Genomic DNA, 49,871 nt, shown 5'->3' with positions numbered 1-49,871 from the left:
TGGCCTTGTGCCCGGGTTCGTCATATCAGCCCGAGGGCGGTGAGGGGCCGCAGGTGGTTTCGGGCGGTGTGGCGGAGGGCGGCGGCGATGTTGGTGTGGCCGTCCTGGCGGTGGACGCCGATGGCGAGGTTGCGCAGGCCGGCCATGACGCGGGGCGGGTGGCGGGTGCGGATGTGCGAGGCGTCCTCGTGGAAGGTGCGGTCGCGGACGTGGTGCGGTTGGTTCTCGATGCGCCAGTGGCCGCGGATCCAGGCCGCGGGCTGGCTGCCGGTGACCGCGCCGGGCGGCAGGCTCGTGACCAGGTAGATCCGCTCGATTGTCAGGTTGCCCGTGCTCAGGTTCCGTCTTCAGCGCACGACTTGGAGGGCCTGGCGGGCGTGGGGACAGTCGATGTGGGCGAAGGCGGCGGTCTTCAATCGGCGGATCTCGTCGCGGTGGTGGGCCCGGGTGCGCTCGATGTGGTCCAGGCGGATATCGCGCCAGGGAAGGCGGCGGACCCGTTCATGGAGTCCGGGATGGTTCCTCTTGACGACGGCCAGGTAGTGAGCTCTGCGTTCGTGCAGGTGGATGGCGTGATCGTGCTGGGTGTGCAGGGCGTCCGCGGTGATGACGGCGTCGGTCAGGTCGAAGCCGTCTAGGGCTAGAACAACTTCGGAGCGCTCGACCGCCCCAGCCCCTGGACAACCACCGGCCTTGGCCCCAACTCCAGCAAATTTCAGGACCCTACCCGCAGTCAACCCGTACAACCAACCGCCCATCAGCAAAGTCAGCAGAAGGTCAGCACCCGTCCGCAAGGGCTGTTCCAGATTGTCGAAGTCTGATGAAGCCTCGCAACCCAGGATTCTTTCTGACCTGCGTCGATGCAGTGCTGAGGGTTCCTGCTAGACGTCGTTCGCCTGTCATGCGATCAGGCTGTGACCGCTCGTTCGACCAACGTCAGCGCCCGGTGCGGGAGCTCCCCCCGGTCACGGTGGCCGCCGCCGAGCCACACGACACGCGCGTCACGGCGGAACCAGGAGTCCTGACGGCGGGCGAAGCGCTTGGTGGCGCGTACGGTCTCGGCCCGCGCGTCGTCCTCGGTGCACTCCCCCGCGAGCAGCGCGAGGATCTGCTGGTAGCCGAGGGCCCGCGATGCCGTGAGGCCCTCGCGCAGCCCGGCCGCCTCCAGGGCGCGCACCTCGTCCACGAGCCCCGCCTCCCACATCCGGTCGACGCGCAGGGCGATGCGCTCGTCCAGTTCGGGGCGGTCCACGTCGACGCCGATCTGCACGGCGTCGTAGACCGGCTCCTCGCCGGGGAGGTTGGCGGTGAACGGCTTGCCGGTGATCTCGATGACTTCGAGGGCGCGGACGATGCGGCGGCCGTTCGTCGCCAGGATGGACCGGGCGGCCTCCGGGTCGGCGGCGGCGAGGCGTTCGTGCAGGACGCCCGAGCCGCGCTCGGCCAGTTCCGCTTCGAGGCGGGCGCGCACCCCGGGGTCCGTACCGGGGAACTCCAGGGCGTCGATGGCTCCCTTCACGTACAGCCCGGAGCCGCCGACGAGGATCGGCGTGCGTCCCTCGGCGAGCAGCCGGTCGATCTCCAGGCGGGCCAGTCGCTGGTACTCGGCGACGCTGGCGGTCTCGGTGACGTCCCAGATGTCCAGCAGCCGGTGCGGTACGCCGTCGCGCTCGGACAGCGTCAGCTTCGCGGTGCCGATGTCCATGCCCCGGTAGAGCTGCATGGAATCGGCGTTGATCACCTCGCCGCCGAGCCGCTGGGCGAGAAAGACCCCCAGATCCGACTTTCCGGCTGCGGTGGGGCCTACGACGGTGATGACGCGGGGGGTGGAAGCGGGAAGGGTCACCCGGACAGTCTCCCAAAAATCCGGGCGCTCCCGACCACACCGGGTGCCCGTGGGGGCGCGGCCGTGCGCGGAGAGCGACGTCAGGGAAGCTCCGGGGAAGCGCAACGAGGCGTGTAAAAACGGCAAGACCGGACAAGTGACGGACAATGGGGGCGGGAGAACGCTCCCGCGAACGGTTCTCAACAGTCCTCACTGCACGGAAGGTGACCCAATGGGGTTCCTGGACAACCTGAAGGCCAAGCTGGGACCGGCCAAGGACAAGGTCGGCGACCTCGCGCAGCAGCACGGGGGCAAGATCGAGCAGGGCCTCGACAAGGCCGCGCGCACGGTCGACCAGAAGACCAAGGGCAAATACAGCGACAAGATCGATTCGGGGACGCGCAAGGCCAAGGAGGCCGTGGACAAGCTGGGCAACAAGGACGGGGGCACCCCTGGTACGCCTGGCACCCCAGGTGCTCCCGGTACGCCCGGTACCCCTGGTACGCCCGGTGGCACCCCTGGCAACACCCCTCCTCCGCCGCCGCCCGCCCCCTGACACGGTGACCGCGGGCCGGCGGCGGGTACGGAGCCGAGTGCCCCGTACCCGCCGCCGGCCCGTTCAGGACCAGGCGGCGACGGTGTACCCCACGCCGTACGGAGCGTCCTCGTACAGCAGCCGGCCCGCGAGCCCGGCGGACCGAGCGGCGCCGCCGAGCAGCTGCCAGGGGGCACGCCCGGCCGCCTTGAGTTCACGGGCGAGCCTCGCGTCGAGCGCGGCGAGGGCGTCGAGGTCCGCGGAGCCGAGCGCTTCGGTGGCGCGGGCGTCGAAGGCGGCTGCCCGCTCGTCGAGGTAGCCGGGGGCCTTCAGGGTGCGGCAGGCGCTGCCGTCGCCCATCACCAGGAGCGCGACCCGCTCGGCACGCCGGGCGAGGGAGTGCCCGGCCGCCGCGCACTCCGGGGCGGCCTCGCTCTCCGCCACGGCGAACCCTTCGACGGGGGCGCCCGTCCATCGGGCCCGGCCCAGCAGCCAGGCGCCCACGGTGAGGGATCCCGGCAGCGGCCGGTCCGGGGCGGCGGCGTCCCGCGGGGCATCGCCGAGCGTCACGTTGAGGTCCACGCCGACGCCCCGGAAGGACCCGCGCGCCCCTGGCGGGTGGAGCCCGGCGGACCGGTCGTCGCCCGGCCCCACGACGACGAGCAGGTCCGGGCGCGAGGCGGCGAGCACCCCCACGGCGTCGAGGCACGCGTCACGCGCGGCGTCGAGTTCGGGGGCGGCGCCTGCGGCGACCTCGGGCACCAGGAGCGGCGGACAGGGGCACACGGCGGCGGCGACAAGCATGCCGGTCAGCGTACTTGCCGTCAGCCGGAGGCCGGGGGCCGCTCGGCCGCGCGGGACCCGGCCGGGACAGCTGAGCGGCCCGATCCGTCAGCCGATGCCGCAGGCCGGGGCCGCGGTGGCCGGGAGCGGGTCCGGGGCGCCGATGCCGGGGAGGCCGAGCATCACCCCGGCGGGTTTGGCGGCCGCCTCGGTGGTGCGCTTCTCCCAGGCGTCGCCCGAGCGGGTGGACCGCACGGCGAGCGGTGTGCCCTCGGCGAGCAGGTGGTGCGGGGCGGCGTAGGTGATCTCGACGGTCACGACGTCGCCGGGGCGCACCGCCTTCTCGGGCTGGGTGAAGTGGACCAGGCGGTTGTCGGGGGCGCGGCCGGAGAGGCGCCGGGTGGCTCCGTCCTTGCGGCCCTCACCCTCCGCGACCATGACGTCCAGGGTGCGGCCGACCTGCTTCTTGTTCTCGTCCCAGGAGATCTGCTCCTGGAGGGCGGACAGGCGCATGTACCGCTCCTGGACGACCTCCTTGGGGATCTGGCCGTCCATGTCCGCGGCGGGGGTTCCGGGGCGCTTGGAGTACTGGAAGGTGAACGCGTTGGCGAACCGCGCCTCGCGGACGGCGTGCATCGTCTGCTCGAAGTCCTCCTCCGTCTCGCCGGGGAAGCCCACGATGATGTCGGTGGAGATGGCGGCGTCCGGCATCGCGGCGCGCACCTTCTCGATGATCCCCAGGAAGCGCTCCTGGCGGTAGGAGCGGCGCATCGCCTTCAGGATGCTGTCCGATCCGGACTGCATCGGCATGTGCAGCTGCGGCATCACGTTGGGCGTCTCGGCCATGGCGGCGATGACGTCGTCGGTGAAGTCGCGGGGGTGCGGCGAGGTGAAGCGGACGCGCTCCAGGCCCTCGATGGCGCCGCAGGCGCGCAGCAGCTTGGAGAAGGCCTCGCGGTCGCCGATGTCGGAGCCGTACGCGTTCACGTTCTGGCCGAGCAGGGTGATCTCGGAGACGCCCTCGGCGACCAGGGCCTCGATCTCGGCCAGGATGTCGCCGGTACGGCGGTCCTTCTCCTTGCCGCGCAGCGCCGGGACGATGCAGAAGGTGCAGGTGTTGTTGCAGCCGACCGAGATGGAGACCCACGCGGCGTAGGCGGACTCGCGGCGGGTGGGGAGCGTGGAGGGGAAGGCCTCCAGGGACTCGGCGATCTCGATCTGCGCCTCCTCCTGGACGCGGGCGCGCTCCAGGAGGACCGGCAGTTTGCCGATGTTGTGGGTGCCGAAGACGACGTCGACCCAGGGGGCCCGCTTGACGATGGTGTCGCGGTCCTTCTGCGCGAGACAGCCGCCGACGGCGATCTGCATCCCGGGGCGCTTGGTCTTCATGGGCGCGAGGCGGCCGAGGTTTCCGTACAGCTTGTTGTCGGCGTTCTCCCGCACCGCGCAGGTGTTGAAGACGACGACGTCGGCGTCGCCGTCGGAGCCTTCGGGGGCCCGGACGTAACCGGCGCCCTCCAGGAGACCCGACAGCCGTTCGGAGTCGTGGACGTTCATCTGGCACCCGTAGGTGCGCACCTCGTAGCTCTTCTGGACGTCCACTGCTTCGCTCCGGTTGCCGCTGCTCATGGGACAAGGGTAGGCGGTTGCCGGGCGGCCCCCTCCCGTCCCCTTCCCCCGGCCCCTCCCGTCCGCCGCCCGTCCGCCGCCCGTCCGCCGGCCACCCAGCCCGCTGTGGGCCGGGCCTCACGGGGAAGCCTGGTCAGGGGGCGGTCGAGCTGGCAGGATCGCGCGCATGTTCCACGCTCTGTCCCGATTCGGCCGCCGGCGCACCCTGCGGACGGGCGCCGTCCTCGCGGTCGTGCTCGGGCTGCTCGCGTGGTGGTTGCAGCCCGAGGGGGACGAGGGGGACCCGAGCGGGTCGCTCACCTTCTCCACCGGTGTGCCCAGCGGTGTGTACCAGCGGTACGGGGAGCGGCTGGAGATCGCGCTCGCCAAGGACATGCCGCAGGTGTCCACACAGCTGCGGACCAGCGAGGGGTCGCAGCAGAACCTCTCCCGGGTGGCGACGGGCGAGGCGGACTTCACCATCGCCACCGCCGACGCGGTGGCCACCTATCTCCGCGACGGCAGGCCGGGGGCCCAGCGACTGCGCGGCTGTGTCCGGCTGTACGACGACTACGTCCAGCTGGTCGTCCCCCGCGACTCCGACGTGCGGAGGGTCTCCGATCTGCGGGGCAAGCGGGTGGGCGTCGGCCAGGAGGGTTCCGGGGTGCGGCTGGTCGCGGACCGGCTGCTGGCGGCGGCAGGGCTCGATCCGGCCGCCGACGTCACACCGGTGCCGGTGGGCATCGACACCATGCCCGTACGGCTGACCCAGGGCCGGCTCGACGCGTTCTTCTGGTCGGGCGGGCTGCCGACCGCGGCCGTGCAGGAGCTGTCGCGGCGCTTCGACATCCGGCTGGTGCCGCTGGCGGCCGAGCTGGTCGCGAAGCTCCAGTCGGCGACCGGTCCCACCCGCTTCTACCGGTCCGCCATGATGCCCGGCGACGTGTATCCGCAGGCCCAGCAGGGTCAGGCGGTGCCCACGGTCGCCGTCGCCAACCTGCTCGTCACGACCGACCGTACGGACGCGGCCATGACCGAGGCCTTCACCCGGACGGTGATCAACAGCCGGGACCGGATCGGCCGCGAGGTCCACGCGGCGCAGTTGGTGGATCTGCGGACGGCGATCTACACGGATCCGCTGGACGTGCACGACGGGGCCAAGGCGTACTACCGCTCGGTGAAGCCGTGAAGCCCCGCCGCTCCTGAAGGACCTACGGCACCTCCCGCCCGGCTCCCCGTCAGCTCCCCGTCAGCTCCCCGTCGGGTCGCGGGGGACCGAGACGGTCACCCGCAGGCCGTGCGGTTCGTGGTGCTCGTACGCGATCGAGCCGCCGCCCGCCGCGAGCAGCACCCGGGAGATGGAGAGGCCCAGGCCCGATCCACTGACGTTCTGGTGGCGGGTGCTGCGCCAGAAGCGGTCCCCGACACGCTCCAGCTCCGCTTCGGTGAGGCCGGGGCCCCGGTCGGCGACCACGACGGTCGCCGCGCGGGCTCCGGCGGCGACGGTGACGGTGACGTCCTCTCCGGCGGGGGTGAACTTCAGGGCGTTGTCGACCACCGCGTCCAGGGCGCTGGAGAGCGCCACGGGGTCGGCCCAGGCGGTGGCCGCCGGGGCCCCGTCCAGAGTGAGGTTCACGCCCTCCCGCTCCGCCATCGGGCGCCAGGAGGCGACCCGTTCGGCGGCGAGCGGGACGATGTCGATCAGCTGGAGGTCCGCCTCGGCGTGCTCGGCCAGCGCGAGGTCCAGGAGGTCGTCGAGAACCCGGGCCAGCCGCTTGCCCTCGGTGCGCACGGCCGCGATCTCCTCGCTGTCCTCGGGCAGCTCCAGGGCGAGCAGCTCGATGCGCAGCAGCAGGGCGGCGAGCGGGTTGCGCAGTTGGTGCGAGGCGTCGGCGACGAAGGCGCGCTGCTGCTCCAGCACGTCCTCGACGTTGTCGGCCATCTCGTTGAAGGAACGAGCCAGGCGTCTGAGCTCCGGCGGCCCGGCGGAGGCGGCGACCCGGGAGCGCATACGGCCGCCGGCGATGTCGTGGGTGGCCGCGTCCAGGGTCCGTACGGGCAGCAGGACCCAGCCGGTGAGCCGGACGGCCGCGCCGACCGCCACCAGCAGCGCCAGCGCCTCTCCGAGGCCGATGAACAGCCAGGTCCGCAGGATCCGGGACCGCATCTCGCCGGTGGGCGAGTCGAGGACGACCACGGCGACCACATCGCCGTCGCGCACGACGGGTGAGGCGACGACGACGCGGCCGTCGCGCCAGGGCCAGATCTGCGGGGGGTCGTGCGAGCGGCGGCCCAGCAGCGCCTCGTTGAAGGCCGTGCGCCCCTCGCCCTTGGCGGGCAGGGTCCAGTAGCCGGGGGCCTTGGCCAGGGCCCGGTAGTCCCGGAAGACGCCGGCGCGGATGTCGTACACGGAGGCGTAGAGCTCCAGGTCGGTCTGGAGGGTGCGGCGCCGCTCCTCGCCGTCCGGGGAGGTGTCGGTGATGGACTGCGCCAGGGCGGCGAACCGTGCGGTGTCGTCGATCCGGTCGATCACCAGCCGCTGCTGCTCGGCGGCGGCCACGCTGATCGCGAGCGGGAAGCCGAGGGTGAGCAGGACGGCGGCCATCAGGACGATGAGCAGCGGGAGCAGACGGGAGCGCACCGGGAGACGTACCCGCCGGTTACGCGGACGGCGCGACGAGCCGGTAGCCGACGCCCCGCACGGTCTCGATCAGGGCGGGCAGCCGCAGCTTGGAGCGCAGGGAGGCGACGTGGACCTCCAGGGTGCGTCCGGTCCCCTCCCAGCTGGTGCGCCAGACCTCGCTGATGATCTGCTCGCGGCGGAAGACGACGCCGGGGCGCTGGGCGAGGAGGGCCAGCAGGTCGAACTCCTTGCGGGTGAGCTGGACTTCCGCGCCGTCGACGCTGACCCGGCGGGTCGGCAGCTCGATGGCGACCTGACCGAGGCGCAGGGCGGCGGCGGGGGTCGGCGCGGTGTCCTCGCCGCTGGTGGTGCGCCGGGCGACCGCGTGGATACGGGCGAGCAGTTCGCCGGTGTCGTACGGCTTGGTGACGTAGTCGTCGGCGCCGAGGTTGAGGCCGTGGATGCGTGAGCGCACATCGGCGCGGGCGGTGACCATGATCACGGGGGTCGCGGTGCGTTTGCGGATCTTCCCGCACACCTCGTAGCCGTCCTGGTCGGGCAGGCCGAGATCGAGGAGGATCACCCCGAAGGGCTCCTTGTCGGCGGGCAGCAGGGCGCGCAGGGCCTCCTCGCCGTTGCGGGCGTGCACGACCTGGAATCCGTGCCGGGCGAGCACGGCGGACAGGGCCGCCGCGACATGGTCGTCGTCCTCGACGAGCAGCAGTCTCATGGCCCTCCTCTCCGTTTCTCCCGGGGCCGTGCGGCTCCTCGGGTCTCCGTACTCCCCCGGGGCCGTGCGGCTCCTGGGGGACGTTCGCTTCGTCGTCCCGTCGGCAGCACCGTCGCACGGCGTCACCGCGTAGGGCCCGACATTAACCCGCGCTTCATCCACGAGATCCCCGTGAGCCCCGATGAGACTTCCCGTTCTGCGGTGTTTCACGTCTTTCTCGCTCCAGGGCATCCACGCCGATGAACGGCACACCAGTCAAGAGCCTCCCGGTTACAGCAAGGTTCCGTTACGCACCCGGTACGCCTCCGGGGCGGCGTGTGACGTCCTGTTCACGCGGAGTGTCCGGTTGCCGCCGGATCGTTATGCTCAATTTCCGCTCAGATGTAATGACGTTGGTAGCACTGCGTCATTACTGTCCTTGTTCAACCGAGGAGGACGGAGCGAGAAGCCGATGAGCGGAGTTTCAGTGACCAAGGACGCCGAGGATGCCGCGCCCGCGGCGAACGACCTGGTCGTACTGAGCAACGTCAACAAGCACTTCGGCGCGCTGCATGTGCTCCAGGACATCGACCTGACCATCGCCCGTGGCGAGGTCGTGGTCGTCATCGGGCCTTCCGGGTCCGGCAAGTCCACGCTGTGCCGCACGATCAACCGCTTGGAGACGGTCGATTCGGGAGCGATCTCGATCGACGGCAAGCCCCTGCCCCAGGAGGGCAAGGAGCTGGCCAGGCTGCGTGCCGACGTGGGCATGGTCTTCCAGTCGTTCAATCTCTTCGCACACAAGACGGTGCTGGAGAACGTCATGCTGGGCCAGGTCAAGGTCCGCAAGGCTGACAAGAAGGCGGCGGAGGAGAAGGCCCGGACCCTGCTCGACCGGGTGGGCGTCGGCGTACAGGCCGACAAGTACCCGGCGCAGCTCTCCGGCGGCCAGCAGCAACGCGTCGCGATCGCACGGGCGTTGGCGATGGACCCGAAGGTCATGCTCTTCGACGAGCCCACGTCGGCGCTCGACCCGGAGATGATCAACGAGGTCCTGGAGGTCATGCAGCAGCTGGCCCGGGACGGGATGACGATGATCGTCGTCACCCACGAGATGGGCTTCGCCCGTTCCGCCGCCAACCGCGTCGTGTTCATGGCCGACGGGAAGATCGTCGAAGAGGCGACCCCCGACCAGTTCTTCAGCAACCCGCGCAGCGACCGGGCCAAGGACTTCCTGTCGAAGATCCTTCACCACTGACGACAACGACCCACGACCTAAGGATTGCTCACATGAAGCTCCGTCAGTCCGCCGCCGTCGCGGCCATCGCCGTCCTCGCCCTGACCGCGACCGCCTGCGGCGGCAAGGAGGGCTCCGCCGGTGACAAGCCGGGCGGCACGAAGCCCGGTTCCTCCGAGGCCCCCGCACTGCCCACGTACACCGCGGCCAAGGACGTCGCCCTGGACTCCCCGGTCTTCAAGAAGGCCAAGGAGCGCGGCAAGCTGATCATCGGCGCCAAGGCCGACCAGCCGTACCTCGGCTTCGAGGACCAGTCGACCAAGGAGCGCTCGGGCTTCGACATCGAGATCGCCAAGATGGTCGCGGCCGACCTCGGCTTCTCCGACAAGCAGATCGAGTGGAAGACCGTCGACTCCGGCGTCCGTGAGACGGCCATCTCCAAGGGCCAGGTCGACTACTACGTCGGCACGTACACGATCAACGACGAGCGCAAGAAGCAGGTCGGCTTCGCCGGGCCCTACTACAAGGCCGGCGCGGACCTCCTCGTGCGCAAGGACGACAAGTCGATCACCGGCAAGGACTCGGTGAAGGGCAAGAAGGTCTGCTCGATCGTCGGCTCCACGCCGCTCCAGGAGATCAAGAAGCCGGAGTACGGCGCGAGCGTCGTCGAGCTGGCCAAGTACTCCGACTGCGTGCAGCAGCTGCTGACCAAGCAGGTCGACGCCGTCACCACGGACGACTCGATCCTCAAGGGCTACGCCGCCGCCAACTCCGGCAAGCTCCACGTCGTCGGCGACCCGTTCACCGACGAGCCCTACGGCGTCGGCCTGAACAAGGACGACAAGGTGCTCCGCGAGGCCATCAGCAAGTCGCTGGAGGAGCGCGTCAAGGACGGCACGTACAAGAAGATCTACGAGGCCACGCTGGGTCTGTCCGGTTCGGACTACGTCGAGCCGCCGGCCATCGAGCGCTACTGACGCCGTCGGCCCCGGACCGCGGGCTCCAGCCCGTGGTCCGTCGGCCGACATCCGTCATCCGTCACGACGCCCCGCGAGTGACCCAGGCGTCCCGTACGCCACCGCCGTCCCGGTTCTTCCGGGGACCGCGGGCGTACGGGGCGCCCCTTCCCCTGCCCTGATGCCGCTGACCGCCGACGCGGAGACCTCATGAACGTACTGCTCGACAATTTCCCAGAGTTCCGCGACGGCTTCATAGGAACCGTGTCGATCACCGCCGTCAGCTCGGTTATCGCCCTGGTCCTCGGTGTGCTCATCGCCGGATTCCGGGTCTCGCCGGTGCCGCCGCTGCGGTACTTCGGCACCGCCTGGGTGACGCTGATGCGCAACACGCCGCTGACGCTGCTCTTCCTGATCTTCTTCTTCGTCGTGCCCGAGATCCTCTTCCCGGGGATGAGCCCGTTCGTGCTCGGCTCGCTGGCGCTCGGCTTCTACACCTCCTCGTTCGTGTGCGAGGCGGTCCGCTCGGGCATCAACACCGTGCCCCTGGGACAGGCCGAGGCCGCGCGTTCCATCGGCATGACGTTCGCCCAGACCCTGCAGATCGTGGTGCTCCCGCAGGCGACCCGGACCGTGATCCCGCCGCTGAGCAGCATCTTCATCGCGCTGACGAAGAACTCCGCGATCGCCGGCGCCTTCAGCGTCGCCGAGCTGTTCGGCTGGCAGAAGCTGATGAGCGACAAGGGCTACGACATCGTCCCCGTCTTCATCTGGGTGGCCATCGGCTACCTGATCGTCACGTTTACCATCAGCGGCCTCTTCCGGCTGCTGGAGCGTCGCATGGAGGTCGCCCGATGAGCGCCAGCGTTCTCTACGACGCCCCGGGTCCCAAGGCCGTCGTCCGCAACCGGATCTACGCGGTCGTCGGCAGCCTCGCCATCGCGGCGCTGATCGCGATCAGCGTCATGCGGCTCGCCGACAAGGGGCACCTCGCCCCCGCGATGTGGGACATCTTCAACTACACGGGCATCCGGCAGAACATCGCCGACGCCCTGATCGCCACGCTCAAGGCGTTCGGTCTCGCCGCGGTCGGCTCGCTGGTCCTCGGTGTGGTGCTGGTGGTGGGCCGGCTCTCCGACCACAAGCCGGTCCGCTGGGCGGCGACCATCTTCATCGAGCTGTTCCGCTCGCTCCCGCTGCTGATCACCATCTACGCCATCTGGGTCGGCTTCCTCACCGACTACTCGATGTGGGCGCTGGCCGCGGGGCTGTCCGTCTACAACGGCTGCGTCCAGGCCGAGGTGCTGCGGGCCGGCATCAACTCGGTGCCCAAGGGGCAGAGCGAGGCCGCGTACGCGCTCGGCATGAGCAAGACGCAGGTCATGGTCAGCGTCCTGATGCCGCAGGCCGTCCGGTCGATGCTGCCGACGATCATCGGTCAGCTCGTGGTGACCCTCAAGGACACCTCGCTCGGCTTCATCATCCTGTACCCGGAGCTGCTCCAGACCGCGCGGCTGATCGCCTCCAACACGCAGGTGAACGGCCAGTACCCGTACGTCTCGACGATCGTCGTCATCGGCACGCTCTACATCGCGATGTGCCTGCTGCTCTCGGCGCTGGCGACATGGATCGAGAAGCGGGGCCGTCGCGCCAAGACCGGCATCAAGGTGGCGCCCGGCGCCCCGGCCGCCGGCATCCCGGCGATGGAGGCCGTTCCCGGCCCGGACGCGGGGGGCGCAGGGGGCGCAGGCCCGACGGCCGACGGTGCCGGTGGGACCGGTGTGAGGAAGGACTGACCGTCCCCGGGCCCTTCCCGGCCCCGACGAGCAGGAGCATTCGAGGCAGCGGCGCACGCGTCGCTGCCTCGGTCACTTGACGCAAGCACCACCAGTGGGTTGCATACGTTCTGTGATCACGCACCCGGCTTCCTATGCCACGTTCCGCATGACCGTACGGGCCGGAGGGTACGAGCCGTGGACCCGGTGATCGTCGTCGGCGGCGGGCCCGTCGGGCTGACGCTGTCGCTGGCCCTCGCCGCCCAGGGCGTCCCCTCGGTCGTTCTCGACGAGGGCCCCGGCACGGAGGAGCCCCGTCCCGCCCGCACGGTCGTCCTGCGCGAGGACACCGCCGATCTGGTGGGCCGCCTCGGCTGCCGGGAGCTGGACCGGGTCGGGCTGCGCTGGTCCGGGTGGCGTTCGATGCGCCGGAAGCAGCTGGTCCGGAACGTGCCGCTGAGCGGGGGCGGCGGCGGCACGGACGAGGCCCCGCTCACCGGGCTCCTTCCCGCGCCGCTCCATGTTCCGCAGCATGCGCTGAGCGCCGCGCTGCGCGCGGCGGCGGACAAGGCACCGCTGGTCCAGCGGGTGCCGCTGAGCCGGATCGACACACTGGAGCAGGACCCCGAGGGCATCACGGTGCACACGAGGGAGCCGGGCTCGACCTGGTGGCGCGGGAGTTATCTGGTCGGCTGCGACGGCGCCCGGTCGACCGTGCGCAAGCTGCTGGACATCCGGTTCCCCGGCCGTACGGCGGTGGAGCGGCATGCCGTCGCCGCGCTCCGGGCCGAGCTGCCCTGGCCCGACGAGGCCGTCCTGCACCGGCAGCCTCCCTGGCGGACCGGGGGCGCCGAGGTCTCCGCCCGGCCGCTTCGGGACGGCGTCTGGCGGCTGGACTGGCTGCTGCCGCCGCGTGGCGAACTGGTCACTCCCGAAGCTCTGATCACCCGTATCCGGGACACGCTGGCCGGCTGGTGCGGCGAGACCCCGGCGTACGAACTGCTGGACACCGGCGTCCACACGCTCCACCACCGGCTCGCCCGGCGCTGGCGCAAGCAGCGTGCCTTCCTGGCGGGGGACGCGGCGCACCTGCTGGGCGCCGTGGGCACGCAGGGACTGGACGAGGGGATCCGGGACGCCGAGAACCTGGCCTGGAAACTGGCCCACGCCTGGCACCACGGCACGTCCGAGCACCTCCTCGACAGCTATCAGGCGGAGCGCCGGGCGGCGGTGGCCTCGCGGCTGCGCGCCGCCGACCAGTCGCTGCCGATACTGCGCGGCGGAGGCGGTCTGCGGACCCTGGTCCCGGGCGCCGCACGTGGTCACGACACCCTGCTCTCCGACGGCCATCTGGGCTGCGGAGCGCTGGGTGCGCCCCCTTCGTACTCGCACTCCCCCCTTGCACCACCGCACACGGAGGCGCACGCCGTCGTCGGTACGCCCCCCGGTGCGCCGGTCGCCGATGTGACGGTGACCGCGCCGGACGGGACGACGGTGCGGCTGCGGGAGCGGCTGGGGCAGGGGCATCCGCTGGTGGTCCTGGTCGCGCCGGGGACCGGAGTCTGGGACCGGCGGCACTGGCAGACCGCGGGTGTCATGCCTCGCCTCACGGACGCCGTGGCGGCACTCCCCGGGTCGACGGAGCTGCTGGTCACCGAGAGGTATCCCGGAGCATCGGCACACACCGTCCTGCTGGTGAGGCCGGACGGGCACCTGGTGGCCGCCTTCGGCGGCGTACGGCCGGCGGAGCTGCTCACCGCGGCACGGGCCGCTCTGGGCGGTGCGCCCCGCGAAGAGCGGGAGCCCGTGGAACCTGGCGGCGGGGACGAACAAGACGCGGGGCGCGAACCGGAGCCCCGGGCACGGGTCCACGCCGACGGGACCGCCGGTCTCCGTTGATCGATTGACCGTCACGGGCGCGCGTGGTGTACTCCAGATCATGACCGACACCGATGTGCGCCTGTGGCGGAGGGTCCATATGGACCTCGTCCGTTACGCGGGCTGCGTGTGTCGCCCGTCCTGCTGACTCGCCTCCCTCCGCCGGTGCGTGCTGTTTTCCGCACGGCCGGAACCCGCGTGCGAACTCCCAGGACGGTCCTCGTGTCTTCCCCCAGCTCCGCCGTGCCCACGGCTGCCGCTGCTCTTTCCCCTTCCGCCCCTGTGGCCGGGGGCTCCGCACCTTCCACCCCCATGACCGGGGGCTCCGCAACCACTTCCGCCGCACCGACCGTCGCGGAGCTGATGGACTTCGTCCGCAGCGCCGCTCGGGACGAGGCGCTCATCGCCTCGCTGCCCCTCGATCCGGAGGGCCGCACCTGGATCCGGCTCGACGGACCGGGCGGCAGCGAAGCATGGCTCATCGGCTGGCCGCCGGGCACCGGCACGGGCTGGCACGACCACGCCGACTCGTTCGGCGCGTTCACCACCGCTGCCGGCGCCCTCAAGGAGCACTCGCTGGCTGTGCGGCTGCCCACCGACGGCTGGAAGACGCTGGAGCTGACGGACGGGGTGGACCGGTCGAGGAAGCTGGCGACCGGTCAGGGCAGGGCCTTCGGACAGAACCACGTCCATGAGGTCCTCAACGAGTCCGAGGTCGCCCACGCGGTCTCCGTCCACGCCTACTACCCGCCCCTGCCGCGGATCCGCCGGTTCAGCCGAACCGGTGCGGTGCTCCGCCTGGAGCAGACCGAGAGCCCGGAGGACTGGCAGTGAGCGAGGACCGGAACACGGACCGGGGCGAGGCCGTACCGGCCGCCCCGACGCCCCTGGGCATCGACGAACTGCTGGAGCGGGTCAGGGCCGGCTACGACCGGATCGGCCCGCCCGAGGCTGCCGCGGCGGCGGAGGCCGGGGCCCTCCTGGTGGACATCCGGTACGCGGCGCTCCGCGCCCGGGACGGACTGATCCCGGGCGCACTGGTCGTCGAACGCAACGAACTGGAGTGGCGGCTCGACCCCCGAGGCAGCCACCGCGCCGACGAAGCGGTCGGCCACGGCCTCCGGATCGTCGTCATCTGCAACGAGGGATACGCCTCCAGCCTCGCGGTCGCCTCGCTGCGGCAGCTGGGCCTGCACGGCGCCACCGACCTGATCGGCGGCTTCCAGGCGTGGCGCGGCGCGGGCCTTCCCGTCGTCTCCGCCGCCACCTCCACCTCCACCTGACCTGGGAGCTGATGCCCGGGAGCTGGTGGCCGGGGGCTGGTGGCCGGGGGCTGGTGGCCGGGGGCTGGTGGCCGGGCATCAGATCCCGGGCATGCCCCCGGGATCTGCCCTCCAGCGCCCGCCACCTGAGCTCAGGTGGCGGGCGTCAGGCATCAGGGGACAGGGAACAGGCGTCAGGGGACAGCGTCAGGCATCCGATCCGTTCGGATGTCACACACCCAAATGCCACGTTCCACTGGAGCAATCGCCGTGCGTGACCGACATTCGCCTCACACAGAGGACCGAAATGTACGGAGATGACGCATTCATGGCGACCGCTCTCCTCACCCCGGACCAGCTCGACGGCCAGGCTTCCCGGTTGCACGACACCCAGGCGTGGCAGCAGATCGTCACGGGCTGGGAGCGCACGGTTCCCGAGCCTCCCGAGGTCCTGCTCACTCGGGCGGAGCCCACGTCCGCACGGACCGCGGAACCCACGAAACCTGCGGAACCGGCACCCACAGAGCCCTTCGACTGGCGCACCCTGCTGTCCGTGCCGGTGGACCGGCTCGTCGACGACACCCTGCGGACACTGCCCGTCGCGCCTCCCCACGAGCGTCCGCTGCCCGGGAGGGTGGGTGCGATGCTGCCCGACCGCGTCCACCTCTGGCGGCGGGTCGGGCAGGGCGACCTCCGCCCGTCGACCCATCTCGGCTACGCACGGCAGATCCTGGCCGAGTGGGGCTGGCAGAACACCCCGTACCGGCTGCGGAACACCCGTGGCGCCCGCTGCGTCTGCGGCGCCCTCATCTCCGCGCACCGCCTCGGCTACGGCTCCCTCGACACCGTGGACCGGGCGGGTGCCTGGCTGATCACGGAGCTGCGCGCGCAGGGGTGGCCCGGACTGATCGGCCCCTGGAACCGCCACCCCGGCCGCACCGCAGCGGACGCCCTGGCACTCGTGGACGCCACCATCCGTCGCGCGTCCCTGGCGGGACAGTGACCGTGGGCCCCTGACCATCGGACGCGGGCCGTCGGGGGGCACCATCCGCTGGTTGTTGAAGGCGGCCGCCGGACGCTGCTGCACCCTGGCCGCTGCCCACTGGCCGCTGACCACTGGTCGCTGGCCGTCGGATTGCGGATGGCGGTCGCCGCTCCCCTGGTCGGCCCTCGCCCCCGGGCGCACACACTCCGGTCCCCCGTATTCAGAAAGGCTCGTCCAGGCCTTCCGCGTCCTCGCCCTCCTCCTCCAACGCCTGACGCACCACCCGCAGGGCCATGCCTTCCCCATATCCCTTGCGTGCGAGCATCCCCGCCAGGCGACGCAGCCGCCTGTCCCGGTCCAGACCCCGCGTGGAGCGGAGTTTGCGGGCCACGAGCTCCCGCGCCGTCGCCTCTTCCTGATCCGGGTCGAGCCGACCGACCGCCTCGTCGATCACGGTGGCGTCCACGCCCTTCGTCCGCAGCTCACGGACGAGGGCACGGCGCGCGAGTCCCCGACCGTGGTGCCGGGACTCCACCCACGCCCCGGCGAACGCCGCATCGTCGATCAGCCCGACGTCCTCGAAGCGCGCGAGCACTTCCTCGGCCGCCTCATCCGGTATCTCCCGCTTGCGCAGGGCGTCCGCGAGCTGTTTGCGCGTTCGCGGCGTCCCGGTGAGCAGCCGCAGGCAGATGTTGCGCGCTTGCTCGACCGGGTCACGCGGCTCCCCCTTCTCGGCCCTCGACGAGGAAGGGGAGCCGCTGCTCCTGGTGCCGGAGCGGGCACGGCGGCCCGCCCCCTCGCCGAATCCGCTCCCGGCGCCCGCTCCACCGCGTGAGCGGCGCCCGGGCCGCGCCCCGGCGCCGGCCTCCGGCTCGACGGGCCCGTAGTCGGATTCGGGGTCGCCGCCGGGCTCGGCAGGGCCGCCCGGCCACTCCGTACGACGTGTCACGGCCTAGCTCTTGGCCGCCGCGGTCTTGGCCGGCTTGGCCTTGGCGGCCGCGGTGGTCGCCGGCTTCGCCGCCGCTTCGGCCGCCGGTGCTCCAGCCGCCGTCGCAGCGGCGTCCGCGGCAGGCTCGCCCGCATCGGCGTCCGGGCGGACACCGATTCCGAGCTTCTCCAGGATCTTCTTCTCGATCTCGTTGGCGAGGTCGGGGTTGTCCTTGAGGAAGTTGCGGGCGTTCTCCTTGCCCTGGCCGAGCTGATCGCCCTCGTACGTGTACCAGGCGCCGGCCTTGCGGACGAAGCCGTGGTCCACGCCCATGTCGATCAGACCGCCCTCGCGGCTGATCCCCTGGCCGTAGAGGATGTCGAACTCCGCCTGCTTGAACGGCGGGGCGACCTTGTTCTTGACGACCTTGACACGGGTGCGGTTGCCGACGGCGTCGGTGCCGTCCTTGAGCGTCTCGATCCGGCGGATGTCCAGGCGCACCGAGGCGTAGAACTTCAGCGCCCGGCCACCGGTGGTGGTCTCCGGGGAGCCGAACATCACACCGATCTTCTCGCGGAGCTGGTTGATGAAGATCGCGGTGGTCTTGGACTGGTTGAGCGCACTGGTGATCTTGCGGAGGGCCTGGCTCATCAGACGCGCCTGGAGACCCACGTGCGAGTCGCCCATCTCGCCCTCGATCTCCGCACGGGGCACCAGGGCCGCCACGGAGTCGATGACGATCAGGTCCAGGGCGCCGGAGCGCACCAGCATGTCGACGATCTCCAGCGCCTGCTCACCGTTGTCCGGCTGGGACAGGATGAGGTTGTCGATGTCGACGCCGAGCTTCTTCGCGTACTCCGGGTCCAGCGCGTGCTCGGCGTCGATGAACGCCACCGAACCGCCGAGCTTCTGCGCGTTCGCCACCGCGTGCAGCGTCAGCGTCGTCTTACCGGAGGACTCCGGCCCGTACACCTCCACCACACGGCCGCGCGGCAGACCACCGACGCCGAGGGCGACGTCCAGCGCGGTCGATCCCGTGGGGATGACCTCGATGGGCTCGTTCGGCCGCTCACCCAGGCGCATCACCGCACCCTTGCCGAATTGCCGTTCAATCTGTGCGAGTGCGGCGTCCAGCGCCTTCTCGCGGTCGTTGCCTGCTGCCATGGGTTCCACCCGATTTGCTTGAGTCGATCGCTTCACGTCTCAGACGCTAACCCCTGCCACTGACAACGGGCCTCGACGTCCTCCCGGCCTGTGGACAACTCCGCGGCCGGGCCCGGGAAAACCCGGCCGGAATCCCATCAGAATGGATGTTCGATTTTCATGTCAAGCGCACCACGCGGCCCCGCGGTCGCCCCGTGACCGGAGCCCAGACCGAAGTCTCTGGCCGAACGCAGTCGTACCTGCACACTTGAGCGTATCGCCCTATATTCGATTGATATGGGAGCGATTGCGGGGCTCGAAGTACCCGACGGAGGACAGACCCCCGGATCCGATCTGGCCGGCCGCGTGGCACTGGTCGCCGGAGGCACCCGCGGGGCCGGGAGGGGCATCGCCGTCCAGCTCGGCGCCGCCGGGGCGACCGTGTATGTGACCGGCCGCACGAGCGGGTCCGAGCGGTCCGAGATGGACCGGCCCGAGACGATCGAGGAGACCGCGGCCCTGGTCGACGCGGCGGGCGGGCGGGGCATCGCCGTCCAGGTCGATCATCTGGTTCCCGACCGGGTCAGGGCTCTGGTGGCCCGCATCGCGAGCGAGCAGGGCGCACTGCACATTCTGGTGAACGACATCTGGGGGGCCGAGATCGAGTGGGACAGGCCGGTGTGGGAGTCGTCGCTCGACATCGGGCTGCACACCCTGCGGCTGGCCGTCGACACCCATGCCATCACCAGTCACTTCGCGCTGCCGCTGCTGATCGAGACACCGGGCGGCCTGGTCGTCGAGATGACCGACGGGACGGACGAGTACAACGCGTCCCACTACCGCGTCTCGTTCTTCTACGACCTGGCCAAGGCCGCGGTGAACCGGATGGCCTTCACCCTCGGCCATGAGCTCGCACCGCACCACGCGACGGCTGTGGCGCTCACCCCGGGCTGGCTGCGGTCCGAGGCCATGCTCCAGGCTCACGGGGTGACCGAGACCACCTGGCGGGACGCCGTCGCGCACACGCCCCACTTCGCGATCTCCGAGTCCCCCGCGTACGTCGGCCGCGCCGTGGCCGCCCTCGCCGGCGACCCCGAGGTGGCCCGCTGGAACGGCAGGTCGCTCTCCAGCGGGCAGCTCGCCCAGGTGTACGGCTTCACCGATGTGGACGGGAGCCGGCCCGACGCCTGGCGGTATCTGACCGAGGTCCAGGACCCCGGCCTGCCGGCCGATGTGACGGGTTACCGCTGAGGCGGCCCCCGCCACGACCGGCTGCTACCGCCGAGGCCACACCAGACGGCGTATCCGGGACGGCAACGGCCTCCCGGGCGCGCGGCTGCTGCCCCCGTGCACGCGTGGGTCGTCGGTGACGTCGTACCGCTTCACATAGGCGCCGAGGAACGCCTGGAGGGTGGCGACGGCGGGAATGGCGACCAGCGCTCCGACCGCGCCGAGCAGGGCCGTGCCGGCGATGACCGACCCGAAGGCGACCGCGGGGTGGATGTCGACGGTCTTCGCGGTCAGCTTGGGCTGGAGCACGTAGTTCTCGAACTGCTGGTAGATCACGACGAACCCGAGCACGTACAGCGCGTACCAGGGGTCGACCGTGAAGGCGATCAGCATGGGCAGGGCGCCCGCGAGATACGTGCCGATGGTGGGGATGAACTGCGAGACGAGTCCGACCCAGACGGCGAGTGCCGGGGCGTAGGGCACCCCGAGGATCACCAGCAGGACGTAGTGCGCCACGCCGGAGATCAGCGCCATCAGACCGCGCGAGTAGATGTATCCGCCGGTCTTGTCGACCGCGATCTCCCAGGCGCGCAGCACCTCGGTCTGCCGGGCCGGCGGCAGGACGGAGCACAGGGCGCGGCGGAGCCGGGGCCCGTCGGCCGCGAAGTAGAAGGAGAACAGGAAGATCGTCAACAGCCGGAACAGCCCGCCGAGGACCGTGGTGGAGACGTCGAGCACTCCGGTGGCGCTGTTCTGGACGTACTTCTGCAGCCAGTCGGAGTGCAGCAGGCTGTCCTGGACCTCGACCCGGGAGAGTTCGGTACGGAAGGTCTGGTTGACCCAGTTGATCACCGAGTCGATGTACTTGGGGAACTCGTCGACCATGTCGACGATCTGGCCCGCGAGCATCGACCCCAACAGCACCACGAATCCGACGCCGGAGATCATCACTGCGAGGAAGACGAGGAACGTGGCCAGCCCGCGGCGCATGCCGCGACCCGCCATCCGGCCGACCGCGGGCTCGATGGCGAGCGCGAGGAAGAACGCGATCAGCACGTTCGTCAGCAACCCGATGAGCTGGTAGAACGCCCAACTGCCGAGCTGGAAGCAGGCGTAGAGCGCCAGGGCCAGCACCATCGCACGCGGCAGCCAGCCGGGCATGCGGACCCCGCCCGCGCCGGAGGGCGGCGCAGGCGGTGCGGCCGGCGGGGCGGGTGGGGATGCGGACGGCTGAGCCGGGGCGGTCTCGTCTGTCGATGACACGGGACAAGTCTGGCCTATGCCGACGGCCGCCGGTCCCCCGCCCCGAGCCGGCCGCTCCCGTCCGTGCCGGTCCCGTTCCCGCCCCGAACGGGTCAGCGCTCGCCCGGAACGGGTCAGCGCTCGCCCGCCGGAACGCACGCAGGCTTCAGCGCCTGTCGGCCGGAACGTCCATGGCCGTACAGACCCCGCGCCAGACGTCCTTGGCGTCCCAGCCCGCGTCCAGCGCCTGGTGCACCGTGCGGCCGCCGAGTTCGGCCATCACATGGTCACGGGCGAAGGAGTCCGCGTACGCCGCACCGAAGTGGTCGGCCATCCGCTCCCAGAAAATCGTCAACCGCATGCCACCAGTATCCCGCTCCTGAGAGTGCAGCCGGTCCGCCGGGCATGTGCCGGACGCCTTTCCCCTCTACGGTCGGTCCATGGCTGGAACCGGAGCAAGCACCCTCGCGCGAGCCGAACAGTTCATCTGGCTCACGGCCCGTGTCCTCGAACAGCGGAGGTTCGCCCATGACTTCCTGGACGGCGATCCCGACGCCGTGGAAACGGCCCTCTCCGCCTATCAGAACGAGGACGGCGGCTACGGTCACGCGCTGGAACCCGATCTCCGGGGTCCGGTGAGCCAACCGCTGCACACCGCCCATGCGCTGAGCGTTCTTGACTCGATCGATCGCTGCGCCGGACAGCGCGTCGAACGGATCTGCCGTTTTCTGACCGATGTATCAACCAGAGAAGGCGCACTTCCCGCTCTGCTTCCTACCCAGCGCGGGTATCCGGCGGCCCCGTTCATCCCCATCGTGGACGACCCTCCGGCGGAGCTGCTCGCGACCGGCCCGGTCGTCGGGCTGCTCCACGGCAATCAGGTGTGGCACGCCTGGCTGTTCCGGGCGACGGACTTCTGCTGGAGTGCCGTCGAGGCTCTGGAACAGTCCCATCCTTACGAGATCGAGGCCGCGGTCGCTTTTCTGGACTGCGCCCCGGACCGGGCACGCGCCGAGGTCGCGGCCGACCGGCTCGGCCGCCTGGTGCGCGAACAACGGCTCGCGGTGCTCGACCCCTCCCGGCGGGCGGAGCACCCGGTGGCGACGGGCTACGCGCCGGGCGAGCACCACTTCCCGCACGACTACGCCCGTACTCCCGGGTCCCTGGCCCGCCGCTGGTTCACGGACGCGGAGCTGGAGCGCTCGCTCGACCACCTGGCCGCCGAGCAGCAGGACGACGGCGGATGGCCGGTGACCTGGCGTCAGTGGGCCCCGGGAACCGCACTGGAAGGACGCCCCCTGGTGACGCTCAGGGCCTTGGGGACGCTCCGCTCGTACGGTCGTCCGCTCGGCTGACCGCGCGTCCGGTGTGGCGGCGCGCGTCCGGTGTGGCGGCGCGCGTCCGGTGTGGCGGACGGATCGCTCCCGCGTTTCGGTTCTCGGGCGTTCCGCTCGCTCAGGCCAGTACCCGGAATCCGGCCGTGACCAGGACTCCCGCCCCGACGACGACCAGGAAGGGAGCGCGGAGGACCAGGGCGAGTGCCGCTGCCCCGAGACCGGCGGCACGGGCGTCGAGGACGAGTTGCTGACCGTCGCCGAAGGTCTGCTGTGCGGTGAGAGCCGCCAGCAGCGCCACGGGCAGCAGGGCGGCCATCCGCTGGACCAGTGGTCGCTCCAGCACGCCGGCGGGCACCAGCAGGCCCAGGAGCTTGGCGAGGTAGCAGCCCGCCACGGTCAGTCCGATGGCGATCCAGACGTTCATGGGCGCCGCTCCTCCTTCTCCTGCTGTGCCGTCTTCCGCTGCCGGGCCGCCGCGCCGTCCTCGGCTTCCGGTCCCCGTTTCGTCCGTCCCATGAGGAAGAGGACGACGGGTGCCGCGAGCGCCGACACCAGAACGGGCACGCCCGCCGGCAGAACGGGCAGCAGCGTCAGGGCCAGCAGGACGGCCAGCCCCGCCGTGACGCGTTCGACGGTGCTCTTGAGCATCGGCGCGAGCAGCGCGAGGAACACCGCGGGACTCGCCGCGTCCAGGCCCCACGCGTCGGTGTCGCCCAGCGCCTCGGCGCCCAGGGCGCCCACCAGGGTGGTGAGGTTCCACAGCACGTACAGGGTGAGTCCGGTGACCGTGAAGCCGATGCGCGCGGCCCGCCGGGTGGGCTGGGGCAGGGTGACCGCGGTCGTCTCGTCGATGACCCAGTGGGCGGCGAAGGGCCGTACCGCGCGGGGAAGCGCGAGCAGTTGCGAGAGCCGCAGACCGTAGAACGCGTTCCGGACGCCCAGGAAGAACGCCCCGGCCGCCGCGGTGTAGGGGTTGCCGCCCGCGGCCAGCGCGCCGACCAGGGCGAACTGCGAGGCGCCGGTGAAGACGAGAAGACTCAGGACGCAGGTCTGGAGCAGGCTGAGGCCGGAGCCGGCGGAGGTGACGCCGAAGGCGAAGCCGGAGAGCCCGACGGCGATGCCGACGCCGAGCGCGTCGCGGACGACGGCCCCGTCCGGCTTGTCCGCAAGGGCCTCGGCCGACCGGCCGGTCGGACCGGACGCTAGGGCACCGGGCGCGCCGGTGCTCCCTGGGGGTGCTGTCTGTTCTGCCACGCCCGGAACGCTACGGGGATCACCGGGGCCGGGTCTTGTACGTTCTTGCACACCAGTCGGCATTCTCCGCACACGGAGAGATGCGATCCGCACACCCGCTGACATGTTCTGCGCCATTATCACCGGAATGTTCTGCGCCATCACCGGTACGTTCTTGCGCCCTCACGTGCCGGGCCGCAGCACTCCGCGCTCGCGCTGGTAGGCGCCGGGCGGCACACCCACGATCCGGGTGAAGTGGCGATTGAGATGCGGCTGATCCGTGAAGCCGACGGCGGTCGCGGCCTCGGCGGGCGCGCCGCCGGCGTCGAGCATGCGGCGGGCTCTGCGCACCCGGGCATTGGTGAGCCACGTGTGGGGCGGCATCCCGTACTCCTTCTTGAAGGCTCTCAGCAGTGCGAACGGGCCGATGCCCAGCTCCGCGGCGAGCGCCTCCAGCGTGGGCGGGGCGGCCATGCGCTCCTCCAGCGCGGCGCGGGCGCGCATGGCGTTCCGCGCACCCCCGGCGTGCGTGGCCAGTCCGGGCAAGGGGCTGCCGTGCCGGCTGAGGAGCCGGGTGACCAGGACCCGCAGCAGGCTGTCGGCCGCCAGCGCGTTGCCCTCCTCCGCCGCCCGGTGCACCTCGGTGATCAGGCGGGAGGCATGGGGGTCGGTCACCCGGGTCTCGGCGAAGCCGACCGTGCCGCGCAGGGACGTCACCTCGGCCGCGATGTCGTTGACGACCCGGGCCGACGGGTAGAGCGTGGCGTACGCCCACCCCTCGGGGGCCCCGGAGCGGGCGGTGTGCGGAACCTCCGGGTTGATCATGACGACGGTTCCGGGGACCGCGTGGACCGTGCCGCCCGGCAGCCCCACGTCCTCCACGCCGCCGGTGACGGCGCCGAAGACGTAGCCCTCGTGGCTGTGCCGGGGGAAAGTGTGGCGGACGTACCGGGCGCGCAGCAGATCGAGGTCGGGCAGCGCGGCGTACTGCCAGTGCCGTGCCCATTCCTCCGTGCCGTCCGCTCCCGTCATGACGCCATTCTCGCAGGTCCCGGCCGTAGGCCACCGGCTGAGCGGGCCAACGCGGGCGGTGTCACCGGCTCGTTGTCAGTGCCGGGGTGCACGATGGGGAGCATGACCGGATCCGCGCTCGACGCGTTCTCGCCCGCGACCCGCAGTTGGTTCGGCGGGGCTTTCAGCGCGCCCACCGCGGCGCAGGAGGGCGCCTGGCGGGCCATCGGCGAGGGCAGCGATGTCCTGGTCGTCGCGCCGACCGGTTCCGGTAAGACACTGGCCGCGTTCCTCGCCTCGCTGGACCGGCTGGCGGCCGAGCCGCCGCCCGCCGACGCGAAGAAGCGCTGCCGGGTGCTGTACGTGTCCCCGCTCAAGGCCCTCGCGGTCGACGTCGAGCGCAATCTCCGCTCGCCGCTGACCGGCATCCGCCAGGAGTCGGTGCGCCTGGGTCTGCCGGAGCCGGAGGTGCGGGTCGGCATCCGGTCCGGAGACACGCCGCCCGCCGAGCGGCGCTCCATGGTGACCAGGCCGCCGGACATCCTGATCACCACGCCCGAGTCGCTGTTCCTGATGCTGACGTCCTCCGCCCGGGACGCGCTGGCCGGCGTCGAGACGGTGATCCTCGACGAGGTGCACGCGGTCGCCGGCACGAAGCGCGGCGCCCATCTCGCCCTGTCCCTGGAGCGTCTCGACGAGCTGCTGCCGCGTCCCGCCCGCCGCATCGGCCTGTCCGCGACGGTGCGGCCGGTCGACGAGGTGGCCCGCTTCCTGTCGCCGCAGCGCAAAGTGGAGATCGTCCAGCCCCGGTCCACCAAGGAGTTCGACCTCTCGGTCGTGGTCCCGGTCGAGGATCTGGGCGAGCTGGGCGGCTCGCCCGCCACTGGCGGTGACTCCGGCCAGGCGGACAAGCCCTCGATCTGGCCGCATGTCGAGGAGCGCATCGCCGATCTCGTGCAGTCGCACCGCTCCACCATCGTCTTCGCCAACTCCCGGCGGCTGGCGGAGCGGCTGTGCAACCGGCTGAACGAGATCGCGTACGAGCGGGCCACCGGCACCGCGTTCGACCCCGACAACCCGGCCCCCGTCCTCCCGGAGGCGCACGCCCCCGCCGAGATCATGGCCCAGTCCGGTGCGGGCAGGGGCGCTCCCGCCCTGCTGGCCCGCGCCCACCACGGCTCGGTCTCCAAGGAGCAGCGGGCCCAGGTCGAAGAGGATCTCAAGGCGGGCCGGCTGCCTGCCGTGGTGGCCACCTCCAGCCTGGAGCTGGGCATCGACATGGGCGCGGTCGACCTGGTGATCCAGGTGGAGTCCCCGCCCTCCGTCGCCTCCGGCCTCCAGCGGGTGGGCCGGGCCGGGCACCAGGTGGGAGCGGTCTCCACCGGGGTGGTCTTCCCGAAGTACCGCGGCGATCTGGTGCAGGCCGCCGTGGTCACCGAGCGGATGCGGACCGGGGCGATCGAGGCGCTGCGCATCCCGTCCAACCCGCTGGACGTCCTCGCCCAGCAGCTGGTCGCCATGGTGGCGCTGGACAGCTGGCAGGCGGACGACCTGCTGGCCCTGGTCCGCCGGGCGGCCCCGTTCGCCTCGCTTCCCGAGTCGGCGTTCACCGCCGTGCTCGACATGCTCGCCGGACGCTATCCCTCCGACGCCTTCGCGGAGCTGCGCCCCCGGGTCGTGTGGGACCGCGTCGGGGGCACGGTCACGGGCCGCCCCGGGGCGCAGCGGCTCGCCGTCACCTCGGGCGGCACCATTCCCGACCGAGGGCTCTTCGGAGTCTTCCTCGCCGGGGCCGATCCGAAGAAGGGCGGCGGCCGGGTCGGCGAGCTGGACGAGGAGATGGTCTACGAGTCCCGTGTGGGCGACGTCTTCACCCTGGGCACCACGTCCTGGCGGATCGAGGACATCACCCGGGACCGGGTCCTCGTCTCCCCCGCCCCGGGCGTTCCGGGCCGGCTGCCGTTCTGGAAGGGCGACCAGCTGGGCCGTCCCCTGGAGCTCGGGCGCGCTCTGGGGGCGTTCCTCCGTGAGATCGGCGGACTGTCCGAGGAGGACGCCCGGCTGCGCCTGCTGGCCGCCGGGCTCGACGCCTGGGCGGCGGACAACATCCTGGCCTATCTGGACGAGCAGCGCCGGGCCTGCGGTCATGTCCCGGACGACCGGACGATCCTGGTCGAGCGGTTCCGGGACGAGCTGGGCGACTGGCGGGTCGTCGTGCACTCCCCCTTCGGCGCGCAGGTACACGCCCCCTGGGCGCTCGCGCTCTCCGCCCGCCTCGGTGAGCGCTACGGGATGGACGCCCAGGTGATGCACGCCGACGACGGGATCGTGCTGCGGCTGCCCGACGCGGACATGATGGGCCTGGATCTGCTCGATTTCGACGCCCCGGGGCCCCCGGACACCGGGAACGACGGAACGGCGCCGGGAGCCGTGGCGTACGACAGCGACCAGCCCCCGGTGGCGGCCGCCGACGTCGTCTTCGACCAGGGCGAGGTCCAGGGAATCGTCACCGATCAGGTGGGCGGATCGGCCCTGTTCGCCGCCCGGTTCCGGGAGTGCGCCGCGCGCGCCCTGCTGCTGCCCCGGCGCTCCCCCGGCAAGCGCACCCCGCTCTGGCAGCAGCGCCAGCGGGCCTCCCAGCTGCTCCAGGTCGCCTCGGAGTTCGGCTCGTTCCCGATCGTTCTGGAGGCGGTCCGCGAATGCCTCAAGGACGTGTTCGACGTCCCCGGGCTCACGGAGCTGATGGGCGACCTGGAGGCACGCCGGGTCCGGCTGGTCGAGGTGACCACCCAGGAACCCTCGCCGTTCGCCCGCTCGCTCCTCTTCGGTTACGTGGCGCAGTTCCTGTACGAGGGCGACTCGCCCCTCGCCGAACGGCGCGCCGCCGCCCTCTCCCTGGACTCCCATCTCCTCGCCGAACTGCTGGGCCAGGCGGAGCTGCGCGAACTGCTCGACCCCGAGGTCCTCACCGAGCTGGAGCGGGAGCTGCAGTGGCTCACCGAGGACCGGCGGATCAAGGACGTCGAGGGGGTCGCCGACCTGCTGCGCGTGCTCGGTCCGCTCACCGACGCCGAGCTGGCCGAGCGGGGCGCCGAGCCGTCCTGGGCACCGGAGCTGGCGTCGGCCCGCCGGGCGATCCAGGTCCGGATCGCCGGGGCCGGTCACTGGGCGGCGATCGAGGACGCGGGCCGGCTCCGCGACGCCCTGGGCACCGCGCTCCCGGTCGGCGTTCCCGAGGCGTTCACCGAGCCGGTGAAGGACCCGCTCGGCGACCTCCTCGCCCGCTTCGCCCGGACGCACGGCCCGTTCACCGCCGCGAGGGCCGCCGAGCGCTTCGGCCTGGGCACCGCCGTCACCGACGGGGCGCTGCAACGTCTCTCGGCCTCCGGCAGGACCGTCCAGGGGGAATTCCACCCGGCGGGCATCGGCCAGGAATGGTGCGACGCCACGGTGCTGCGCCGGCTCCGCCGCCGTTCGCTGGCAGCGCTCCGCCAGGAGCTGGAGCCGGTGCCGCCCGCGGCCCTCGCCTCCTTCCTCCCCCAGTGGCAGCACTTCGGCTCCAACGGTCTGCGGGGCATCGACGGGCTGGCCCGCGCCGTCGAGCAGCTCCAGGGCGCTCCCGTTCCCGCGTCGGCGCTGGAGAAGCTGATCCTGCCGAGCCGGGTCATGGGCTACGCCCCGGCGATGCTCGACGAGCTGTCGACCACGGGTGAGGTCGTCTGGGCCGGGGCGGGAGCCCTGCCCGGCAAGGACGGCTGGGTCTCCCTCTACCTCGCCGACAGCGCGCCCCTGCTCCTGCCCCCGCCGCACCCGCTGGAGCTGTCGGCGCTCCACGAGTCCGCGCTCACCACGCTCTCCGGCGGTTACGGCCTCTTCTTCCGGCAGATCGCCGACCAGGTCCGGGCCACCACCCACCCGGACTGCACGGACCAGCAGCTGGCCGACGCTCTGTGGGACCTGGCCTGGTCCGGGCGGCTCACCAACGACACCCTGGCCCCGCTGCGTTCACTCCTGGGCTCGGGCCGGACGGCGGGCTCCACCGCCCACCGCTCCCGGCGCAGCGTCCCGCGCGGGCGCTACGGCTCGCTCACCGCCGCCGCCCGCCCCGCGTCCCGGACCGGCCCGCCGACCGTCTCGGGCCGCTGGTCCCTGCTGCCCCCGGCCGAACCGGAACCGACCCACCGTGCCCACGCCCTGGCCCGGACCCTCCTCGACCGGCACGGCGTGGTGACCCGCGGCGCGGTGCAGGCCGAAGGGGTGGAGGGCGGCTTCTCCGCGACGTACCGGGTCCTGGCCGCCTTCGAGGACAACGGGCAGGCGCGGCGCGGCTATGTGGTCGAGGGGCTCGGGGCCGCCCAGTTCGCGATGGACGGCGCGGTGGACCGCCTGCGTGCGGCCTCCACGGCCCGCGACCGTCGGGATCCGGACTCCGCACCCCAGGCTCTGGTGCTGGCCGCGGCCGACCCGGCCAACGCGTACGGCGCCGCCCTGCCGTGGCCCGAGTCCCCTGACGGCGCCGGACACAAGCCGGGCCGCAAGGCGGGGGCACTGGTGGTGCTCGTCGACGGCGAGCTGACGCTCTACATGGAGCGGGGCGGGAAGACCCTCCTGGCGTGGCCGTCCGACCCCGAGGCCCCGGCCCTGCGGGCGGCGGCCGAGGCCTTGGCCGCCTCGGCCCGCGCCGGCGCCCTGGGCACGGTGACGGTGGAGCGGACGAACGGCGTCTCCTCCCTCACCTCGCCGCTGGGCCGGACGCTGGAGTCCGCCGGGTTCCTCGCCACTCCGAGAGGCCTGCGCCTGCGCGCCTGAACCGAGCCACCGACGATCCGAGGTGCCGTCCCCGACCGTCCCGGGCCCGGCATCTCGACGGACGGCACCCCGGCGGAGGGCACCTGCCCGGTCTGCGACGCCACCGACCCCGGCCGGGCGCCACCCGACCCGACGGTGGGCCGGACCGTCGCACGAACGCCCCGGCGCGGCCCATCATGGAGGCATGCCCGAAGGAGACACCGTCCTCCAGACCGCCACCCGGCTCCACGAAGCGCTGGCCGGGCTGGTGCTGACCCGGTCGGACCTGCGCGTCCCCCGCTTCGCCACCGCCGACCTCTCCGGCCGGACCGTCCTGGACGTCACCGCCCGCGGCAAGCACCTGCTGACCCGCGTCGAGGGCGGCCTGACCCTGCACAGCCACCTCCGGATGGACGGCGCCTGGAAGGTGTACGCCCCGGACGAACGCTGGCGGGGCGGCCCGGGGCACCAGATCCGCGCGATCCTCGCCAACGCGGAGTACACCGCGGTCGGCTACCGGCTCCCGGTGCTGGAGCTGCTGCGCACCAGCGAGGAGGACCGGGCCGTGGGCCATCTGGGCCCTGATCTGCTGGGCCCCGACTGGGATCCCGGCCTGGCACTGGACCGGCTGCTCGCCGCGCCGGAGCGCCCCCTGGGCGAGGCACTCCTGGACCAGCGCAATCTGGCGGGCATCGGCAACGTCTACAAGTGCGAGCTGTGCTTTCTGGCACGCGTCACGCCGTGGCTCCCCGTGGGCGCCCTCCCCGACGGGGAGCTCCTCCGACTCGTCACGCTCGCCGAGCGACTGCTGCGCGCCAACCGCGACCGCCCCACCCGCACCACGACGATCACCGCCGAACTCCGCACGCCACCGGACCCGCCGAGCCCGCCCGCCACAGCACCCCCACCGAGCACCCCGGCCACCACACCGCCCGCCCGCCCACGCGCCCGGCCCCCCGTTCGCGTACAGGAGCGGCTGTACGTCTACGGGCGGGCCCGTCGCCCCTGTCTGCGCTGCGGAACCCCGATCCGTCTCACCGACCAGGACGACCGCCCCACCTACTGGTGTCCCGGTTGCCAATCGGGACCGACCCCCTAGTTGACGCCCCGTCAGATGCGGTCGTACGGTCCCGTCATGCCTCTCTCCGCGTACGACCTCACGGGCCGCGCCGCGTTCATCACCGGCGCGGCGAGCGGCATCGGGCGGGCGAGCGCACTGCTGCTCGCGGAGGCCGGGGCGACGGTGCACTGTGCGGACCGTGACGAGACGGGGCTGCGCCGGATGTCCGACCTGATCACCGAAGCGGGCGGCAGCGCCCGGGCCCACCCTCTCGACGTCACCGACCGCGACCAGGTCCGTGCGGCCGTCTGCGCGGCCGGGCAGCTCGACGTCCTGGTCGCCTCGGCCGGGATCATGCACACCAGCAGCGCGCTGGAGACGGCGGACGAGGACCTTGACCGCGTGCTGGCCGTCAATTTCCGAGGGGTGCTGTACGCCTGCCAGGAAGTGGCCCGCTCCATGACGGCCCGCTCCACCCACGGCTCGCTGATCACGATGGCGTCCGGCGCGGTGGACTCGGCGAGCGCGGGCCTGCTCTGCTACAGCGTCGCGAAGGCCGCCGTGGTGCAGCTCACCAAAACGCTCGCCACGGAGCTGGGGCCTCATGCCATACGGGTGAACGCCGTCGCACCCGGCTGGATCCGTACGCCCATGACCGACCGGCACGATGCCCCGGGTCAGCACCGGGCGGAGGCGACCATGGCCCGGATCTCCCCGCTGGGCCGGGTCGGCGAACCGGAGGACGTCGCCCATACCGTGCTGCACCTGGCCTCGGACGCCTCGGCCTTCATGACCGGTCAGATTCTCCGGCCGAACGGCGGCGTCGCCATGCCTTGGTAGACCACCGCCGCGCCAACGCACCCAACGAGCCCGACGGCCCGAGCAGACCCGACCGCCCCGACCCCCCTGACCGCCCCGACCGCCCCGACGGACTCACCGGCCGCACCGGGGCCACCGCCCCGACCGTCGCGACATGGACCGGCAACAGACTCAGCCCCCAGCCCCCCGCCGCCACCGCCCCCTCCACCAGCCCCGCCTGTTCCGGACGCAGCACCAGCCGGAGCACCGCCCACCACCACAGCCCGCCGAGAACCAGCGCCGGCACCCATCGCCGTATCATCGCTGCCTCCCGCGGCCGACGTCCTTTCCGGCAGTTTCCCCTGGCAGCGGCCGTGGTGCATCCAGAACGCCCGGCCGAGGGGTCGCCCACACGGAGAAGTGCCCCCGCCGAAACGGCGGGGGCACTCAGACCTCGGGGCAGTGGCTCAGGACTACTCGTCGTCGTCCCGGCGGAGGGAGTCCTTCACGCCCTTGGCACGGTCGCCGACTCCGCCCGCCGCGTCCTTGGCGCCGCCCTTGGCCTGATCGGCCTTGCCCTCGGCCTCCTTGCGGCGGTCGCCGGTCAGCTTGCCGACAGCCTCCTTGCCCTTGCCCTTCATCTTGTCCATGGCTCCGTCACTCATGATGTCGCTCCTTCTGCTCGGGACGTACCGCGGTCACCGGTCGGGCGCCGGTTCAGGCGCTTTCCGCCTGGAACATCCACGCGTGCTTTTCGAGCTCCGCCGTCAGCCCGATCAGCAGGTCCTGGGTGATCGGATCCGGTGCGTCGGTCACCTCGATGCGCTCCCGCATCCGGCCGATGACCACGCCCAGCGCGTCCACCAGGATCCGCACGGCGTCGGTGTCCTTGATCCAGCCCTCGGGCACGGACGCGATGGCGGTCTCCTTGGCGACCGTGCCGGAACGCCCGTCCGGGTTGACCCCGACCGCCGAGGCGCGCTCGGCGACCGTGTCGGAGTGCTGCCGGGCCGTGACGACGACGTCGTCGAGCTGAAGGTGCACGGAGCGGAAGCGTGGACCGACCACGTTCCAATGGACCTGTTTGGCCACCAGGGAGAGGTCGACGAGGTCGACCAGAGCGCCCTGCAGCGCCGTTCCCACGACCTTGAGGTCGCTCTCGGACAACGTGCTCTTGACCACAGACATGTGCGCTACTCCCATCCGTCAGCCGCTTCGCTGACCGTCTCGGTGCATCACCCACGATGGCACATATGAAGCAAAACGGTCACGCGAGCCTTGTCCTCCGTCTGCCCACCCACCGAGGGCTCACACCCGTATGAGGCGCGCGGCCCCCAGGCCGCACGGAAGAATCGGCGGTCATGTGGGCATCGAACGCGGAAGTCCCGGCCGGCCCCGGTAGGGACCGACCGGGACTCCGGTCGAGCAACTGTGCCGCGTGGATCAGGCGGCGACGACGTCCACCGCTTCCGCGGGCGCCTTGATGGTCACCCGGCCCGACGGCACACCTGCGACCGACGAGACGGAGACGGAGTTGAGCATGGGACGAACCGGTACTGGGACCGGATCACTGGCAGCTGCCGACTCGGCCAGCTCAGCGAGCGAGAGCTCGTCGCTCACTTCACGCATGAGCTCGGACATCCGTACGTCAAGCGCGTCGCAAATCGCGGAGAGCAGCTCGGAGGATGCCTCCTTCTGCCCCCGCTCCACCTCGGAGAGATAACCGAGCGAGACCCGGGCGGACGAGGAGACTTCGCGCAGAGTACGGCCTTGGCGCTGGCGCTGCCGACGCAGCACGTCACCCAGCAGGCGACGGAGCAGAATCATCGGTGGCTCCCTCCTCGGACCGCGTAGCCGCATCCTTCACGCCCTACCGTACCGCCTTGTGCTGTGGCCGTGCCGGGAGCGATGACGTGTTCACTCAGGGCTGCAAACATCAATTCCCCCCGGTCTGTTCCGTATCCTGTGCCCGCGCATTCTCACCGAGTTCACTTGCGAGCAGTTGGAGGGCGCCTCGCACACTCTCACTACGGATATCCGCCCTCTCACCATTCAACCGCAGAGCCGTCACTTTCTCGATGCCGGAGGGCCCGGCCACGGCGACGTACACCGTGCCGACCGGCTGCCCGTCCTGTGGTTCCGGTCCCGCGACCCCCGTGGTGGAGACGCCCCAGTCCGCGTCGAGGACCCGGCGGACGCCGGCCGCCATCTGCAGCGCGACCTCGGGGTCCACCGCTCCGCGTTCCGCCAGCAGGCCCCCGTCGACGCCCAGGACGTCCCGCTTCAGGGGGGTGGCGTAAGCCGTCACCGATCCGCGGAAGGACCGGGAGGCGCCGGGTACCGAAGTCAGGTCGGCGGCCACCAGGCCGCCCGTCAGCGATTCGGCGACGGCGAGCGTCTCACCCCGCGCTCCGAGAAGCCGGAGCACCCGGGCAGCGGCTGTCACCGCTCGGCCTCCGCGGCGTCGCGCGCCTCGGCGGTATCGCGTACGTCCTTCGCGCCGGCCACGGCCTCGGCGGCCGGACCGGCGGCGGTGGCGGTGGCGGCGGCGGCGGTGACAGCGGTGGCCTGAAGGGCCTCCGCGGCCCGCTCGGCCGCGGCCGCGCGCTCGGCGGCGAGACCCTGGCGACGCAGGACCACGGCCTGACGTACGTAATCGAGTCCGGTGACGACCGTCAGCACGACGGCGACCATCATCACCCAGAAACGCAAGGTCGCCAGGGGCCCGGTGAGCACCAGGACGTACATCCCGGCCGCCGTCCCCTGCGCGAGCGTCTTCAGTTTGCCGCCTCTGCTGGCCGGGATCACCGCATGCCGGATGACCCAGAACCGCATCAGCGTGATGCCCAGCTCACGGGCGAGGATCACCCCGGTGATCCACCACGGCAGATCACCCAGGACGGACAGCGAGACCAGCGCCGCGCCCATGATCGCCTTGTCGGCGATCGGGTCGGCGATCTTCCCGAAGTCCGTGACCAGGTTGTACGCCCGCGCCAGATGACCGTCGAACAGGTCGGTGATCATCGCGACGGCGAAGGCCGCCCAGGCGAACGCGCGCCAGACCGGGTCGTATCCGCCGTCGTGGAACAGCAGCAGGACGAACCCGGGCACGAGCAGCAGCCGCACCATGGTCAGGATGTTGGCGATGTTCCACAGGCTGGCCTGGTTGACGGCCGCAGTGCCCAGCTTGCCGCCGCGGACCGGCTTCGCGCCGGAGCCGCCTGCCGCGGATGCCGGGACTCCGGTCATCTGGCTACCTCCGCAAGCTCATGGTGTTCGGCCACCAGGTCGACGCCCTCGGTGCCCACTGCCTTTGCCTCGACCATACGGCCCGGCACGAGACCCTCGCGTGTGGTGAAGACCACCTGGCCGTCCGTTTCGGGGGCCTGGTGCGCCGCGCGCCCGATCGCGACCTCGCCGTCCTCCTCCGAGTCGACGGACTCCACCAGCACCTGGAGGGTCTCGCCGACGCGCTCCTCGGCCCGCTGCGAGGTCAGCTCCTCGGCCAGCTGGGAGATGTGGGCGAGGCGCTCCGCGATGGTGTCGGCGTCGAGCTTGTTCTCGTAGCCGACCGCCTCGGTGCCCTCCTCGTCCGAGTACCCGAAGACGCCGATCGCGTCGAGTCGGGCGCCGGTGAGGAAGCGTTCCAGCTCGGCGAGGTCCGCCTCGGTCTCGCCGGGGAAACCGACGATGAAGTTGGAGCGGGCGCCGGCCTGGGGGGCCTTGCTCCGGATGGTGTCCAGGAGCTCCAGGAAGCGGTCGGTGTCGCCGAAGCGGCGCATCGCGCGCAGCACGCCGGGGGCGGAGTGCTGGAAGGAGAGGTCGAAGTACGGGGCGACCTTCGGGGTCGAGGTGAGGACGTCGATGAGGCCCGGGCGCATCTCGGCGGGCTGGAGGTAGCTGACCCGGATCCGCTCGATGCCGTCCACGTCGGCCAGCTCGGGCAGCAGGGTCTCCAGGAGGCGGATGTCGCCGAGGTCCTTGCCGTAGGAGGTGTTGTTCTCGGAGACGAGCATGACCTCCTTGACGCCCTGTTCGGCCAGCCAGCGGGTCTCCTGGAGCACGTCCGAGGGACGCCGCGAGATGAACGAGCCGCGGAAGGAGGGGATGGCGCAGAAGGAGCAGCGGCGGTCGCAGCCGGAGGCGAGCTTCACCGAGGCGACGGGGCTGGTGCCGAGCCTGCGGCGCAGCGGCGCCCGCGGCCCGGAGACCGGTGCGACCCCTTCGGGGAGGTCCTCGGGCGCGGGGGCGGGCGTCTCCTGGGCGTGGCCGGGCAGCGCCACGGCGGCGTCCTGCCGCTCGGCGGGGCTGATCGGCAGCAGCTTGCGGCGGTCGCGCGGGGTGTGCGAGGCGTGGATGCCGCCGTTGAGGATGGTCTGGAGCCGGTCGGAGATGTCGGCGTAGTCGTCGAATCCGAGGACGCCGTCCGCCTCCGGCAGGGCCTCGGCGAGGTCCTTGCCGTAGCGCTCGGCCATGCAGCCGACGGCGACGACGGCCTGGGTGCGGCCGTGATCCTTCAGATCGTTGGCTTCGAGCAGGGCGTCGACGGAGTCCTTCTTGGCGGCTTCGACGAACCCACAGGTGTTGACGACTGCGACATCCGCGTCGGAGGCATCCTCGACGAGGTCCCAGCCGTCCGCTGCCAAGCGGCCTGCAAGCTCCTCCGAGTCCACCTCGTTACGGGCGCATCCAAGAGTGACAAGGGCGACGGTACGGCGTTCGGGCATGGACTCAAGACTACTTTGTCGCGGCGGCCCCCCTGCCGTGCAGGGTTGCCTGCCCTCTCCGCTGTTACTCCCCGTAGCAGGCGGTCCGGGCCGGGGAACGCCGACGGGCGCCCGGCGCGATGCCGGACGCCCGTCGGGACGTGTGCGGAAGCGGAGGGCGGCGGATCAGCCGGCCTCGGGGTCGCCCTTGGTGTAGGAAAGCCGTTCGACCTGGCCCGGACCGAAGCGGTCCTCGACCTGCTTGCCGTTGACGAAGAGCGCGATCGCCCCGGCGTCGCCGAGGACGAGGTCGATGCGCTCCTTGTCCTGGAAGGTCTTGGACTCGCCCTGGAGCAGCAGGCCGTCGAAGAGCTGCCGTCCGTTGTGGTCCTTGGCCGAGATCCAGCTCTTGCCCCGGTCCGCGCTGAGCTTGACCGTCACCTTGTCCCGGGGGGCGGCGGCGATGGCGCTCTCGGAGGGCACGGGCTTGGGGTCGGAGGGTTTGGTGGCGGTGGGCTTGGCCGCGGTCTTGTCGGGCTTGGAGCCCTCCGCGATCTGCGCGGTGTTCGAGGGTTCGTCCTCGCCGCTGAAGAGCGTGAAGCCGACGAAACCGACGACGGCGACGATGGCCGCGACCATGGCGGCGGTCCAGTTGGGCCGCCGGGGTTCGGAGCGGATGCGTTCCGCTTCGAACAGCGGAGCCGCGGGGGTCGGTGCGGGACGGCCGCCGTGATCGGCGTCGTACTCCTCGACCAGCGGTTCCGGATCGAGGCCGACGGCACGGGCGAGCGTGCGGATGTGGCCGCGGGCGTAGACGTCGCCGCCGCAGCGGGAGAAGTCGTCCTGCTCGATCGCGTGCACGATGGGGATGCGCACCCGGGTGGAGCTGCTGACTTCCTCGACCGTCAGAGCCGCGGCGATTCGAGCCTGCTGAAGGGCACGACCGATCGAAGGCCGGTCGTCTTCGGGGGAGTTGCCGATGGACACGGGGGCGCCTTTCGAGCGTGAGCCACCTGCTGGATGTTCAGTCTAGGGGGGGTACGAAAGGGAGGGGCAACCGGGAGGGACGACTTTGTACGCCATCGGGTTCGCCGGACGGCCCCGCCGCCGGCTCCGGGGCGGAGCGGGGACGGAGCACAGCCCCGATCGAGGACTGGTCAACCTGTAGTGGGCCGAACGGGGTGGGAGTACGGATGAGGTGACGACGGAGCGAGCTGTGGGGAGGAGCACGGTTCCGTCCCTCTCTTCAACTGGACGTACGACCGTACGAAACGGTTGCCCACAGAACCTTTACGGAGCGGATTCCCCGCGGATGACGGCCAACACACCGTCGAGCTCGTCGGGTTTCACCATGACGTCGCGCGCCTTGGAGCCCTCGCTGGGTCCGACGATGTTGCGGGACTCCATCAGGTCCATCAGCCGGCCCGCCTTCGCGAAGCCGACCCGGAGCTTGCGCTGGAGCATCGAGGTCGATCCGAACTGGGTGGAGACGACCAGTTCGGCGGCCTGGCAGAGCAGGTCCAGGTCGTCGCCGATGTCCTCGTCGATCTCCTTCTTCTGTTTCGTTCCCACCACGACGTCGTCCCGGAAGACCGGGGCCATCTGGTCCTTGCAGTGCTGGACGACGGCGGCGACCTCGTCCTCGGTGACGAACGCTCCCTGCATACGGGTGGGTTTGTTGGCGCCCATCGGGAGGAAGAGCCCGTCGCCCTTGCCGATGAGCTTCTCGGCGCCGGGCTGGTCGAGGATGACGCGGCTGTCGGCGAGGGAGGAGGTGGCGAAGGCGAGCCGGGAGGGGACGTTGGCCTTGATCAGGCCGGTCACCACGTCGACCGAGGGCCGCTGGGTGGCGAGCACCAGGTGGATGCCGGCCGCGCGGGCCAGCTGGGTGATGCGGACGATCGAGTCCTCGACGTCGCGCGGGGCCACCATCATCAGGTCGGCCAGCTCGTCGACGATCACCAGCAGGTACGGGTACGGGGACAGCTCCCGCTCACTGCCTTCGGGCGCCTTGCACTTGCCGTTGCGCACCGCGTGGTTGAAGTCGTCGATGTGCCGGTAGCCGAAGTTGGCGAGGTCGTCGTAGCGCAGGTCCATCTCCCGCACGACCCACTGGAGCGCCTCGGCGGCCTTCTTCGGGTTGGTGATGATCGGGGTGATGAGGTGGGGGATGCCCTCGTACGCGGTCAGCTCGACGCGCTTGGGGTCGACGAGGACCATCCGGACGTCGTCCGGGGTGGCCCGCACCATGATCGAGGTGATCAGGCAGTTGATGCAGGAGGACTTGCCGGAGCCGGTGGCGCCGGCGACCAGGACGTGCGGCATCTTGGCGAGGTTGGCCATCTCGTAGCCGCCCTCGACGTTCTTGCCGAGCGCCACGAGCATCGGGTGGTCGTCCTCGGCCGCGTCCGCGAGGCGCAGAACGTCGCCGAGGTTGACCATCTCGCGGTCGGAGTTGGGGATCTCGATGCCGACGGCGGACTTGCCCGGGATCGGCGAGATGATCCGCACGTCCGGGCTGGCCACGGCGTACGCGATGTTCTTGGCCAGTGCCGTGATCTTCTCGACCTTCACGGCGGGGCCGAGCTCGATCTCGTAGCGGGTGACGGTCGGGCCCCGGGTGAATCCGGTGACCGCGGCGTCGACCTTGAACTCGGTGAAGACGTTGGTCAGCGAGGCGACGACCACGTCGTTGGCGGCGCTGCGGGTCTTGCCCGGTCCGCCGCGCTCCAGCAGGTCGAGCGAGGGCAGCGAGTACGTGATGTCGCCGGAGAGCTGGAGCTGCTCGGCGCGGGCGGGCAGGCCCTCGGAACGCTCCGGTGCGGGCTTAGTCAGGTCGGGAACGGCGCCGGACCGGCCGGAGGCGTCACCGCCGGTCATGTCGTGCGCGTCACCGGACCGGCCCGCCCTGCGCCCTGCTCCGGCCTTCCCCGCGCCGTCCCGCTCGGCCTCCCGGGCCCCGGGGACGGGCGTCCCGGTGCGCTCCCGGTCCACGGAGACGCCCTGGGTCAGGTCGGCGACGACCGGAGAGGGCGGCATGCCGTTGAGCACGGCCCCGTCGAGCGCGGCGGCAGCGGCAGCGGCGACGTCCACCGCGTCCAGCGGCCGGTTCATCGCGGGCTGCGCGGAGGGCCTGCGGGGCCTCCTGCGCTTGGTGAGCGCTTCCGCCTCCGCCTCGTCGTGGACGGGGTCCTCGTCCGGGTGCCGCGTGCCACGCCGCCGGGTCCGCTCGGGCAGCGCCTCGCGCCACTGTTCGTCGTAGCGCTCGTCGTCGTCCTCGTACCCCTCGCCGGCCTCGGGCGCCGGTTCCACGATGCCGAGGCGGACGCCGAGCTGACGCAGCCGCTGCGGAATGGCGTTGACCGGGGTGGCGGTGACGACGAGGAGCCCGAACAGGGTCAGCAGCACGAGCAGCGGTACGGCGAGCACCTCGCCCATCATGAAGATCAGCGGCTTGGAGGTGGCCCAGCCGATCAGCCCGCCCGCGTCCTGCATCGCCTCGGTGCCCTCGGCCCGGCCCGGCGACCCCACGGCGATGTGCACCTGGCCGAGGACTCCGACGACCAGGGCGGAGAGCCCGATGACGATACGACCGTTGGCGTCGGGCCGCTCCGGGTACAGGATCAGCCGCACCGCGATGGCGCCCAGCAGTATCGGCGCGAGCAGGTCGAGCCGGCCGAAGGCCCCGGTCACCAGCATCTCCACCAGGTCGCCGACCGGTCCCTGGAGGTTGGACCAGGTGCCCGCGGCGACGATCAGCGCCAGGCCGAGCAGCAGCAGGGCGAGCCCGTCCTTGCGGTGGGCGGGGTCAAGTCCCTTGGCTCCACGCCCTATCGAGCGGAACAGCGCGCCGACGCCGTGCGCCGCCCCGAGCCAGACCGCCCGCACCAGCCGGTAGACGCCTCCGGTGGGTGACGGTGCGGGTTTGGGCGCGGGCTTCCTGGCCGCCGCCTTCTTCGCGGGAGCCTTCTTCGCGGGAGAAGCCGACTTCTTGGGTGCGGTCTTCTTGGCGGGCGCGGCTTTCTTCGCCGGGCCCGGGGTACGGCCGACGCGCTTCGCGGCGCCCGCCGCGCCCTGGGAACCCTTGCCGGACGTACGTGAGGCCATGGTGCCGAGGTTACCGCTGTCGTCGCCCGTGAATACGTTCGCCTACTGGTTCACCCGACCGTGTCGCCCTCGGGGGGCCGGGAACTGACGCCGCCTCACGGCAGCGGCCGGCACGGGCCGAGCCGAAGGGAGCGCAGATCGTCAGCTCTGTGCGGGCAGCACGCCCGTACCCCCGCCGGTGCCCGGCTCCAGCGCGTCGAGCGCGCGGCGCAGGCCGGTCAGCTTGCGTTCGAGGTGGGCGGCGGTGGCTACCGCGGCGGCGTCCGCGGATTCGTCGTCGAGCTGCTTGGAGAGCGCTTCGGCCTGCTCCTCGACCGCCGCGAGCCGCGCGGAGAGTTCGGCCAGCAGACCGGCCGGCTCCTTCTCGCGCTCGCCGCCCGCGTGGCCGTCGCCCTCCAACTGGAGCCGCAGCAGTGCGGCCTGCTCGCGGAGCTTGCAGTTCTTCATGTACAGCTCGACGAAGACCGAGACCTTGGCCCGCAGGACCCAGGGGTCGAACGGCTTCGAGATGTAGTCCACCGCACCGGCCGCGTAGCCGCGGAAAGTGTGGTGCGGACCGTGGTTGATCGCGGTGAGGAAGATGATCGGGATGTCCCGGGTCCGCTCCCGCCGCTTGATGTGCGCGGCTGTCTCGAAACCGTCCATGCCCGGCATCTGGACGTCCAGCAGAATGACCGCGAAGTCGTCCGTGAGCAGCGCTTTGAGCGCCTCCTCCCCTGACGATGCCCGAACCAGTGTCTGATCGAGCGCAGAGAGGATGGCCTCCAGCGCCAGCAGATTCTCCGGCCGGTCATCGACCAGGAGGATCTTGGCCTTCTGCACCATGGCCCGTCCTCCTCGCCCCGGAAATGCACCGGGTGCCGCCCCAGGGGACGACTCCCTTACGCCGTCCGTCCTTGTGCCGGTCATGGTAGCCGCACCCCGCCCGTCACCACACCCTGTCACCGCGATGTCACTGTGCACATACCGCAAACGCGGTTGGAGACCAGAAGGTTCCCCGAGTACGGCGAGTTCACACCCGTTCGAGCACAGTCGGTCAACAACTGATGCTCTTTCCTTCCCATCTTCATCACTCTCCGTGCATCCACTGCTCCATCACCGCAAGCAAGTGATCGGGATCGACCGGCTTCGTCACATAGTCGGAAGCCCCGCAGTCGATGGCCTTCTCCCGGTCGCCCTTCATGGCCTTCGCGGTGAGCGCGACGATCGGCAACCCGGCGAACTGCGGCATCCGACGGATCGCGGTCGTCGTCGCGTACCCGTCCATCTCGGGCATCATGATGTCCATCAGCACGACCGTCACATCGTCGTGCTGCTCCAGGACTTCGATGCCCTCACGGCCGTTCTCCGCGTACAGCACCGCCAGTCCGTGCTGCTCCAGCACGCTGGTGAGCGCGAAGACGTTGCGGATGTCGTCGTCGACGATGAGGACCTTCTCACCGCGGAAGCGGAACGTCCGCCGGGGCTCCCCCTCGTCCGCCGCCGACTGGCCCTGCACCTGGCTCTCGCCCTGGCTCCCCTGCGCCTGCACCCACTCCTCCTGCTGCGGGGAGCTCTCCGGCGTGGTCCGGCCGGTCGGCAGCGCGGGCCTGCGGGCCGCGTCCTCCAGGGCCTTGCGCCGCCGCCGGAACATCCCGGCGGAGTTGGCCGGGTCGCCGAACGGAGCCGGCTGACCCTGCGGGGACTGCACGTGCCCCATATCGCCCGCGCCGCCCAGCACCTCGGCGGAACCGGAACCCACCGCGGGGTAGCCCTGGGGCGGCAGTTCGGCCCGGTGCAGCGGCAGGTACAGGGTGAAGGTGGAACCGCGACCCGGCTCGCTCGCCGCATGGATCTCGCCGCCGAGCAGCCGTGCGATCTCCCGGCTGATCGAGAGACCGAGGCCGGTGCCGCCGTACTTCCGGCTCGTCGTGCCGTCAGCCTGCTTGAACGCCTCGAAGATCACCAGCATCTTGCTGGACGCGATCCCGATGCCGGTGTCCGTGACCGAGAAGGCGATCAGATCGGCGTCCGCGTCCCGCAGCGAACCGGCCTCCAGCAGGTGCTCCCGGATCGCGTTGGGCACATCGGCGCCGGCCGGCCGGATCACCAGCTCCACCGCACCGCCGTCGGTGAACTTCACCGCGTTGGAGAGCAGGTTGCGCAGCACCTGCAGCAGGCGCTGCTCGTCGGTGTGCAGCGTCGCGGGGAGCTCCGGCGACACCCGTACGGAGAAGTCGAGCCCCTTCTCCGCGGTGAGCGGGCGGAAGGTCGCCTCCACGTAGTCGACCAGCTGGACCAGCGCGATCCTGGTCGGGCTGACGTCCATCTTGCCCGCCTCGACCTTCGACAGGTCGAGGATGTCGTTGATCAGCTGGAGCAGGTCGGAGCCGGCCCCGTGAATCGTCTCGGCGAACTCCACCTGCTTCGGCGAGAGATTGCCCTCGGCGTTGTCCGCCAGCAGCTTGGCGAGGATCAGCAGCGAGTTCAGCGGCGTACGCAGCTCGTGCGACATGTTCGCCAGGAACTCGGACTTGTAGCGCATCGAGACCGCGAGCTGCTCGGCGCGCTCCTCCAGCACCTGCCGCGCCTCCTCGATCTCGGTGTTCTTCACCTCGATGTCGCGGTTCTGCTGGGCCAGCAGCTCGGCCTTCTCCTCCAGTTCGGCGTTGGACGCCTGGAGGGCCTTCTGCCGGTTCTCCAACTCCTGCGAGCGGTCACGCAACTGCTCGGTCAGCTGCTGCGACTGCTCCAGGAGCTTCTCGGTCTTGGTGTTGACGCTGATCGTGTTGACGCTCGTCGCGATCATCTCGGCGAGCTGGTTGAGGAAGTCCCGCTGGATATGCGTGAACGGCTGGAAGGAGGCCAGTTCGATCACGCCGAGGACCTTGCCCTCGAAAAGCACCGGCAGCACGATCACATGCGCCGGAGGAGCCTCGCCCAGCCCGGAGGAGATCTTCAGATAGCCCGGCGGCACGTTGTCCACCTGGATCGTCCGCTTCTCCTCGGCCGCCGTCCCGATGAGCGTCTCCCCGGGCCGGAAGGAGGTCGGCATCGAACCCGCGGAGTAGCCGTAACTCCCCCGCATCCGCAGCTCGTACGCGCTGGCCGCACCGTCGTCCGGACCCACCTCGTCCGAGTCGCCCGCGGTCATGGCCAGGAAGAACGCGCCGTGCTGCGCCGAGACCACCGGTGTCAGCTCGCTCATGATCAGCGAGGCCACGTCGTCCAGATCGCGGCGGCCCTGCATCAGGCCGGAGATCCGCGCCAGGTTGCCCTTCAGCCAGTCCTGCTCCTTGTTGGCGAGGGTGGTGTCGCGCAGGTTCGCGATCATCGTGTTGATGTTGTCCTGGAGGACCTGGATCTCGCCGGCCGCGTCCACGTCGATCTTCAGGTTCAGATCGCCGCGGGTCACCGCGGTGGCGACGGCCGCGATGGCGCGGACCTGACGGGTCAGGTTCCCGGCCATCTCGTTCACCGACTCGGTGAGGTCGCGCCAGGTGCCGTCGACGTCCCGCACCCGCGCCTGACCGCCCAGCTGCCCCTCGGTGCCCACCTCGCGGGCGACCCGGGTCACCTGCTCCGCGAACGAGGACAGCTGGTCGACCATCGTGTTGATGGTGTTCTTCAGCTCCTGGATCTCACCGCGCGCGTCGATGTCGATCTTCTTGGTCAGGTCGCCCTTGGCGATGGCGGTGGTGACCGTGGCGATCTGCCGCACCTGGCCGGTCAGATTGGAGGCCATCGAGTTCACGGACTCGGTGAGGTCCTTCCACGTACCGGCGACTCCCGGCACCCGCGCCTGGCCGCCCAGCTCGCCTTCCGTACCCACCTCGCGGGCCACACGCGTGACCTCGTCGGCGAACGAGGACAGCGTCGTCACCATCGTGTTGACCGTGTCGGCCAGCTCCGCGACCTCGCCGCGCGCCTCCACGGTGACCTTCTTCGTCAGATCACCGTTGGCGACAGCCGAGGAGACCCGGGAGATGTTGCGCACCTGGCTGGTCAGGTTGTTGGCCATCAGGTTGACGTTCTCGCTGAGGTCCTTCCAGATGCCGGTCGCCCCGCGCACCCGCGCCTGACCGCCGAGAATGCCCTCGGTACCCACCTCGCGGGCCACGCGCGAGACCTCGTCCGCGAAGTTCAGCAGCTGGTCGACCATGGTGTTGACGGTCGTGACCAGTTCCAGGATCTCGCCCTTGGCGTCGACGGTGATCTTCTTGGAGAGATCGCCCTTGGCGACCGCGGTGGTGACCTCGGCGATGTTGCGGACCTGGAGCGTCAGGTTGTTCGCCATGCCGTTGACGGACTGGGTGAGGTCCTTCCAGGTACCGGAGACACCCTGGACCTCGGCCTGACCGCCGAGGATGCCCTCCGTACCCACCTCGCGGGCGACCCGCGTCACCTGCTCCGCGAAGTTGGACAGCTGGTCCACCATCGTGTTGAGGGTGTTCTTGAGCTCCAGGATCTCGCCCCGGGCGTCCACGTCGATCTTCTGCGACAGGTCACCGCGCGCCACCGCGGTGGCGACCTGCGCGATGTTACGGACCTGAGCGGTGAGGTTTCCGGCCATACCGTTCACCGAGTCGGTGAGATCGCGCCACACCCCGGCCACGCCGGGCACCTGCGCCTGACCGCCCAGCCGCCCGTCCGTACCCACCTCACGGGCCACCCTGGTGACCTGGTCGGCGAAGGCGGACAGCTGGTCGACCATCGTGTTGATGGTGTTCTTCAGCTCCAGGATCTCGCCCCGGGCGTCCACGTCGATCTTCTGCGACAGGTCGCCCCGCGCCACCGCCGTCGTCACCTGCGCGATCTGCCTCACCTGAGAGGTGAGGTTGCCGGCCATGAAGTTGACGGAGTCCGTGAGTTCCTTCCACGTACCCGACACCCCGTCCACGCGCGCCTGACCGCCGAGGCGGCCCTCGGTGCCCACGTCCCGGGCCATCCGCGTCACCTGGTCGGCGAAGCTGGACAGCTGCGCCACCATCGTGTTGACGGTGTTCTTCAGCTCCAGCATCTCCCCGGCCACGTCCACGGTGACCTTCTGCGACAGGTCACCGTTCGCGACCGCTGTGGTGACCTGCGCGATGTCCCGGACCTGACCGGTCAGGTTACGGAACGCGGTGTTCACCGAGTCGGTGAGATCCTTCCACGTCCCCGCGGCCCCCGGCACCTCGGCCTGGCCCCCGAGCCGGCCCTCGACGCCGACCTCCCGGGCCACCCGGGTCACCTCGGAACCGAACGACTGGAGCTGGTCCACCATCGTGTTGACGGTGTTCTTCAGCTCCAGCATCTCGCCGGCCACGTCGACCGTGACCTTCTGCGACATGTCGCCGCTGGCCACCGCCGTCGTGACCTGCGCGATGTCGCGCACCTGGGTCGTCAGGTTCCGGAAGACCGTGTTCACCGAGTCGGTGAGGTCCTTCCACGTCCCGGCCGCGCCCGGCACCTGCGCCTGACCGCCGAGCAGTCCCTCGCCACCGACCTCGCTCGCCACTCGCGTCACTTCGTCCGCGAAGGTGCGCAGCGTCTCGGTCATCTGGTTGATCGTCTCGGCGAGCTGCGCGACCTCGCCGCGTGCGCTCACCGTTACCTTCTGGGTCAGGTCACCGCTGGCGACCGCCGTCGTCACCTCCGCGATCCCGCGCACCTGAGAGGTGAGGTTGCCCGCCATCGTGTTGACGGAGTCGGTGAGGTCCTTCCACACGCCCGCCACACCCGGCACGGTCGCCTGACCGCCCAGCTCGCCCTCCGTACCCACCTCACGGGCGACGCGTGTCACCTCTGAGGAGAACGAGGACAGCTGATCGACCATCGTGTTGACGGTGTTCTTCAGCTGGAGCATCTCACCGGCCACATGGACGGTGACCTTCCGCGACAGATCACCCTTGGCGACCGCCGTCGTCACCAGCGCGATGTCCCGCACCTGGGCCGTCAGCCGGTACGCCATGGTGTTCACGGAGTCCGTGAGGTCCTTCCAGGACCCGGACATCCCGCGCACCTGCGCCTGGCCCCCGAGCTTGCCCTCGGTGCCCACCTCGACGGCGACCCGGGTCACCTGCTCGGTGAAGACCGACAACTGGTCGACCAGGTTGTTGACCGTACGGGCGACCTTCAGGAACTCGCCGCGCAGCGGCCGGACCGTCTCGTCCGTCGTGTGCGACCGCAGCTCCATCCGCTGCTCCAGATCACCGTCGGCGACCGCCGACAGCACCCGGCCCACTTCGGAGACCGGTCGCGCGAGATCGTCGACGAGCTCGTTGGAGGCGTCGATCGCGGCGGCCCAGGAACCCTCGCAGGCACCCGTCTCCAACCGCTCCGTGAGCTTTCCCTCCCGGCCGACCACGCGCCGTACCCGGGCCAGCTCCCCGGTGAGGTGCAGGTTCCGGTCGGCGACCTCGTTGAAGACCGCGGAGATCTCCGTCATCACACCGTCGCCGGAGACGGTGAGCCGCCGGCGGAAGTTGCCGTCGCGCATCGCCACGAGTCCCGCGAGCAGTCTGTTCAGAGCTGCCGCGTCGACCTCGACGGTGCCATTGCGCTGTTTTTTCACGGACTGTCCGCCTTTTGTACGCGCCTTCGAACCCTGCGCCGCCACGCCAGACTCCACCGTGTCCCTCCCGCAGGGGTTGACCGTTTCACTCGGGCCTATAAGGAAGCTTGCCCAGTTCCACTTTGGCTCACCGCCACAGCACACCGTCAACGGGCGACCGGGCGGACGTCAAATCGTTGCAACGTACCAGGCCGGAACCGGTCGGCGGGCAACCTGTCCCGGCTGCCCCCCATCCCTTGCACCCGGAGTCCATACTTGTGCGCCCGCGCACCACTACAAGACCGTCCTGTCCCGAACTCGGCCCTCGTGTAACCGGCACCCTTGACGAACGTCTAGCCTGGCAAGCGAATCGAAGCGGCGATAAACGGGCACAGGACTCGGGGAAGCGACGAGACACCATATGGGGAGTGCTGTGATCACCGCGCGCGCGGCCGCCACCTTCGAACCGGTCGGGCGCTCTGTCGCGACCGCCCGCGCCTTCGTCCGGGACACGCTCCAGGGGTGGGGCTACAACGATGTCGTCGACGACGCCGTCGTCCTCACCAGTGAGCTCGTGACCAACGCCGTCGTGCACGCGGGGACGGCGGCCGACGTGCTGTGTCTGCGCAGCGCGGACGGCGTCCGCGTCGAGGTCGCCGACCACTATCCGGAACGCGAGGTCCCGCTCCAGAGCAACGGCCTCGACTTCGGCAGCCCCGACCGCGAGAACGGCCGCGGTCTGCTGCTCTGCGCCGCACTGGCCTCCCGCTGGGGTGTCGAGTACTCCCCCACCCGTAAGCACGTCTGGTTCCAGCTGGACCTGCCCGACCGGCCCGTGGGCATCCGCTCCGCCGGTCCGGTCCTGCCCACCTCCCTGCTCCCCGTCACCGACCAGCGCGTGCGGGTCGCCGTCGTCCAGATCGACAGCGCCGGCGCGATCAGCGCGTGGAACGACGACGCCGCGTACGTCTTCGGGCACACCGCGGAACAGGTCACCGGCAAGCAGTTCACCGACTTCGTGGCCTGGCCGCACACCCCGGGGACCAACACCGGCATCGCCGACGCCCTCCAGCTCTCCCGCTGGGAGGGCAGCTACGGAATCCGCGGCGCCGACGGCCGGACCATCGCCGTCTACTCCTCGCACCTGCGGGTCCGCGACACCGACGGCGAACCCTCCACGGTCTGTCTCCTCGTCCGCGACGACGAGCGCGCCGTGCTCCAGTCCCCCGTCCGCGCCCCGGTCTCCGACGCCTCTTCCGACAACCGCACCGCGGACCCGTTCGAGGTGTTCATCGGCTCCCCGGCCCCCGACGATCTCGACGGCCTCCTCCAGCGGACGGTCGAGCGGGCACGCGACATGCTCGACGCCGACGCGGCGTTCCTCCTGCTCGCGACGGACGACGAGACGGAGCTGGAGGTCCGCGCCACGACGGGCCTCCCCTCGGCCCGCCAGCGCTTCGCCCGGGTGCCCGTGGAAGCCGGGACGGGACGCTACGGATCCGCCCGGATGCCCGCCGTCCACGAGGACCTCACGGCCGTCCCCGGCGCCGTGCCCCTGCTCACCGACACCGGGATGCGCTCGGTCGTCACGGTCCCGCTGAAGGTCGAGGGCCGCCTCACCGGCTCCCTCGGCGTCGCGGCGGAAGCGGCGGGCCGCTACACCAACGAGGAGGCCCTGCGCCTCCAGTTCGCGGCGGACCGCATCGCGCTGGCCGTGGAGTCCGCCCGCCTTGGCGAGCTGGAACGGCTGCGCCGCGGCTCCCTGTCCTTCCTCGTCGAAGCCTCGGACCTGCTGGCCGGCACGCTCGACCGGGACCAGACCCTCGCGCTCATGGCCCAGATGACGGTCCCGACGCTGGCCACCTGGTGCGCCGTCTACACGATCGCGGACCAGTCCTCCGAGCCGTACCTCTCCTACGTGCTCCACGAGGACGAGGACCTCATCGACGGGCTCAAGGCCCTGCTCTCCAAGATCGCCCCGCCGGATCCGGTACCGACCCCGGGCGCCCGTGTCTGGGCCGCGCCCTCGGAGGCCGGTCACCGTGCCGCGCTGACCACCTCGACCCGCAGCCTGCAGCACGACGCGCCGCTGAGCATGAGCACGGCCACCCGCACCATCCTCGCCACGGCTCAGGCCGTCGGCGGCGAGACGGTGGTCCTTCCGCTGGTCGCCCGCAACCGCGTGATCGGCATGCTGACGCTCGGGAAGCCCTCGGACGACCACTTCCGCCAGGAGATCCTGGAACTGGCCGAGGACCTCTCCCGCCGGGCCGCCCTGGCCCTGGACAACGCCCGCCTGTACTCGGAGCGCATGGCGATCAGCCAGTCCCTCCAGCGCAGCCTGCTGCCCCCGGGCCTCCCCGACGTGCCGAACGTCGAGATCGAGGTCATCTACCGCGCCGCGGGCGAGGGCAACGAGGTCGGCGGCGACTTCTACGACGTCTTCCCGATCAGCGACGGGGCATACGGCTTCGCCATCGGCGACGTCTGCGGTACCGGGCCCGAGGCCGCCGCCGTCACGGGCCTCGCCCGCCACGCCCTGCGCCTGCTGGCCCGCGAGGGCTTCGGCGGTCCGGCGGTCCTGGAGCGCCTCAACGCGGCGATCCTCGACGAGGGCGCCCGCAGCCGCTTCCTGACCCTCCTGTACGGCGAGCTGTGGCCCCAGGAGGACGGCAGCGCCCTCCTGAAGGTCGTCTGCGCCGGCCACCCGCTGCCACTGCGCCTGCGCCAGGACGGCTCCGTCGAGTCCGCCGCGGAACCGCAGCCCCTGCTCGGCGTCATCGAGGACCTCGACCTGTACGAGCAGGAGGTCGTCCTCAACCCGGGCGACGTCCTGCTGTGCGTCACGGACGGCGTCACCGAACGCCGCGAGGGAAGCCGCATGCTGGGCGACGACGGCCTCGCGGACGTCCTGTCGACCTGTACGGGCCTGACGGCCGGAGCGGTCGCCTCACGCATTCTGCGGGCCGTGGAACGCTTCGCGGCGGAGCCAGCCTCGGACGACATGGCGATCCTCGCCATGCGCGTCCCGGAACCGCCCCGCGTCTGACCCCCAAAGCGAAAGGCCCCCGCCACTGGCGGGGGCCTTTCGCTTTTCTCTGAGCCCCAATGCGGAATCGAACCGCAGACCTTCTCCTTACCATGGAGACGCTCTACCGACTGAGCTATTGGGGCCTCGTTGCGCTGTGGCAACGAGGTAAACCATACACGGGATCCGGGGATGCTCATAATCCCGGCCGGCCGGAGTCGCGGCTCTCGGGCGCCCCTCGTTCGCGCGGGTCACCCGGGTCACGCGTGGCCCGGCTGCATGGGTCGCCGATCGGCCCTGGAACGCAGGAAAGCCCCGCACCAAAAGGTGCGGGGCTTTCCCGGAAAAATTGTTCGGCGGCGTCCTACTCTCCCACAGGGTCCCCCCTGCAGTACCATCGGCGCTGAAAGGCTTAGCTTCCGGGTTCGGAATGTAACCGGGCGTTTCCCTAACGCAATGACCACCGAAACACTATGAAATTAACCAACACCGGATAAAAACACGGCCGTTCGTTATTTCAGAACTAACACAGTGGACGCGAGCAACTGAGGACAAGCCCTCGGCCTATTA

Annotated in this window: 41 protein-coding genes, 1 tRNA gene and 1 rRNA gene; 18 read left to right on the top strand and 25 right to left on the bottom strand. The window is 71.0% G+C overall.

Annotated elements, in window-relative coordinates; genetic code table 11:
* On the top strand, window positions 1–638 hold a 638-nt coding region (locus tag D581_RS1000000142430; protein ID WP_486585918.1), incomplete at its 5' end, for a hypothetical protein.
* Window positions 639–907: 269 nt separating this feature from the next.
* Here D581_RS1000000142430 and miaA read toward each other — a convergent pair.
* On the bottom strand, window positions 908–1,846 hold the full coding sequence (gene miaA / locus D581_RS0135380) for a tRNA (adenosine(37)-N6)-dimethylallyltransferase MiaA (RefSeq protein ID WP_018961845.1): 939 nt from the start codon (window positions 1,844–1,846) through the stop codon (window positions 908–910).
* A gap of 211 nt (window positions 1,847–2,057) precedes the next feature.
* Between miaA and D581_RS01000000138200 the strand changes: the two genes are divergently transcribed.
* Window positions 2,058–2,381 carry an antitoxin gene (locus D581_RS01000000138200; protein ID WP_018961844.1) on the top strand — a complete coding sequence of 108 codons (324 nt, stop codon included), beginning with the start codon at window positions 2,058–2,060 and terminating at the stop codon, window positions 2,379–2,381.
* A 63-nt stretch (window positions 2,382–2,444) separates the two neighbouring features.
* On the opposite strand, the gene D581_RS0135370 is transcribed toward D581_RS01000000138200, so the two are convergent.
* A complete protein-coding gene (locus tag D581_RS0135370; RefSeq protein ID WP_018961843.1) occupies window positions 2,445–3,164 on the bottom strand; it encodes a class III extradiol dioxygenase subunit B-like domain-containing protein in 720 nt (239 codons plus the stop codon).
* 87 nt (window positions 3,165–3,251) lie between these two features.
* Complete coding sequence (gene miaB / locus D581_RS0135365; protein WP_051114692.1) at window positions 3,252–4,772, bottom strand: tRNA (N6-isopentenyl adenosine(37)-C2)-methylthiotransferase MiaB; 1,521 nt, start codon at window positions 4,770–4,772, stop codon at window positions 3,252–3,254.
* Between the two features lie 166 nt (window positions 4,773–4,938).
* On the opposite strand from miaB, the gene D581_RS0135360 reads away from it, so the two are divergent.
* Window positions 4,939–5,940, top strand: a complete 1,002-nt coding sequence (locus D581_RS0135360) for a TAXI family TRAP transporter solute-binding subunit (protein ID WP_018961841.1) — start codon at window positions 4,939–4,941, stop codon at window positions 5,938–5,940.
* A 60-nt stretch (window positions 5,941–6,000) separates the two neighbouring features.
* On the opposite strand, the gene D581_RS0135355 is transcribed toward D581_RS0135360, so the two are convergent.
* Window positions 6,001–7,392 (bottom strand): sensor histidine kinase, encoded by a 1,392-nt coding sequence (locus D581_RS0135355; protein ID WP_018961840.1) that lies wholly within the window; start codon window positions 7,390–7,392, stop codon window positions 6,001–6,003.
* 19 nt (window positions 7,393–7,411) lie between these two features.
* Window positions 7,412–8,104, bottom strand: coding sequence for a response regulator transcription factor (locus D581_RS0135350; protein ID WP_018961839.1), 693 nt, complete (start codon window positions 8,102–8,104; stop codon window positions 7,412–7,414).
* A 451-nt stretch (window positions 8,105–8,555) separates the two neighbouring features.
* On the opposite strand from D581_RS0135350, the gene D581_RS0135345 reads away from it, so the two are divergent.
* The 9 genes from D581_RS0135345 to D581_RS0135310 all read left to right on the top strand — a co-directional run bounded on the left by D581_RS0135345 (window position 8,556) and on the right by D581_RS0135310 (window position 16,194).
* Window positions 8,556–9,341, top strand: a complete 786-nt coding sequence (locus D581_RS0135345; RefSeq protein ID WP_026291196.1) for an amino acid ABC transporter ATP-binding protein — start codon at window positions 8,556–8,558, stop codon at window positions 9,339–9,341.
* A gap of 32 nt (window positions 9,342–9,373) precedes the next feature.
* A complete protein-coding gene (locus D581_RS0135340; protein ID WP_018961837.1) occupies window positions 9,374–10,297 on the top strand; it encodes a glutamate ABC transporter substrate-binding protein in 924 nt (307 codons plus the stop codon).
* Between the two features lie 189 nt (window positions 10,298–10,486).
* Entirely contained in the window at window positions 10,487–11,134 is a 648-nt protein-coding gene (locus D581_RS0135335) for an amino acid ABC transporter permease (RefSeq protein ID WP_007458744.1), read from the top strand.
* On the top strand, window positions 11,131–12,072 hold the full coding sequence (locus D581_RS0135330) for an amino acid ABC transporter permease (protein WP_018961836.1): 942 nt from the start codon (window positions 11,131–11,133) through the stop codon (window positions 12,070–12,072). The genes D581_RS0135335 and D581_RS0135330 overlap by 4 nt, the downstream gene beginning before the upstream one ends.
* A 177-nt stretch (window positions 12,073–12,249) precedes the next feature.
* Complete coding sequence (locus D581_RS0135325; RefSeq protein WP_018961835.1) at window positions 12,250–13,950, top strand: FAD-dependent monooxygenase; 1,701 nt, start codon at window positions 12,250–12,252, stop codon at window positions 13,948–13,950.
* 40 nt (window positions 13,951–13,990) lie between these two features.
* Complete coding sequence (locus D581_RS1000000142425) at window positions 13,991–14,077, top strand: putative leader peptide (RefSeq protein WP_311605579.1); 87 nt, start codon at window positions 13,991–13,993, stop codon at window positions 14,075–14,077.
* A 74-nt stretch (window positions 14,078–14,151) separates the two neighbouring features.
* Complete coding sequence (locus tag D581_RS0135320; protein WP_026291195.1) at window positions 14,152–14,763, top strand: cupin domain-containing protein; 612 nt, start codon at window positions 14,152–14,154, stop codon at window positions 14,761–14,763.
* Window positions 14,760–15,212 (top strand): rhodanese-like domain-containing protein, encoded by a 453-nt coding sequence (locus tag D581_RS0135315; RefSeq protein ID WP_018961833.1) that lies wholly within the window; start codon window positions 14,760–14,762, stop codon window positions 15,210–15,212. Before D581_RS0135320 ends, D581_RS0135315 begins: the two co-directional genes overlap by 4 nt.
* Before the next feature lie 307 nt (window positions 15,213–15,519).
* Entirely contained in the window at window positions 15,520–16,194 is a 675-nt protein-coding gene (locus tag D581_RS0135310) for a DUF6197 family protein (RefSeq protein WP_018961832.1), read from the top strand.
* 202 nt (window positions 16,195–16,396) lie between these two features.
* Here D581_RS0135310 and recX read toward each other — a convergent pair whose 3' ends face one another.
* Both recX and recA read right to left on the bottom strand, forming a co-directional pair.
* Entirely contained in the window at window positions 16,397–17,125 is a 729-nt protein-coding gene (gene recX, locus D581_RS0135305) for a recombination regulator RecX (protein ID WP_018961831.1), read from the bottom strand.
* Window positions 17,126–17,128: 3 nt separating this feature from the next.
* Window positions 17,129–18,268 carry a recombinase RecA gene (gene recA, locus D581_RS0135300; RefSeq protein ID WP_018961830.1) on the bottom strand — a complete coding sequence of 380 codons (1,140 nt, stop codon included), beginning with the start codon at window positions 18,266–18,268 and terminating at the stop codon, window positions 17,129–17,131.
* 345 nt (window positions 18,269–18,613) lie between these two features.
* Between recA and D581_RS0135295 the strand changes: the two genes are divergently transcribed.
* Window positions 18,614–19,498, top strand: coding sequence for an SDR family oxidoreductase (locus D581_RS0135295; protein WP_018961829.1), 885 nt, complete (start codon window positions 18,614–18,616; stop codon window positions 19,496–19,498).
* A 24-nt stretch (window positions 19,499–19,522) separates the two neighbouring features.
* On the opposite strand, the gene D581_RS0135290 is transcribed toward D581_RS0135295, so the two are convergent.
* Together D581_RS0135290 and D581_RS0135285 are read right to left on the bottom strand one after the other, a co-directional pair.
* Entirely contained in the window at window positions 19,523–20,638 is a 1,116-nt protein-coding gene (locus tag D581_RS0135290; RefSeq protein ID WP_018961828.1) for an AI-2E family transporter, read from the bottom strand.
* 247 nt (window positions 20,639–20,885) lie between these two features.
* Window positions 20,886–21,080: a DUF3046 domain-containing protein gene (locus D581_RS0135285; protein ID WP_003965827.1), complete on the bottom strand. Its 195-nt coding sequence runs from the start codon at window positions 21,078–21,080 to the stop codon at window positions 20,886–20,888.
* A gap of 79 nt (window positions 21,081–21,159) precedes the next feature.
* Between D581_RS0135285 and D581_RS0135280 the strand changes: the two genes are divergently transcribed.
* Window positions 21,160–22,074: a hypothetical protein gene (locus tag D581_RS0135280; RefSeq protein WP_018961827.1), complete on the top strand. Its 915-nt coding sequence runs from the start codon at window positions 21,160–21,162 to the stop codon at window positions 22,072–22,074.
* 100 nt (window positions 22,075–22,174) lie between these two features.
* Here the strand turns inward: D581_RS0135280 and D581_RS0135275 are convergent, their stop codons facing one another.
* From D581_RS0135275 to D581_RS0135265, 3 genes are all read right to left on the bottom strand, one after another.
* A complete protein-coding gene (locus D581_RS0135275) occupies window positions 22,175–22,480 on the bottom strand; it encodes an AzlD domain-containing protein (RefSeq protein ID WP_018961826.1) in 306 nt (101 codons plus the stop codon).
* On the bottom strand, window positions 22,477–23,310 hold the full coding sequence (locus tag D581_RS0135270; protein WP_018961825.1) for an AzlC family ABC transporter permease: 834 nt from the start codon (window positions 23,308–23,310) through the stop codon (window positions 22,477–22,479). The genes D581_RS0135275 and D581_RS0135270 overlap by 4 nt, the downstream gene beginning before the upstream one ends.
* 162 nt (window positions 23,311–23,472) lie before the next feature.
* Window positions 23,473–24,321 carry an AraC family transcriptional regulator gene (locus tag D581_RS0135265; protein WP_018961824.1) on the bottom strand — a complete coding sequence of 283 codons (849 nt, stop codon included), beginning with the start codon at window positions 24,319–24,321 and terminating at the stop codon, window positions 23,473–23,475.
* A 102-nt stretch (window positions 24,322–24,423) separates the two neighbouring features.
* On the opposite strand from D581_RS0135265, the gene D581_RS0135260 reads away from it, so the two are divergent.
* From D581_RS0135260 to D581_RS0135250, 3 genes are all read left to right on the top strand, one after another.
* Window positions 24,424–29,109 (top strand): Lhr family ATP-dependent helicase, encoded by a 4,686-nt coding sequence (locus D581_RS0135260; RefSeq protein WP_018961823.1) that lies wholly within the window; start codon window positions 24,424–24,426, stop codon window positions 29,107–29,109.
* Window positions 29,110–29,293: 184 nt separating this feature from the next.
* Window positions 29,294–30,187 carry a DNA-formamidopyrimidine glycosylase family protein gene (locus D581_RS0135255; RefSeq protein ID WP_018961822.1) on the top strand — a complete coding sequence of 298 codons (894 nt, stop codon included), beginning with the start codon at window positions 29,294–29,296 and terminating at the stop codon, window positions 30,185–30,187.
* A 36-nt stretch (window positions 30,188–30,223) separates the two neighbouring features.
* Window positions 30,224–30,988, top strand: a complete 765-nt coding sequence (locus D581_RS0135250) for an SDR family oxidoreductase (protein WP_026291193.1) — start codon at window positions 30,224–30,226, stop codon at window positions 30,986–30,988.
* Here the strand turns inward: D581_RS0135250 and D581_RS1000000142420 are convergent.
* The 11 genes from D581_RS1000000142420 to D581_RS0135200 form a co-directional block, all read right to left on the bottom strand.
* A complete protein-coding gene (locus D581_RS1000000142420; RefSeq protein ID WP_078626012.1) occupies window positions 30,936–31,268 on the bottom strand; it encodes a hypothetical protein in 333 nt (110 codons plus the stop codon). The genes D581_RS0135250 and D581_RS1000000142420 overlap by 53 nt on opposite strands.
* Before the next feature lie 151 nt (window positions 31,269–31,419).
* Window positions 31,420–31,611, bottom strand: a complete 192-nt coding sequence (locus D581_RS0135245; RefSeq protein WP_026291192.1) for a CsbD family protein — start codon at window positions 31,609–31,611, stop codon at window positions 31,420–31,422.
* Between the two features lie 52 nt (window positions 31,612–31,663).
* The gene (locus D581_RS0135240; RefSeq protein ID WP_018961819.1) at window positions 31,664–32,134 is read right to left on the bottom strand and encodes a Dps family protein; all 471 of its coding nucleotides are present in this window, start codon (window positions 32,132–32,134) and stop codon (window positions 31,664–31,666) included.
* A gap of 255 nt (window positions 32,135–32,389) precedes the next feature.
* Window positions 32,390–32,773: a helix-turn-helix domain-containing protein gene (locus D581_RS0135235; RefSeq protein WP_003965837.1), complete on the bottom strand. Its 384-nt coding sequence runs from the start codon at window positions 32,771–32,773 to the stop codon at window positions 32,390–32,392.
* 109 nt (window positions 32,774–32,882) lie between these two features.
* Window positions 32,883–33,392, bottom strand: a complete 510-nt coding sequence (locus tag D581_RS0135230; RefSeq protein ID WP_026291191.1) for a CinA family protein — start codon at window positions 33,390–33,392, stop codon at window positions 32,883–32,885.
* Window positions 33,389–34,195 carry a CDP-diacylglycerol--glycerol-3-phosphate 3-phosphatidyltransferase gene (gene pgsA, locus D581_RS0135225; protein ID WP_018961817.1) on the bottom strand — a complete coding sequence of 269 codons (807 nt, stop codon included), beginning with the start codon at window positions 34,193–34,195 and terminating at the stop codon, window positions 33,389–33,391. The genes D581_RS0135230 and pgsA overlap by 4 nt, the downstream gene beginning before the upstream one ends.
* Entirely contained in the window at window positions 34,192–35,673 is a 1,482-nt protein-coding gene (rimO, locus tag D581_RS0135220; protein ID WP_026291190.1) for a 30S ribosomal protein S12 methylthiotransferase RimO, read from the bottom strand. Before rimO ends, pgsA begins: the two co-directional genes overlap by 4 nt.
* 165 nt (window positions 35,674–35,838) lie before the next feature.
* Window positions 35,839–36,639, bottom strand: coding sequence for a helix-turn-helix domain-containing protein (locus D581_RS0135215; RefSeq protein WP_018961815.1), 801 nt, complete (start codon window positions 36,637–36,639; stop codon window positions 35,839–35,841).
* Window positions 36,640–36,942: 303 nt separating this feature from the next.
* Window positions 36,943–39,759 carry a DNA translocase FtsK gene (locus tag D581_RS0135210; protein ID WP_018961814.1) on the bottom strand — a complete coding sequence of 939 codons (2,817 nt, stop codon included), beginning with the start codon at window positions 39,757–39,759 and terminating at the stop codon, window positions 36,943–36,945.
* 141 nt (window positions 39,760–39,900) lie between these two features.
* Window positions 39,901–40,584: a response regulator gene (locus D581_RS0135205; protein ID WP_018961813.1), complete on the bottom strand. Its 684-nt coding sequence runs from the start codon at window positions 40,582–40,584 to the stop codon at window positions 39,901–39,903.
* A gap of 244 nt (window positions 40,585–40,828) precedes the next feature.
* On the bottom strand, window positions 40,829–46,294 hold the full coding sequence (locus D581_RS0135200) for a HAMP domain-containing protein (protein ID WP_018961812.1): 5,466 nt from the start codon (window positions 46,292–46,294) through the stop codon (window positions 40,829–40,831).
* Window positions 46,295–46,694: 400 nt separating this feature from the next.
* Between D581_RS0135200 and D581_RS0135195 the strand changes: the two genes are divergently transcribed.
* Window positions 46,695–49,322, top strand: coding sequence for a SpoIIE family protein phosphatase (locus D581_RS0135195; RefSeq protein ID WP_032753594.1), 2,628 nt, complete (start codon window positions 46,695–46,697; stop codon window positions 49,320–49,322).
* Between the two features lie 52 nt (window positions 49,323–49,374).
* Here the strand turns inward: D581_RS0135195 and D581_RS0135190 are convergent.
* Both D581_RS0135190 and rrf read right to left on the bottom strand, forming a co-directional pair.
* Window positions 49,375–49,447 (bottom strand) — tRNA-Thr (locus D581_RS0135190).
* A gap of 205 nt (window positions 49,448–49,652) precedes the next feature.
* A 5S ribosomal RNA gene (gene rrf, locus D581_RS0135185) occupies window positions 49,653–49,769 on the bottom strand.
* Window positions 49,770–49,871 lie beyond the last annotated feature (102 nt).

The sequence above is a fragment of the Streptomyces sp. CNB091 genome (genome assembly GCF_000377965.1).
This window is presented reverse-complemented; position numbering and strand designations above follow the sequence as displayed.

What these genes read in the sequence shown, in the direction of transcription:
- D581_RS0135245 (WP_026291192.1), bottom strand. Translation starts at nt 31,611, where the DNA reads ATGAGTGACGGAGCCATGGACAAGATGAAGGGCAAGGGCAAGGAGGCT.
- D581_RS0135345 (WP_026291196.1), top strand. Translation starts at nt 8,556, where the DNA reads ATGAGCGGAGTTTCAGTGACCAAGGACGCCGAGGATGCCGCGCCCGCG.
- D581_RS01000000138200 (WP_018961844.1), top strand. Translation starts at nt 2,058, where the DNA reads ATGGGGTTCCTGGACAACCTGAAGGCCAAGCTGGGACCGGCCAAGGAC.
- D581_RS0135210 (WP_018961814.1), bottom strand. Translation starts at nt 39,759, where the DNA reads ATGGCCTCACGTACGTCCGGCAAGGGTTCCCAGGGCGCGGCGGGCGCC.
- D581_RS0135330 (WP_018961836.1), top strand. Translation starts at nt 11,131, where the DNA reads ATGAGCGCCAGCGTTCTCTACGACGCCCCGGGTCCCAAGGCCGTCGTC.
- D581_RS0135360 (WP_018961841.1), top strand. Translation starts at nt 4,939, where the DNA reads ATGTTCCACGCTCTGTCCCGATTCGGCCGCCGGCGCACCCTGCGGACG.
- D581_RS0135350 (WP_018961839.1), bottom strand. Translation starts at nt 8,104, where the DNA reads ATGAGACTGCTGCTCGTCGAGGACGACGACCATGTCGCGGCGGCCCTG.
- rimO (WP_026291190.1), bottom strand. Translation starts at nt 35,673, where the DNA reads ATGCCCGAACGCCGTACCGTCGCCCTTGTCACTCTTGGATGCGCCCGT.
- D581_RS1000000142425 (WP_311605579.1), top strand. Translation starts at nt 13,991, where the DNA reads ATGACCGACACCGATGTGCGCCTGTGGCGGAGGGTCCATATGGACCTC.
- D581_RS0135280 (WP_018961827.1), top strand. Translation starts at nt 21,160, where the DNA reads ATGGCTGGAACCGGAGCAAGCACCCTCGCGCGAGCCGAACAGTTCATC.
- D581_RS0135240 (WP_018961819.1), bottom strand. Translation starts at nt 32,134, where the DNA reads ATGTCTGTGGTCAAGAGCACGTTGTCCGAGAGCGACCTCAAGGTCGTG.
- D581_RS0135260 (WP_018961823.1), top strand. Translation starts at nt 24,424, where the DNA reads ATGACCGGATCCGCGCTCGACGCGTTCTCGCCCGCGACCCGCAGTTGG.
- pgsA (WP_018961817.1), bottom strand. Translation starts at nt 34,195, where the DNA reads ATGACCGGAGTCCCGGCATCCGCGGCAGGCGGCTCCGGCGCGAAGCCG.
- D581_RS0135250 (WP_026291193.1), top strand. Translation starts at nt 30,224, where the DNA reads ATGCCTCTCTCCGCGTACGACCTCACGGGCCGCGCCGCGTTCATCACC.
- D581_RS1000000142420 (WP_078626012.1), bottom strand. Translation starts at nt 31,268, where the DNA reads ATGATACGGCGATGGGTGCCGGCGCTGGTTCTCGGCGGGCTGTGGTGG.
- D581_RS0135205 (WP_018961813.1), bottom strand. Translation starts at nt 40,584, where the DNA reads ATGGTGCAGAAGGCCAAGATCCTCCTGGTCGATGACCGGCCGGAGAAT.
- D581_RS0135235 (WP_003965837.1), bottom strand. Translation starts at nt 32,773, where the DNA reads ATGATTCTGCTCCGTCGCCTGCTGGGTGACGTGCTGCGTCGGCAGCGC.
- D581_RS0135275 (WP_018961826.1), bottom strand. Translation starts at nt 22,480, where the DNA reads ATGAACGTCTGGATCGCCATCGGACTGACCGTGGCGGGCTGCTACCTC.
- D581_RS0135310 (WP_018961832.1), top strand. Translation starts at nt 15,520, where the DNA reads ATGGCGACCGCTCTCCTCACCCCGGACCAGCTCGACGGCCAGGCTTCC.
- miaB (WP_051114692.1), bottom strand. Translation starts at nt 4,772, where the DNA reads ATGAGCAGCGGCAACCGGAGCGAAGCAGTGGACGTCCAGAAGAGCTAC.
- D581_RS0135195 (WP_032753594.1), top strand. Translation starts at nt 46,695, where the DNA reads ATGGGGAGTGCTGTGATCACCGCGCGCGCGGCCGCCACCTTCGAACCG.
- D581_RS0135290 (WP_018961828.1), bottom strand. Translation starts at nt 20,638, where the DNA reads ATGCCCGGCTGGCTGCCGCGTGCGATGGTGCTGGCCCTGGCGCTCTAC.
- D581_RS0135265 (WP_018961824.1), bottom strand. Translation starts at nt 24,321, where the DNA reads ATGACGGGAGCGGACGGCACGGAGGAATGGGCACGGCACTGGCAGTAC.
- D581_RS0135370 (WP_018961843.1), bottom strand. Translation starts at nt 3,164, where the DNA reads ATGCTTGTCGCCGCCGCCGTGTGCCCCTGTCCGCCGCTCCTGGTGCCC.
- D581_RS0135340 (WP_018961837.1), top strand. Translation starts at nt 9,374, where the DNA reads ATGAAGCTCCGTCAGTCCGCCGCCGTCGCGGCCATCGCCGTCCTCGCC.
- recA (WP_018961830.1), bottom strand. Translation starts at nt 18,268, where the DNA reads ATGGCAGCAGGCAACGACCGCGAGAAGGCGCTGGACGCCGCACTCGCA.
- D581_RS0135285 (WP_003965827.1), bottom strand. Translation starts at nt 21,080, where the DNA reads ATGCGGTTGACGATTTTCTGGGAGCGGATGGCCGACCACTTCGGTGCG.
- D581_RS0135255 (WP_018961822.1), top strand. Translation starts at nt 29,294, where the DNA reads ATGCCCGAAGGAGACACCGTCCTCCAGACCGCCACCCGGCTCCACGAA.
- D581_RS0135335 (WP_007458744.1), top strand. Translation starts at nt 10,487, where the DNA reads ATGAACGTACTGCTCGACAATTTCCCAGAGTTCCGCGACGGCTTCATA.